The 56,358-nt window shown below is 71.6% G+C and carries 53 protein-coding genes and 1 pseudogene (2 of these 54 running past the window's edge); 18 read left to right on the top strand and 36 right to left on the bottom strand.

What is annotated here, in order from left to right:
• Nucleotides 1-497: the 3' portion of a respiratory nitrate reductase subunit gamma gene (gene narI, locus DP939_RS37040; protein WP_113985488.1), read on the top strand. 232 nt of this gene lie to the left of the window's left edge; 497 of the gene's 729 nt are visible here — the last part of the coding sequence; its start codon lies off the left edge, out of view; its stop codon occupies nt 495-497.
• A 3-nt stretch (nt 498-500) separates the two neighbouring features.
• Here narI and DP939_RS37035 read toward each other — a convergent pair whose 3' ends face one another.
• The 6 genes from DP939_RS37035 to DP939_RS37010 form a co-directional block, all read right to left on the bottom strand.
• On the bottom strand, nt 501-755 hold the full coding sequence (locus tag DP939_RS37035) for a DUF4235 domain-containing protein (protein WP_113985487.1): 255 nt from the start codon (nt 753-755) through the stop codon (nt 501-503).
• Between the two features lie 12 nt (nt 756-767).
• A complete protein-coding gene (locus tag DP939_RS37030) occupies nt 768-2,240 on the bottom strand; it encodes a DUF3618 domain-containing protein (protein WP_113985486.1) in 1,473 nt (490 codons plus the stop codon).
• Complete coding sequence (locus DP939_RS37025; RefSeq protein WP_113985485.1) at nt 2,237-2,635, bottom strand: phage holin family protein; 399 nt, start codon at nt 2,633-2,635, stop codon at nt 2,237-2,239. The genes DP939_RS37030 and DP939_RS37025 overlap by 4 nt, the downstream gene beginning before the upstream one ends.
• A gap of 239 nt (nt 2,636-2,874) precedes the next feature.
• A complete protein-coding gene (locus DP939_RS37020) occupies nt 2,875-4,719 on the bottom strand; it encodes a chitinase (protein ID WP_113985484.1) in 1,845 nt (614 codons plus the stop codon).
• 116 nt (nt 4,720-4,835) lie between these two features.
• The gene (locus tag DP939_RS37015; RefSeq protein WP_113985483.1) at nt 4,836-5,105 is read right to left on the bottom strand and encodes a carbohydrate-binding protein; all 270 of its coding nucleotides are present in this window, start codon (nt 5,103-5,105) and stop codon (nt 4,836-4,838) included.
• 22 nt (nt 5,106-5,127) lie between these two features.
• On the bottom strand, nt 5,128-6,969 hold the full coding sequence (locus tag DP939_RS37010) for a cellulose binding domain-containing protein (protein WP_225878725.1): 1,842 nt from the start codon (nt 6,967-6,969) through the stop codon (nt 5,128-5,130).
• A 297-nt stretch (nt 6,970-7,266) separates the two neighbouring features.
• Between DP939_RS37010 and leuE the strand changes: the two genes are divergently transcribed.
• Complete coding sequence (gene leuE, locus DP939_RS37005) at nt 7,267-7,935, top strand: leucine efflux protein LeuE (protein ID WP_113985482.1); 669 nt, start codon at nt 7,267-7,269, stop codon at nt 7,933-7,935.
• Here the strand turns inward: leuE and DP939_RS37000 are convergent.
• Nucleotides 7,868-8,284, bottom strand: coding sequence for a luciferase family protein (locus DP939_RS37000; protein WP_113985481.1), 417 nt, complete (start codon nt 8,282-8,284; stop codon nt 7,868-7,870). The two genes, leuE and DP939_RS37000, sit on opposite strands and share 68 nt — an antisense overlap.
• Nucleotides 8,285-8,565: 281 nt before the next feature.
• On the opposite strand from DP939_RS37000, the gene DP939_RS36995 reads away from it, so the two are divergent.
• The 7 genes from DP939_RS36995 (at nt 8,566) to DP939_RS36965 (ending at nt 16,396) form a co-directional block, all read left to right on the top strand.
• Nucleotides 8,566-9,228, top strand: coding sequence for a VC0807 family protein (locus DP939_RS36995; RefSeq protein WP_113985480.1), 663 nt, complete (start codon nt 8,566-8,568; stop codon nt 9,226-9,228).
• 233 nt (nt 9,229-9,461) lie between these two features.
• A complete protein-coding gene (locus DP939_RS36990; protein ID WP_113985479.1) occupies nt 9,462-10,115 on the top strand; it encodes a DedA family protein in 654 nt (217 codons plus the stop codon).
• 248 nt (nt 10,116-10,363) lie between these two features.
• On the top strand, nt 10,364-11,173 hold the full coding sequence (locus DP939_RS36985; RefSeq protein WP_113985478.1) for a DMT family transporter: 810 nt from the start codon (nt 10,364-10,366) through the stop codon (nt 11,171-11,173).
• A 15-nt stretch (nt 11,174-11,188) separates the two neighbouring features.
• A complete protein-coding gene (locus DP939_RS36980; RefSeq protein WP_404828622.1) occupies nt 11,189-12,430 on the top strand; it encodes a glycosyltransferase in 1,242 nt (413 codons plus the stop codon).
• A gap of 83 nt (nt 12,431-12,513) precedes the next feature.
• A complete protein-coding gene (locus DP939_RS36975) occupies nt 12,514-13,116 on the top strand; it encodes a DUF998 domain-containing protein (protein ID WP_113985477.1) in 603 nt (200 codons plus the stop codon).
• 88 nt (nt 13,117-13,204) lie between these two features.
• The gene (locus DP939_RS36970; protein ID WP_113985476.1) at nt 13,205-14,149 is read left to right on the top strand and encodes an acyl-ACP desaturase; all 945 of its coding nucleotides are present in this window, start codon (nt 13,205-13,207) and stop codon (nt 14,147-14,149) included.
• 258 nt (nt 14,150-14,407) lie between these two features.
• On the top strand, nt 14,408-16,396 hold the full coding sequence (locus tag DP939_RS36965) for a hypothetical protein (RefSeq protein WP_113985475.1): 1,989 nt from the start codon (nt 14,408-14,410) through the stop codon (nt 16,394-16,396).
• On the opposite strand, the gene DP939_RS36960 is transcribed toward DP939_RS36965, so the two are convergent.
• The 3 genes from DP939_RS36960 to DP939_RS36950 form a co-directional block, all read right to left on the bottom strand.
• A complete protein-coding gene (locus DP939_RS36960) occupies nt 16,324-17,505 on the bottom strand; it encodes a DUF418 domain-containing protein (RefSeq protein ID WP_225878724.1) in 1,182 nt (393 codons plus the stop codon). The two genes, DP939_RS36965 and DP939_RS36960, sit on opposite strands and share 73 nt — an antisense overlap.
• Nucleotides 17,506-17,620: 115 nt before the next feature.
• Nucleotides 17,621-18,334: a GNAT family N-acetyltransferase gene (locus DP939_RS36955; protein WP_113985474.1), complete on the bottom strand. Its 714-nt coding sequence runs from the start codon at nt 18,332-18,334 to the stop codon at nt 17,621-17,623.
• Nucleotides 18,335-18,344: 10 nt separating this feature from the next.
• Nucleotides 18,345-19,787, bottom strand: a complete 1,443-nt coding sequence (locus DP939_RS36950; RefSeq protein ID WP_113985473.1) for a gamma-aminobutyraldehyde dehydrogenase — start codon at nt 19,785-19,787, stop codon at nt 18,345-18,347.
• Nucleotides 19,788-19,982: 195 nt separating this feature from the next.
• Here DP939_RS36950 and DP939_RS36945 point away from each other — a divergent pair, with 195 nt between their 5' ends.
• Together DP939_RS36945 and DP939_RS36940 are read left to right on the top strand one after the other, a co-directional pair.
• A complete protein-coding gene (locus DP939_RS36945) occupies nt 19,983-20,447 on the top strand; it encodes an Lrp/AsnC family transcriptional regulator (protein ID WP_113985472.1) in 465 nt (154 codons plus the stop codon).
• Nucleotides 20,448-20,484: 37 nt separating this feature from the next.
• Nucleotides 20,485-21,624: an AI-2E family transporter gene (locus DP939_RS36940; protein ID WP_225878723.1), complete on the top strand. Its 1,140-nt coding sequence runs from the start codon at nt 20,485-20,487 to the stop codon at nt 21,622-21,624.
• A gap of 24 nt (nt 21,625-21,648) precedes the next feature.
• On the opposite strand, the gene DP939_RS36935 is transcribed toward DP939_RS36940, so the two are convergent.
• Genes DP939_RS36935 through DP939_RS36925 form a run of 3 tightly spaced genes read right to left on the bottom strand, consistent with a single transcriptional unit; the run spans nt 21,649 to nt 24,139 of the window.
• Complete coding sequence (locus DP939_RS36935) at nt 21,649-22,479, bottom strand: MetQ/NlpA family ABC transporter substrate-binding protein (RefSeq protein WP_225878722.1); 831 nt, start codon at nt 22,477-22,479, stop codon at nt 21,649-21,651.
• A 53-nt stretch (nt 22,480-22,532) separates the two neighbouring features.
• Nucleotides 22,533-23,159, bottom strand: a complete 627-nt coding sequence (locus DP939_RS36930) for a methionine ABC transporter permease (RefSeq protein WP_113985511.1) — start codon at nt 23,157-23,159, stop codon at nt 22,533-22,535.
• Nucleotides 23,160-23,185: 26 nt separating this feature from the next.
• Nucleotides 23,186-24,139: a methionine ABC transporter ATP-binding protein gene (locus DP939_RS36925; protein ID WP_113985470.1), complete on the bottom strand. Its 954-nt coding sequence runs from the start codon at nt 24,137-24,139 to the stop codon at nt 23,186-23,188.
• 171 nt (nt 24,140-24,310) lie between these two features.
• On the opposite strand from DP939_RS36925, the gene DP939_RS36920 reads away from it, so the two are divergent.
• The gene (locus tag DP939_RS36920; RefSeq protein ID WP_199565660.1) at nt 24,311-25,636 is read left to right on the top strand and encodes an MFS transporter; all 1,326 of its coding nucleotides are present in this window, start codon (nt 24,311-24,313) and stop codon (nt 25,634-25,636) included.
• Here the strand turns inward: DP939_RS36920 and DP939_RS36915 are convergent.
• The 4 genes from DP939_RS36915 to speB form a co-directional block, all read right to left on the bottom strand.
• Entirely contained in the window at nt 25,575-26,432 is an 858-nt protein-coding gene (locus tag DP939_RS36915) for an LLM class flavin-dependent oxidoreductase (RefSeq protein WP_113985469.1), read from the bottom strand. The genes DP939_RS36920 and DP939_RS36915 overlap by 62 nt on opposite strands.
• A gap of 91 nt (nt 26,433-26,523) precedes the next feature.
• A complete protein-coding gene (locus DP939_RS36910) occupies nt 26,524-27,177 on the bottom strand; it encodes a cyclase family protein (RefSeq protein WP_113985468.1) in 654 nt (217 codons plus the stop codon).
• A 10-nt stretch (nt 27,178-27,187) separates the two neighbouring features.
• Nucleotides 27,188-28,735: a purine-cytosine permease family protein gene (locus tag DP939_RS36905; protein WP_199565659.1), complete on the bottom strand. Its 1,548-nt coding sequence runs from the start codon at nt 28,733-28,735 to the stop codon at nt 27,188-27,190.
• Nucleotides 28,732-29,673, bottom strand: a complete 942-nt coding sequence (speB, locus tag DP939_RS36900; protein ID WP_113985466.1) for an agmatinase — start codon at nt 29,671-29,673, stop codon at nt 28,732-28,734. The genes DP939_RS36905 and speB overlap by 4 nt, the downstream gene beginning before the upstream one ends.
• A gap of 239 nt (nt 29,674-29,912) precedes the next feature.
• Here speB and DP939_RS36895 point away from each other — a divergent pair, with 239 nt between their 5' ends.
• The 3 genes from DP939_RS36895 to DP939_RS36885 all read left to right on the top strand — a co-directional run bounded on the left by DP939_RS36895 (nt 29,913) and on the right by DP939_RS36885 (nt 32,908).
• A complete protein-coding gene (locus DP939_RS36895; RefSeq protein WP_225878721.1) occupies nt 29,913-31,409 on the top strand; it encodes a PucR family transcriptional regulator in 1,497 nt (498 codons plus the stop codon).
• A gap of 120 nt (nt 31,410-31,529) precedes the next feature.
• Complete coding sequence (locus DP939_RS36890; RefSeq protein ID WP_263972371.1) at nt 31,530-32,237, top strand: ABC transporter ATP-binding protein; 708 nt, start codon at nt 31,530-31,532, stop codon at nt 32,235-32,237.
• Nucleotides 32,234-32,908 (top strand): hypothetical protein, encoded by a 675-nt coding sequence (locus tag DP939_RS36885; protein ID WP_113985463.1) that lies wholly within the window; start codon nt 32,234-32,236, stop codon nt 32,906-32,908. Before DP939_RS36890 ends, DP939_RS36885 begins: the two co-directional genes overlap by 4 nt.
• Before the next feature lie 7 nt (nt 32,909-32,915).
• On the opposite strand, the gene rlmN is transcribed toward DP939_RS36885, so the two are convergent.
• Nucleotides 32,916-34,007, bottom strand: a complete 1,092-nt coding sequence (gene rlmN / locus DP939_RS36880) for a 23S rRNA (adenine(2503)-C(2))-methyltransferase RlmN (RefSeq protein ID WP_225878728.1) — start codon at nt 34,005-34,007, stop codon at nt 32,916-32,918.
• Between the two features lie 214 nt (nt 34,008-34,221).
• Here rlmN and DP939_RS36875 point away from each other — a divergent pair, with 214 nt between their 5' ends.
• A complete protein-coding gene (locus tag DP939_RS36875) occupies nt 34,222-35,307 on the top strand; it encodes a suppressor of fused domain protein (RefSeq protein WP_113985461.1) in 1,086 nt (361 codons plus the stop codon).
• Here the strand turns inward: DP939_RS36875 and DP939_RS36870 are convergent.
• The 6 genes from DP939_RS36870 to DP939_RS36845 all read right to left on the bottom strand — a co-directional run bounded on the left by DP939_RS36870 (nt 35,294) and on the right by DP939_RS36845 (nt 41,041).
• Nucleotides 35,294-36,385: a phosphatidate cytidylyltransferase gene (locus DP939_RS36870; protein WP_225878720.1), complete on the bottom strand. Its 1,092-nt coding sequence runs from the start codon at nt 36,383-36,385 to the stop codon at nt 35,294-35,296. The two genes, DP939_RS36875 and DP939_RS36870, sit on opposite strands and share 14 nt — an antisense overlap.
• A gap of 383 nt (nt 36,386-36,768) precedes the next feature.
• Nucleotides 36,769-37,326 carry a ribosome recycling factor gene (gene frr / locus DP939_RS36865; RefSeq protein WP_113985460.1) on the bottom strand — a complete coding sequence of 186 codons (558 nt, stop codon included), beginning with the start codon at nt 37,324-37,326 and terminating at the stop codon, nt 36,769-36,771.
• Nucleotides 37,327-37,407: 81 nt separating this feature from the next.
• Nucleotides 37,408-38,103 carry a UMP kinase gene (pyrH, locus tag DP939_RS36860; protein ID WP_225878719.1) on the bottom strand — a complete coding sequence of 232 codons (696 nt, stop codon included), beginning with the start codon at nt 38,101-38,103 and terminating at the stop codon, nt 37,408-37,410.
• 115 nt (nt 38,104-38,218) lie between these two features.
• Complete coding sequence (tsf, locus tag DP939_RS36855; RefSeq protein ID WP_113985459.1) at nt 38,219-39,052, bottom strand: translation elongation factor Ts; 834 nt, start codon at nt 39,050-39,052, stop codon at nt 38,219-38,221.
• 125 nt (nt 39,053-39,177) lie between these two features.
• Nucleotides 39,178-40,158, bottom strand: coding sequence for a 30S ribosomal protein S2 (gene rpsB / locus DP939_RS36850; protein WP_113985458.1), 981 nt, complete (start codon nt 40,156-40,158; stop codon nt 39,178-39,180).
• Nucleotides 40,159-40,405: 247 nt separating this feature from the next.
• Entirely contained in the window at nt 40,406-41,041 is a 636-nt protein-coding gene (locus DP939_RS36845; RefSeq protein WP_113985457.1) for an ArsR/SmtB family transcription factor, read from the bottom strand.
• 69 nt (nt 41,042-41,110) lie between these two features.
• Between DP939_RS36845 and DP939_RS36840 the strand changes: the two genes are divergently transcribed.
• A complete protein-coding gene (locus DP939_RS36840) occupies nt 41,111-42,388 on the top strand; it encodes an MFS transporter (RefSeq protein ID WP_113985456.1) in 1,278 nt (425 codons plus the stop codon).
• 101 nt (nt 42,389-42,489) lie between these two features.
• Nucleotides 42,490-42,993: pseudogene (locus DP939_RS36835) on the top strand (murein hydrolase activator EnvC family protein); the annotation flags it as partial.
• 69 nt (nt 42,994-43,062) lie between these two features.
• Here DP939_RS36835 and DP939_RS36830 read toward each other — a convergent pair.
• The 12 genes from DP939_RS36830 to lepB (DP939_RS36780) form a co-directional block, all read right to left on the bottom strand.
• Entirely contained in the window at nt 43,063-43,995 is a 933-nt protein-coding gene (locus tag DP939_RS36830) for a tyrosine recombinase XerC (RefSeq protein ID WP_113985455.1), read from the bottom strand.
• Between the two features lie 271 nt (nt 43,996-44,266).
• Nucleotides 44,267-45,289 carry a hypothetical protein gene (locus DP939_RS36825; protein ID WP_113985454.1) on the bottom strand — a complete coding sequence of 341 codons (1,023 nt, stop codon included), beginning with the start codon at nt 45,287-45,289 and terminating at the stop codon, nt 44,267-44,269.
• Entirely contained in the window at nt 45,286-49,434 is a 4,149-nt protein-coding gene (locus DP939_RS36820; RefSeq protein ID WP_147268276.1) for an HPC2 multi-domain protein, read from the bottom strand. Before DP939_RS36820 ends, DP939_RS36825 begins: the two co-directional genes overlap by 4 nt.
• A 109-nt stretch (nt 49,435-49,543) precedes the next feature.
• Nucleotides 49,544-49,933, bottom strand: coding sequence for a hypothetical protein (locus DP939_RS45650; protein WP_147268275.1), 390 nt, complete (start codon nt 49,931-49,933; stop codon nt 49,544-49,546).
• A 902-nt stretch (nt 49,934-50,835) separates the two neighbouring features.
• The gene (gene dprA, locus DP939_RS36815; protein WP_113985452.1) at nt 50,836-52,023 is read right to left on the bottom strand and encodes a DNA-processing protein DprA; all 1,188 of its coding nucleotides are present in this window, start codon (nt 52,021-52,023) and stop codon (nt 50,836-50,838) included.
• A complete protein-coding gene (locus DP939_RS36810; protein ID WP_113985451.1) occupies nt 52,016-52,366 on the bottom strand; it encodes a hypothetical protein in 351 nt (116 codons plus the stop codon). Before DP939_RS36810 ends, dprA begins: the two co-directional genes overlap by 8 nt.
• Nucleotides 52,363-53,916, bottom strand: a complete 1,554-nt coding sequence (locus DP939_RS36805; RefSeq protein WP_113985450.1) for a YifB family Mg chelatase-like AAA ATPase — start codon at nt 53,914-53,916, stop codon at nt 52,363-52,365. Before DP939_RS36805 ends, DP939_RS36810 begins: the two co-directional genes overlap by 4 nt.
• Nucleotides 53,917-54,270: a YraN family protein gene (locus DP939_RS36800; protein WP_113985449.1), complete on the bottom strand. Its 354-nt coding sequence runs from the start codon at nt 54,268-54,270 to the stop codon at nt 53,917-53,919. It abuts the gene before it with no gap.
• A 217-nt stretch (nt 54,271-54,487) separates the two neighbouring features.
• The gene (locus DP939_RS36795; protein ID WP_030511723.1) at nt 54,488-54,811 is read right to left on the bottom strand and encodes a DUF2469 domain-containing protein; all 324 of its coding nucleotides are present in this window, start codon (nt 54,809-54,811) and stop codon (nt 54,488-54,490) included.
• A 36-nt stretch (nt 54,812-54,847) separates the two neighbouring features.
• Entirely contained in the window at nt 54,848-55,501 is a 654-nt protein-coding gene (locus DP939_RS36790) for a ribonuclease HII (RefSeq protein ID WP_318656340.1), read from the bottom strand.
• Nucleotides 55,502-55,592: 91 nt separating this feature from the next.
• On the bottom strand, nt 55,593-56,183 hold the full coding sequence (gene lepB, locus DP939_RS36785; RefSeq protein WP_113985447.1) for a signal peptidase I: 591 nt from the start codon (nt 56,181-56,183) through the stop codon (nt 55,593-55,595).
• Nucleotides 56,180-56,358: the end of a signal peptidase I gene (lepB, locus tag DP939_RS36780; RefSeq protein ID WP_113985446.1), read on the bottom strand. 700 nt of this gene lie beyond the right edge of the window; 179 of the gene's 879 nt are visible here — the last part of the coding sequence; the start codon falls outside the window, past its right edge — the gene reads right to left on this strand; its stop codon occupies nt 56,180-56,182. The genes lepB (DP939_RS36785) and lepB (DP939_RS36780) overlap by 4 nt, the downstream gene beginning before the upstream one ends.

Raw genomic sequence — 56,358 nt, 5'->3', positions numbered from 1 at the left:
CCCGCGCGGTGGGGATCACCGAGGCGACGTACCACATGTCGGCCCTGGTGGTCGGCGCCATCGCGGGCATCTGCACGCTGGCGGGCATCGCGCTGCTGATCTACCGCAGGCGTACGACCGGGCCGGTGTTCATGGCCACCACCCGCAACGACAAGGCGATGTACGTCGTGCTCACCGCCGCCATCCTGGCCGGGCTGCTCACCACACTGCTGACCAGCGCGTTCGGTGAGCACGACTATCGGCACACGGTCTCGCCGTGGTTTCGCGGGATCTTCGTGTTCCAGCCGGACGCGGCGGCGATCTCGGCCGCGCCCTGGCCGTACAAGCTGCACACGGCGATCGGCATGCTGCTGTTCGCGATCTTCCCGTTCACCCGGCTGGTGCACGCGTTCGCCGCACCGCTGACCTATCCGTTCCGGCCCTACATCGTCTACCGCTCGCGTTCGGCGACGGCGGGCGGGCCGCCGCTCACCCGGCGCGCGCCGCGCGGCTGGTAGCGCTCAGGCCGCGCCCGGGTGGGGCCGCCTGGGGTGGGCCGACCGCGCGGCGGCCCGCTGGGTGGCGGCCTTGACCAGGCCGAAGATCGCCCCCTGGACGGCGGCGGCGATCATCACCTCGCGCCACCGCCGGTCCAGGTCGGCCGCCGCCGGGGCGTCGGACTCCCCGGCGGTCAGCTTCCACACCTGCTTGAACAGCAGACCGGAGACCAGGCCACTGGCCATTCCGGCGAGCGCGGAGAACAGTTTGCCCATCATGGCGATGGCCTCTCAGCCCACGGCGGGCGGCCGGCTCCACGGGCCGGACGTCTGCTGCTCCGGCGCCGGGCCGCGGCGGTGCCTGCGGCGGTGGCGTGCGGCGCGGGGCTCGTAGGTCGTCTCGTGGATCACCGGGCCGAAGTCGTGCTCGGCGTGGCGGCGGTGGCGCATGCGGCCGATGAGGGCCTTGCCGATCAGCGCGACCAGGGTCGCGGCGACGATGGCCGGCATCCCTCCCCCGCCGCTCTGGTTCCGCCTGCGGGACCTCCGGCCCATCGGCCCGCCGCGGGTGGTCCGCCGCTTCGGCCTGGCCATGTACCCCGCGCCCCTGGCGCGTCCCCTGGGCCTGGCCGGCTTGACCCGTGTCGTGGTTCCGGTTCCCATCGCCCCCGCCTCCTTCGTACGTTCCCAGGCGCCGATCCCCCGCGCCCGGCCGGTCTCCCCGGTCTCCTTCATCCGTCCGGCCATCCCGGCGCCCTTGGCACGACCGGCCGCCATGGCCTCCTGCGTACGGTCCGCCATCCCCGCGCCCCTGGCACGACCGACGGCGGCGGCCTCCTTGCCCCGGCCCATCAACCCGGCCCCCCGGGCCTTGCCGATGACGGCGGCCTCCTTCGTACGGTCCACCATCCCCGTGCCCCTGGCACGTCCGATGGCCGTGGCCTCCTTGCCCCGGCCCATCAACCCGGCCCCCCGGGCCTTGCCGATGACGGTGGCCTTCTCGGCCCGGCGTCGCATGCCGTCGCCGCGGGCGCGGCCGAGCGCGCCCATGCCGGTCGCGCCGGCGATCATCGCGGCGGTCCGGGCCCGGCTCAGCGTTCCCGTGCCCCTGGCACGTCCGATGGCCGCGGCCTCCTTGGCCCGGCCCATCAGGCCGCCGCCCCGGGTGCGGCCGATGACGGTGGCCTTCCTGGCGCGGTGCAGCATGCCGGTGCTCCGGGCGCGGGTGATTCCTCCGGATTCCATGGCGCGGCCGAGCGCGCCCATGCCCCGGGTGCGGGAGGCGAGGATGCGCCTGCGCCCCGGCGTACGGCGCCCGGCGGCGGTCTGGCGGCTGCGGCCGGCCCAGACGATCGCCGCGGCCACCGCCGCGCCCGCCGTGAACGCCAGGATCGGCGTGGCCCGCCGCCCGGTCGTACGCGTTTCACGCCCCACGACCGGCTCGGTGAGCCCGGTGCCCGCGCCCTCCGACACGCCGGCCCCCTCGTCCGGGCGGATCTCCTCGGCGATCCGGTCGGCCCCCTCCCGGGCCCTGCCGCCCGTCTCCTCCGCGCGGTCCTTGGTGGTGTGCAGCATCCGCTGGGCCTTGGCGGCGGCCCCGGCCTTCACGCGTCCGGCCTTGTTCTTGGCCCTGGACTTGACGTCGACCTTGGCGGCCAGTGCCGCCACGGTCTCTCCCAGGTTCTCCCGGGCGTGTGCGATCTCGGCGCGCAACTGTTCGGGCGTCTCCGTCCGGCGTGCGCGGTGCGACTTGTCTGAGGTCATCGGTGTGCCCTCGCTTTGATCTCCGCGACATCCTGCCTGGTGGTCCGCATCGCCTGGCTGGGCAGCGGCGGCGACGCCCGGTTCACCCGGTCGCGGCCGAGCAGTCCGAGCACGCCCGCGACGATGAACAGCACCACCGCCACGATCAGCGCCGCCGCCCACACCGGCAGCGCCAGCGCGAGCGCCGCGACGAGCGCGGCCAGCAGCACCGCGCCGCCGTACAGGGCGGCCACGCCCGCGCCGCTGATCATCCCGGCGCCGATCCCGGCGCTGCGGCCCTTGTCCTTGATCTCGGCGACCGCCAGCCGCAGCTCCGCGCGCATCAGGTCGGAGACCTGCTGGGCGGCCTGCTTGACCAGCTCGCCGGTCGGCTGCTGCTGCTGCACCGTCGTCATGGCCGATCAACCCCCTGCCGATCCTGCCGGTGGCTCGGACGCCTGGTAACTGCCCGTTCCCCCAGCGTGCGGGCTAAACCCCGGCGCACCCGCAGGGGGCTTCGGGCGGGCGCGGACGGCGGCGGAAAGTCCGGTGAAATGAAGAACGCCGGCCCCGCGCCGGGAAGGGAGGCGGCGCGGGGACACGGCGGGACTTCGGCGGCGCGGCCCCAGGGGTGTGGAGCCGCGCCAGGCAGGCCCTACGGGAGGGAGTCGAGGTGCCTGCGGTGGTTCTTGGAGAACTCGAAGTTGTTGTACTTGTCCCAGTTGATCGACCAGGTCATCAGGCCGCGCAGCCCGGGGTACACCCCGCGCGGGCGGTAGGAGCCGCAGTTGCTGCCGCGGGCCAGGCAGTCCACGGCCTTCTGCACCTCGGCGACGGTGGTGTAACCGTTGCCCGCGTACTGCGCGGCGGGCAGGCCGAACGCCACCTGGTCCTGGCGCAGCGGCGGGAACGTGCCGCCGCCGCCCGCCACCGGGAACCCGGCGAGCAGCATGTCGGTCATCGCCACGTGGAAGTCGTGGGTGCCCATGGTGTGGTACTGGTTGTCCAGGCCGGTAATGGGCCCGGAGTTGTAGTCCTGGACGTGCAGCAGCGTGAGGTCGTCGCGCATGGCGTAGATGACCGGCAGGTACGACCCGGCCCGGCTGTCGGCGCCGGTCTGGCCCCCGCCGTAGAACTGGTAGCCGAGCTGCACGAAGAACGTCTCCGGGGCCATGGTGAGCACGAACCTCGCGCCGTAGCGGGCCTTGAGGGTCTTCAGCGCCGAGATCAGGTTGACGATCACCGGGGTGGTGGGGTTCTTGAAGTCGGTGTCGCCCCGGTTGAAGTAGAGGGAGTGGCCCTCGAAGTCGATGTCGAGCCCGTTCAGGCCGTACTTGTCGATGATGGCCGAGACCGACTGCACGAACTTGTCGCGGGCGGCGGCGCTGGTGAGCTGGACCTGGCCGTTCTGGCCGCCGATGGAGATCAGCACCTTCTTGCCCGCGGCCTGCTTCTCGCGGATGCCCGCGATGAACTCCTCCTCGGACTCGACGTTGGCGCACTCGGCGACCGGGCACTGCCGGAAGCGGATGTCACCGGAGGTCACCGAGGTGGGCTCGCCGAAGGCGAGGTTGATGATGTCCCATTCGGCGGGGACGTCGCGCATGCGTATGTATCCCGAACCGTTGGCGAACGACGCATGCAGGTAGCCGACCAGCACCCGCTTGGGGAGCTGCCCGTCGTTGCCGCCGCCCTCCTTGGTGGTGCCGCTCACCGAGGGACCGTACGCCGAGCAGTTGCCCGCGGTGTCGCAGGCGCGCACGCGGAAGCCGTAGGTGGTCTTGGCGGCCAGGCCGGTCGCGGTGTAGGAGGTGCCCGCTCCCGCGCCGACCGGGGCGGCGTTGTCCCGCGAGACCTCGTAGCGGGCGACGGTGCCGGAGTTGTCGGTGGAGGCGGTCCAGCTCAGCGCCAGGGAGCTGGCGGTCGCGCCGCCGACGGTGAGGCCGCCGGGGACGGTCGGGGGCTCGGTGTCCACCGGGCCGCCGTCGCCGGGCGGGCCGTCCAGCACGATGTCGTCGGCCTGGTAGGCGCCCTGGCCGTACCAGCTGTTGAGGTAGACGGTGACCGAGGTGGTGGAGGCGCCGGTGGTGAAGGTACGGCTGAGCTGGGTGTAGGCCGAGGACGAGGAGGCCCAGGTGCTCACGTCCGTGGTGCCGGTGCCGGTCGCGCCGAGGAAGACGTAGCCGCCGCGCACCCACGCCGACAGCGTGTACGACGAGGACGGCTTGACGCTGATCTTCTGCTCACAGCGCGCGACGTCGGGGCCCGCGGCGGTGGCCTGGAGCGCCGCCGCGCCGCCGTGGACCGGTGAGGAGACGGCCTGGGCGCCGGAGGCGGCCGAGCAGGTCCAGCCCGCCAGCCCCGACTCGAAACCCGGGTTGGTGACGATGTTGGCGGCGGCGGTGGCGGGGCCGGGGGCGGCCAGCGTGCCGGCTCCGGCGGCCAGTACGGCGAGCGCCGCCAGGAGACGGGTGATGCGGGGTCTCGGACTCGACCTCATCGGGGAACCTCTTCGCGGGGGGAATGGGTACGGCCCGCGCCCGTTGGGGGGACCGGGCGCGAGCCGTACCGGCTTACGGAGGGCGGCGGAGGGCTACCGCCGCCGGTCGGGCAAGGTCAGACACGCCTCCACAGCGCGGGCACGTTCGGCGGCTCGAAGCCCGGCCATGCCATGTGCGCCGCCGTGCACTCATATTCGACACCGCCATAGATGATCCTGCAGAACGGCGGCTGGTAGTACTTTCCGGGCGTCCATTCCTCGTAGGAGGGGTGGACCACCGCGCCCGCCTGGACGACTGCGCCCGCGGGGGCGGCGGTCGCGAAGTACGCGCCGCCCGCGAGGGCGATGCCCGTGAGCAACGAGAGTGCCGTGTGCCGGATCTTCATGGGGATGTCTCCTCTGTATCCCTTAGGGCAGGGTTGCGAGGTGCGGTTTCACCGTCTTGGAGAAGCTCCAGTTGTGCGAGGCGTCCCAGTTGATGGACCAGGTCATCGCGCCCCGGATGCCGGGGTACGTGCGCGGCGGCACGAAGCTGCCGCAGTTGGTGCCGCGGGCCAGGCAGGTCAGGGCCTGGTTGACCATCGACGGCTGGACCACGCCGCCGCCGGCCGCGCCCGCGCCCGCGGGCAGGCCGAGGGCGACCTGGTCGGGCCGCAGGCCGTTCTCCAGCTGGATGCAGGCCAGCGCGGTCATGAAGTTGACGGTGCCCTGGCTGTAGGCCGCGTTCTTGTCGCAGCCGAGCATCGAGCCGGAGTTGTAGTACTGCATGTTGACGACCGTGAGGATGTCCTTGATGGACAGCGCGAGCTGGAAGTAGCCCATGCCGGTCGACTGCATGTCGATGGTCTGCGGGGCCATCGTGATGATCAGGTCGCTGCCCGCCTTGGCGCGGAGCTGGCGCAGGGCCTGGGCCATGTAGGTGGCGTTGAGGCCGTTCTCCAGGTCGATGTCCACGCCGTCGAAGCCGTACTCCTGCATCAGGGCGTAGGCGCTGTCGGCGAACGCGGTGGCCGCTTGGCCGCTGCCTACCTGGACCCGGCCCAGCTCGCCGCCGACGGACAGGATGACCTTCTTGCCCCTGGCGTGCAGGGACGCGATGTCGGCCTTGAACTCGGCCTCGGTGTAGCCGCCGACTGCGGTGGCGAGCGCGGGGTCGAGCTTGAAGTCCAGCCGTCCGGGGCTGGAGGTCGCCTCGGCGAAGGCCACGGCGATCAGGTCGTACTCGTTGGGCGTGGCCCCGAGCTTCATCTCCACGGCCGGGTTGACGAAGTTGTGCCAGTAGCCGGTGAGGAAGTGCTTGGGCAGCGGGCCGGTGTCGCATCGGGTGACCACCGGGACCGAGTCGCTGGCCGGGCCCTCACCGTTGTCGTTGTACCCCTTGACGGTGTAGGTGTGGGTGGCGCAGGGGGTCAGGTCGCTGAGGGTGGCGGTCGTGGTCTGCACGGTGGCCTTGAGGGTGGCGCCCTGGTAGACGCGGTAGCCGGTGACCGTGCCCGAGGCGGCGGGCCACTTCAGCACGGCGCTGGTGTAGGTGAGGTCGCTGACGGTGACCGTGCCGACCTTGCCCGGCACGCCGCCGGTGCAGCCGGCCGTGGTGCCGGTGACCGGCTCGCTGGCCGGGGACTCGCCCGAGGCGTTGTACGCCTTGACGGTGTAGGTGTGCGACTCGCAGGAGCCCAGCGAGCCGATGGTGGTGCTGGTGCCGCTGACCGTCGCCCTGACCGCCGTGCCCTCGTAGACGCGGTAGCCGGTCACGGTGCCGGAGGACGCCCCCCAGGAGAGGGAGAGGGAGTCGCCGCTCGCGCTGCTCACCGTGGGCGCGCCCGGCTTGCCCGGTACGGGTACCTGGGCGTCGCCGCAGGGGTTGCCGTTGAGCGTGCAGTTGGACGGCTCGGCCGTGCCCGGTGTGCCGATGAAGCCGAAGTTGACCGTGGCGCCGGGGGCGAGGTTGCCGTTCCACCCGACGTTCTTGAACACGTACCGCTGCCCGTTCCTGGACATCAGCGCGTCCCAGGAGGAACTGATCGCGGCACCGGAGGGCATGTCCACGGCGATCTCCCACCCGTTGAGCGCGGTGGTACCGCCGTTGGAGATCGTGAACCGGCCCTCGAAACCGGATCCCCAGCTCGCCGTCTTGGTGAACGTGGCCGTGGCGGCGGCGGCCGCCGCCGGGCCGGACGTGAGCAGCAAGGAGGTCGCGGCCATGAGCACCGCGATGGCGACCGAAATGAGAGTGCGCGTGTTTCGCATGGAGCCTCAGCGTGTGTGTGGAGCGTGCTTGGGGGATGAAGGCAGCATGGTGGGGGGTGCGTGAATGCGCGTGGTGCGCGGGAAGCGGGTCGCGTCGAACGGCTGTGTTCTCGCCGACTTCACTGGTCACGGGCTATCTTTTAGGAAAGTTTCCTAAGAGTTAGAGGGATCGTAGCTCTGACTCCTCCGCCTTACAAGGCCCAAAACGGAGTGGAACGTGCGGTGAGACCGGAGATTACGGACAGTTGGCGCGATCCACTGAAGCCGTAAATACCAGGGAGGCGTTACCCTAATCCGGTGTTCCTCGGCATCACCGACATCTGGACTTACGTCGTCGGCGCGTTCCTGGTCATCCTGCTGCCCGGCCCCAACTCGGTGTTCGTGCTCACCACCGCCGCCCAGCGCGGCGTGCGGGCCGGCTACCGGGCCGCGTGCGGCGTCTTCCTCGGGGACACGGTGCTGATGGTGCTGGCCGCGGCGGGGGTCGCCTCGCTGCTGCGGTCCACCCCGGTGCTGTTCGCGGTCGTGAAGTACGCCGGGGCGGGCTACCTCGCCTGGATCGGGCTCGCGATGGTGCGCTCGGCCTGGGCCGCCTGGCGCGGCCGGGGCGGCCGGGGCGGCCGGGACGGCACGGCCCCGGAAGGGCCCGTCCGCGAACCGGCCCACCGGCCGTTCGCCAAGGCGTTCGCGATCAGCCTGCTCAACCCGAAGGCGATCTTGTTCTTCGTGTCGTTCTTCATCCAGTTCGTGGACCCGGCCTACGGCACGCCCGCGCTGTCCTTCTTGGTCCTGGGCGCGATCTGCCAGTTCTTCAGCGTGCTGTACCTGTCCATGCTGATCTTCAGCGGCACCTTCCTGTCGGCGCAGTTCCGGCGCAGGCGCAGGCTGGCGGCCGGGCTCACGGCCGGGGTGGGCGCGGTGTTCGTCGCATTCGGCGCACGGCTCGCCACTTCGAGCCTCGGCTAGCCGCCGCCGAGCAGTTGAGCGTGGCCTTGAGCGCCACGCTGACCAGCGCCAGGAACAACTCCGCGTCGTTGCGGTTGGCGATGCGCACGGTGATCCAGCCGTCCCGCTCGCCGGTGCTCACCTGCTCGCATCCGGTCAGCACGGACTCCCAGCGGTCGATCACCGGGGCGGTCAGCCGTAATTCGGCGGTGCGGCCTTTGCTCATCCGGACGATCCGCCTGCCGTTCACCCGGAATTCGAGCCCGCGCCAGGTGCGCTTCGGGGTGAGATCGGACCATGCGGTGAGCCGCGCGGCCACCGACGCCGCGTACTCGGGCGGGGTGCCGTCGGCACGGGCGAGCACGGCCATGAACCGAATGTTCCCGGACTTGCGGCCATCCGGATAGCGTCCGTTTCCGAACCGTTATACGTGCAGCGAAACGCCACATTTTCGTGGACCCATATGGGTTTGCTGGGACTCGCGGTGCGACCGGTTCCGGTCGGGTACCGTTGGCGACCGATGCGCTTCCCGCGCTATAACGTTATCCTGCCGTAACCCCGGCGAGATCTTCCGGGATGCCTGACCGCGGGCTCTCCGGGTAGTCCCCGGGCCCATGCCGCCGCCGCGCGGGCCGACCTACGGAGCGACCCTTGACCCACCCCCACGTCACCCTGCCCCGCCTGACGTCGCTCGCGCGGCAGGCCGCGCCCCGGCTCCTGGAAGGCGTCGTCGCCCCGCTGGCCGTCTTCTACGCGGCGCTGGCGCTGCTGGGCTTCACCGGCGCGCTGGCCGCCGCGACGGCGTGGGTGTACGCGGGGGTGATCTGGCGGCTGATCCGCCGCAGGCCGGTACCGGCCACCATGATCGTGGCCGCCATCGCGATCACCGGCAGGGCGCTGCTCGCGCTGTGGACCGGCAGCCCCGTCGTCTACTTCCTGCAGCCCGAGGTCGGCACGATCTGCGTCAGCATGGTCTTCCTGGCCTCGGTCCGGCTGCGCAGGCCACTGGTGCAGAAGCTCACGCTCGACTACATCCACCTGCCCTCCGCCGTGCTCAGGCACGAGCGGGTCAGGCGGTTCTTCGCCAGGATCACCCTGCTGTGGGCCTTCGTGCTGCTGGCCAACTCCACCGTGAGCATCTGGCTGCTGGTCAGGGAGCAGTTGCCCGAGCAGTCGGTGGCCGACTACCTGCTGGTGCGCACGGCCATCGTCGCGGCGATCAGCGGCACCGCCATCTGGGTCTCGGTGCACGCCTTCCGCCGTCTGCTGCGCCGGCTGCACCATGAGACGCCCAAGGCCGCGATCACCACATGACGGACCGCTTCCGCCACATCATCCAAAAGTCTTAGAGAAGTACGAGAAGCCGCGGACGAAGGGGCGATGCGCGGGCGGGCACGGGTACGTAGCGTCTCTATCGGGGATTCCCTGACCCTGTGTCGGGGATGCCGCCCGGCCATTAGGGGGTGATCCCTGATGGCCCCGGGCACCCCGCCGCGAGAAGGTTCTAGTGGTGCCCGATCCGCCCACGACCCGGAGACCTGCTGACCATGTCTGATGCCATCCTCGACATCCTCCACCAGGTGATGACCTCACCATGGGTCTATGTCGCGCTGTTCGCCGTGGCGATGATCGACGGCTTCTTCCCCGCGGTGCCGAGCGAAACGGCGATCATCACCGCGGGCGTCTTCGCCGTCGCCGGGGAGCCCAACGTCTTCGGGGTGGCGGTGGCGGCCATGCTGGGCGCGTTCGCCGGGGACCATATCTCCTACTTCATCGGGCGTACCGGGGGCGCACGGCTACGCGCACGGCTACGGCCGGGCACCGCGCGGGCCAAGGCGTTCGACTGGGCGGAACGCGCGCTGGCCGAGCGGGGCGGGCTGGTGCTCGTGGTGGCCCGCTACATCCCCGGCGGGCGTACCGCGACCACCATCAGCATGGGCACCGTCGGCTACCCGCTGCGCTCGTTCTCCTTCTTCGACTCGCTGGCCGCGGGCTCCTGGGCGATCTACTCGGTGCTGATCGGCTACCTGGGCGGCATGGCCTTCGAGAACGACCCCTTCAAGGGCCTGCTGCTCGGCCTGGGGATCGCGCTCTCCATCACCGTCGTGGTGGAGGTCACCCGCTATGTCCGCAAGCGCAAGAACACCGCGAAGGACCTGAAGGGCGAGCCCGAGGCCGAGCTGACGAGGCCGCAGGGCTGACCGCTCCCCCAGGGCCGTCAGAGATCACCCCCGGGGCGGCCCTCAGGGATTTCCCAGAGGTTTCAGGGTTGTCCCCTATGGCTTGACGCGTGCCGATCCGCGACGCTGAGAGTGAGCATTTCATCACGGGCGGTGGCATGTGACACCCGACTCGGTGACGGCAAGTCCGCCAAATGTTCGTAACCGGACGCCCATGTGAGGCGTCCCGGCCATCTCGCCATGTCTTCATGCAGGTGAAAGGAGTGCGCATGACCGTGGTCGCCGCCGGTGTTGCCCTGTTCGGCGCCCTGTTCTTCGCACTCGGCGCCGCGCTGCAGCAGGTCGAGGCCGTCCGTACGTCCGAGCATGCGCTGCTGCGGCTCGCCCGCCGCCCCCGGTGGCTGCTCGGCGGCCTGTCGATCATCACCGGAGGCGGGCTGCACATCGTCGCGCTCAGCCTCGGGCCGCTCACCGTGGTCCAGCCGATGGGCGTGGCGAGCCTGCTGTTCGCGCTGCCCATCTCGGCCGCTCTGATGGGCCGCAGGCCCGCGGGCGCCGAGATCCTGGCCGCCGCGACGGTGAGCGCCGGGCTGGCCGGGCTGGTGCTGATCGTCCCGCCGGCCTGGAACGCCCCGACGCTCAACGGCAGCGAGACCGCGACCCTGCTGACGGTCACCGGGATCGCCGCGCTGCTGCTGTGGGCGGGCTCCAGGGTCGCCGCGCCGTCCCTGCGCGCGGGCCTGCTCGCCGCCGGTTCGGGGGTCCTCTACGGGGCGACCGCCACGCTCACCCGCGTCCTGGTGAAGGGCACCTGGGAGATCTGGCTCATCCTGCTGATCCCGGTGCCCGCGATCGTCGCGCTGATGCTGCTGCAACGCGCCTACTCGGTGGGCCACTTCGGGGTGTCCTTCGCCTCGCTCCAGGTGGCCGACCCGCTGACCGCCGTGGCCTTCGGCGCCCTGCTGCTCGGCGAACCCCTTCCGGTCGGGCCCGGCGGCGTGGCCGTCGCGGTCGGCGCGGCGGGGCTCGCCTGTGTGGGCACCGTCGCCCTGGCCCGTACCACCCCCCTGTCCCACTGACCCTTGGAGATCGAGATGGCCCTTCCCTTGCCCGCCGACATGAACGCGCGGACCGCCGCCCAGTCCGCCCAGCCGGGCGCCGGGTCCGCCCCGGCGCGGCCGCTGCGCGTGCTGATCGCCACCGACACCTACCCGCCCGACGTGAACGGCACCTCCTACTTCACCGGCCGGCTGGCGACCGGCCTGGCCGAGCGGGGCAACGAGGTGCACATCGCGTGCCCGTCCACCGAGGGCCCGGCGGCCAGACTGGCCGTGGACGGCACCTGGGAACACCGGCTGCGTTCGGCCCCGCTGCCGGTCCACCCCACCATGCGGGTGTCGCTCCCGCGCCGCCTGGATCGCCTGGTCGCCGAGCTGCGGCCCGACGTGGTCCACGCCCAGGGCCACTTCGTGGTGGGCCGGGCGGCCATCGGGGCGGCCCGCCGCGCCGGGGTGCCGGTGGTCGCCACCAACCACTTCATGCCGGACAACCTCTTCCAGTTCGCGCACATCCCCGCGAAGCTGCGCGGCCGGGTGGGCCGGATCGCCTGGCGCGACCTCAACCGGATCTTCTCCCGCGCCGACCGCGTCACCACCCCGACCAGGATCGCCGCCGAGCTGCTGTCCCGGCAGGGCTTCTCCGGCGAGGTGGAGCCGGTCTCCTGCGGCATCGACCTGACCCGGTTCCATCCGTTCGCCGAGCCCAAGTCCTGGGCGCGAAAGTCGATCAGCCTGCCGGAGCGCCCGACGATCCTGTTCGTGGGCCGCCTGGACGAGGAGAAGCGGCTGGACGACCTGGTGCGGGCGCTGCCGTTCGTGCTCAACGCGACCGACGCGCAGATCGCGTTCGTCGGGCGGGGCAACCGGCGCGAGCACCTGGAGCGGCTGGCCGCCCGGATCGGGGTCGGCGACCGGGTGCGCTTCCTGGGCTTCGTACCGGACCAGGCGATGCCGCAGACGTTCGCGGCGGCCGACGTCTTCGCCATGCCGAGCATCGCCGAGCTGCAGAGCATCGCGACCCTCGAGGCGATGGCCACCGGGCTGCCGGTGGTGGCGGCCGACGCGATGGCCCTGCCGCACCTGGCGATCCCCGGCCAGAACGGCTTCCTGTTCCAGCCCGGCGACGTACACGCACTGGGCGCGCACCTGACCGAGCTGCTGACCGACGACGCGATGCGCGCGGAGATGGGCCGGGCCAGCCGGGCGATCGCGATGACCCACGACCACCAATCCTCATTGGCAAGATTCGAGCAGATCTACGCGAGTGTGACCCGTTGAGCGCATTGCCCACGTCATCCGCCTCTCCCGCACCGCGAAAGGTGCGGGACGCCCCGTCCGCCTCGTCGGCCCCGTCCGCCCGCATGTGGTCGTGGCCGGCCGCCGCCGGGCCGGTGCTGGCCCTGATCGCGATGGCCTACACCCACCTCACGCCGTCGGTGGGCGTCAGCCCGCTCAGCGGCCTGATCAGCGACTACGCGCTGAACGACGCCACCAGGGGCACGGTGCTCGCCGGCACCCTGCTGCTGGCGATGAGCTGCCTGTGGACCACCTATGGGCTCGCCCAGACGGCCCCCGCGCGCAGCGCGGCGACCCGGGTGCTGCTCACGTTCGCCGCCCTGGGCCTGTTGCTCAGCGCCATCTTCCCCACCGACCCGACTCCGGGCGTCAGCTCCATGGGCGGGGAGATCCACCGCTGGTCCTCGGCCGTGGTCTTCACCGGCGTGCCGTGCGCGGCCTGGATGCTCGCCAGGGGCGGCGCGCGGCTGCGCCACCTGCGCGTGGCGGCCGTGTGGTGCACCGGCCTGCTCGCGGCCTTCCTGGCCGCGCACCCCGGCTCGTTCGTGTCGGACATGATCAACGGGACGGCCTATTACGGCCTGCTCCAGCGGGTGCTGCTGGTCACAGTGATGGCGACGCTCTTCCTGATCGCCATGGCCATCCCGCACCTTGGGGAGCGTCGGTAAGCGTCCGGTCAGGAGGGGGCAAATCGGAACCCGCAGAAAGCTACGCTAACGTAGGTTACGTTAGCGTAGATCGCCATAGGGAGCGGGTATGCGTCAGTGGACCCAGACCGAATTGCTGCATGAGCTGGAGCCGGTCGTGGCCGGGGAGCTGGACAGACATCTGGGCGTCGCCAAGGAGTGGTTCCCGCACGAGTACGTGCCGTGGAGCGAGGGGCGCACCTTCGACGGCGTCCTCGGCGGCGAGGCGTGGACCGAGGCCGACTCCAAACTGCCGGAGGCGGCCAGGATCTCGTTGATCGTCAATCTGCTCACCGAGGACAACCTGCCCAGCTACCACCACGAGATCGCCACCACCTTCGGCAGGGACGGCGCGTGGGGGACCTGGGTGCACCGGTGGACCGCCGAAGAGGACCGGCACGGCACCGCGCTGCGCGACTATCTGACCGTCACCAGGGCGGTCGATCCGGTGGCGCTGGAGCGCGAGCGGATGGCGCACATGAACAGCGGCTTCACCACCGAGTACGGCACGATGCTCCAGCAGCTCGCGTACGTGTCGTTCCAGGAGCTGGCGACGCGCATCTCGCACCGCAACACCGGCAAGGCGACCGGAGACCCCGTCTGCGAGCGGCTGCTCGCCCGGATCGCCGCCGACGAGAACCTCCACATGCTCTTCTACCGCAACCTGCTGGCCGCCGCGTTCGAGCTGGACCCCGACCAGACCATGCGGGCGGTCACCGACGTCGTCACCACCTTCCAGATGCCGGGCTCCGACCTTCCCGGCTTCGCCCGCAGGGCGATGGTGATCGCCCACGAGGGCATCTACGACCTGCGCCTGCACCACGACGACGTGCTCATGCCGGTGCTGCGCCAGTGGGCGGTGTTCGACAAGAGCGGGCTCGGCGCGGAGGGCGAGAAGGCCCGCGAGGAGCTGGCCTCGTTCCTGGAGAGGCTCGACACGACCGCCTCGCGCTTCGTTGAGCGCCGCGAGGCCAAGCGCGCCGCCGCTGCCGCCAGGGCCGCCGGCCGCCGCTGACCCCGCCCCGGACGACCACCCCCGACGACCACCGCGGCGGACGCCCCGGCCCTCCCCCGAGAGTCACGGCCCCCACGTCCGCCGCAGCACCACCCCGCCGACGCCATGGCGGGCCGGAACCGGTGACACGAAACCGGTGACCGTGCCGAGGCCCCGGACGGGACCCTCCTGGCATGGGCCGTTGACCATCTCGCCGGCATGCGATCTGCTACCGATCACACCGCCCCTCCGGCGGTGCGACCGGTAGGAGGAACCTCCGTGCGCCTGCGTATCGCGTTGACGATCCTCGCGCTGGCCGGGACGTCGCTGGTGACACCCCCCGCCCTCGCGCACTCCGCTCCGGCATCCGGATGCGACCCCCTGGCGGGCACCGAGTGCCTGCTGCCCTTACCCAACGACTGGTTCACCACCCCCGCCAAGACGCCGACCGGCCGCAGGGTGGCCTTCGACGCCGCGGCCATGCCGCGCAACGCCGCGGGGACCCCGATCGACCCCGCGCTGTGGAACCTCGCCGACGGGTTCTCACCGGGTTCCATGCTGCTGGCCCATGTGCCGGGGCTCGACCTCGCCGCGACGGGCGCCGCGCCGGTGACCGACGTGGGGCGCTCGCTGCGCCGGGACGCGCCGATCGTACTCGTGGACACCCGTACCGGCGAGCGCGTGCCGTACTGGGCCGAGACCGACGCCAACGCCCCCGGGCCGGACCGCCGGGCGCTCATCGTCCGCCCGGCCCGGAATCTGCGGGAGGGGCACCGCTACGCGGTGGCCCTGCGGGCCCTGAGAGACGCGGAGAGCCGCGTCCTGCCCGCCCCCGAGGTCTTCACCCGGCTGGCCGGCTCCGCCCTGCCTGCGGGCGATCCGCTGGCCGCGAGGCAGCGCGCGCTGCGCCGTACGCTGGCCGACCTGCGCTCGGCCGGGGTCGCCACCCGCGGCCTGTACCTGGCGTGGGACTTCACCGTGGCCAGTGAGCAGGGCATCGCCGGACCGGCGCTGCGGATGCGCGACGAGACGCTGCGCGGGCTGGGCGGCCGGTCTCCGGAGTTCACCGTCACCTCGGTCACCGACCTCACCCCCGAGCAGGACCCGCAGGTGGCGCGCGAGGTCACCGGCGAGGTCCTGGTGCCGAACTACCTCAACAGGCCCGGCGGCCCACCCGGATCGAACCTCAACCGCGGCCCCGATGGGCTGCCCCGCCCGCTCGGCGACTCCGTACGGGCCGGTTTCACCTGCGTGATCCCGAGGTCGGCGGCCGCCCGCCGTCCCGCGCCGCCCGCCCTGTACGGCCACGGCCTGCTCGGCAGGGACGCCGAGGTCCGCGCGGGCCACGTCAGGGCGATGGCGGCCGAGCACCACCTGGTGTTCTGCGCCACCCGCTGGATCGGCATGTCGGAGGAGGACATCCCGCACGTGGCGGCGGTGTTCGGCGATCTGAGCACGTTCGGCACCGTGCCCGACCGGCTCCAGCAGAGCCTGCTCGGCTTCATCGCGCTGGGCCGGGCCATGGTCACCCCGGACGGCCTGGCCGGGCATCCCGCGTTCCAGGACGAGCGGGGCGGTCCGCTGATCGACCACCGGGCGGCGCTCGGCTACGACGGCAACAGCCAGGGCGGCATCGCCGGGGGCGCGCTGGTCGCGCTCTCCCCCGACGTGCGCAACGCGGTGCTCGGCGTCACCGGGATGAACTACTCCACGCTGCTCGACCGCAGCGTGGCCTTCGCGCCCTTCCGGCCGCTGATGGAGCGCTCCTACCCTGACCCGCTCACCCGGCAGGTCTGCTTCGCGCTGATGCAGATGCTGTGGGACCGCGCCGAGACCAACGGCTACGCCCACCACCTCGGCCGCGACCCGCTGCCCGGTACGCCCCGCCACCGGGTGCTCATGCACGTGGCGTTCGGCGACCACCAGGTCGCCCCGGTGACCGCCGAGGTGGCGGCGCGGACGATCGGGGCGCGGATCCACCGGCCCGCCGTCGCCGGCGGGCGCAGTCCGGACGTCGTGCCGTACTGGGGGATCGGGTCGCTGCCGCGCGGGCCGTACCGGGGCTCGGCCCTGGTGGTCTGGGACAGCGGCACCCCCGCGCCACCCACCGCCAACACCCCGCCGAGCGGCCCCGAGTACGGCCGCGACCCCCATTCCGACCCGCGCAACGACCGTGAGGCGCGGGCCCAGAAGGGTCACTTCCTCAAGGTCGGGGAGGTCGTCGACGTCTGCGGCGGCGAGCCCTGCTCGGCGGACCCGGCCACCTGAGCGCGTCCCCGCTGGGGCAGGCGGTAGGCCCACTGCCAGACCAGCTCCAGCGGGCCCCGGTCGAAGGAGCGCAGCCACAGCGCGGACAGCGCCATGAACAGCGCGCAGATCCCGGCCCACGCGCCGATCACCCACCACGGGCGCAGGTCGGCGAACCTGGCGGCCAGGCCGAGCCCCCAGCCGTAGCAGATCACCGAGGCCACCAGGTTCTGGAACACGTAGCAGGACAGCGCGGTGCGGCCGACGCCGGTCAGGCCCCTCCTGAGCGGCCCGGCCGTACCGCGCATCCGGGCGACGACGGCGGTGACCAGCCCGAGCAGCCCGAGGGCGACGAACGGCGGCAGCACGTACCGGTCCACGAAGAACCAGGCGGGATCGGCGAACGCGGTGACCGCGTTGAGCGGCAGCGCCACCCCGAGCCCGATGACCATGAGCCGCGTGCGCAGCCGCGCGCCGCGCGCCGAGGACTCGAAGACGCCCGCCCGGGTGAGCCGCGAACCGGCCAGGAACAGCACCGTGGCCATCGGGATGATGAAGATCGACTCGGCCCGGTAGATCGGCATGAGCTGGAGCCGGGCGGCGACCTGGTCGAGCCAGGACCCCTCGGTGTACAGCGGCGTGACCGGCCCGCCGATCTGGGAATCCACGTTGAACAGGGCGTACGTGATCAGCGCCGCCGCGACCGCGTGCAGGGCGCCCAGCGCGATCATCCAGGCGCGCACCGCCCGGTCGCTGCGCCCGATCAGGTAGGCCACCAGCACCGAGGTGACCGCGTACCCCATCAGCACGTCGAACTCGAAGATCAGCACATAGTGCAGCAGCCCTTCGGCGAGCAGCAGCGCCGCCCGCCACAGGTACCAGCCGGGCCAGCGGACGCCGCGCCGCAGCGCGGAACGATATTGCAGTTCCAGTCCCACGCCGAAGAGCAGGGTCAGCAGCCCGAGGAACTTCCCGTTGGCCAGGAACCGCAGGAAGGTCTCCACCGGCTCCGCGCCGGACCCGATCCCCGCGCCGGGCCCGCCCGGAGCGGTGAACAGCCAGATGTTGGTGCCCAGCGTCCCCATGATCGCCACGCCGCGCAGGACGTCGAGCGCCTCGATTCGCCTCATGCTTCCAAGCGTCGCCGCGCCGCCCGCCCGCCACATCGTCGCGCGGAGCCATTCGCCGCCTACACAGATGGGTGTACGCCGCGCATCCAAAGTCGGACCGCGCCCCCCACCGAAGTCAGCGGTCGTGAACCTCGGAGGCGCGGGAGAGGGGCCAGAGCGGGATGTCCGCGCCGAAGGCCGTCGCCTGCTCGCGCAGGGCCAGGAACTCCGGGTCGGACCGCGCCGCCTCCGCGCCCTCGCAGCCGGTCATGTAGGCGTCCAGGAAGGCGGTGACGGCCGAAGCCGGGACGGTGCCTCCCGGAGGGTCGAGGCAGAGCAGGAACATGCCCCGCACCCGGGGCAGGCCGGGCGCGAGCGCGGGCTGGAAGTAGGCCAGCGGAAGCAGCGACCAGCCGGTCCGCTCGTACATCCGCAGCCGGGCGACGGGGTCGCCGAACGGCGTGACCGGGTGCAGGCCGGGGTCCTCGACCTCGGCGAGCACGGCCACGGGCCGCTCCCGGGGCACCCACTCCCGGCGGACACGGTCGATCAGCGCGGACCCCAGCCCCCTCCCCCGCGCCTGCGCGCGGGTGGCGAGGTAGTCCAGCAGCAGGATGCCGCTCGCGCGGTAGTGGCTGCCCAGCGCGCCCGCCACGGGCTCGCCGTCCAGCAGCGCGATCGTGCCGAGGCCGCCGGAGGCGGGGGCGCGGTAGTAGGCCAGCGCCTCGTCCCGGCCGACCAGCTCGGCGGGCGGGAACGACGGGGCCAGCACGGTCTCGTAGAAGCGGCGGAACAGCTCCGCGTCGGTGTCCGCGCACTCCACGAGGACCGGCCCGCTCTCAACGGTCATACGGCCATCATCACTCCCCGATGAAGTGCATGACGTGCTTGACGCGGGTGTAGTCGTGCAGCCCGAAGACCGACAGATCCTTGCCGTAGCCGGAGTGCTTGAAGCCGCCGTGCGGCATCTCCGAGACGAACGCGATGTGCGTGTTGACCCAGACCACGCCGAAATCGAGGCGGTTGGACACCCGCATGGCCCGCCCGTGGTCGGACGTCCACACCGAACTTGCAAGGCCGTACCGGACGCCGTTGGCCTTGGCGAGGGCGTCGGCCTCGTCGGTGAAGGTCTGGACGGTGATGACCGGGCCGAAGATCTCGTTCTGGATCATCTCGTCGTCCTGGAGCAGGCCGTCCACGACGGTGGGGGCGAAGAAGTAGCCGGCCTCGCCGACCCGCTCGCCGCCCGCGACGACCTCGGCGTGCGCGGGGACCCGGCTGATGAAGCCCGTCACCCGGTCGAGCTGGCCCGCGTTGTTGAGCGGGCCGTACAGGGCGTCCTCGTCGGTGAGGTCGCCGGTGCGGGTGGCCGCCGCGGCGGCGGCCAGCGCGGCCGTGAACTCCTCGTGGACGCTCTCCTGCACCAGCACCCGGCAGGCGGCCGTGCAGTCCTGGCCCGCGTTGTAGAAGCCGGCCTCGGCGATGGCGGCGGCGGTGGCCTTGATGTCCTTGACGTCGTCGAACACGATCACCGGGGCCTTGCCGCCCAGCTCCAGGTGGACCCGCTTGACGTCGTCGGCGGCGGTCTTGGCCACCTGCACGCCCGCGCCCACCGACCCGGTGATGGCGACCATCTGCGCGGCCGGGTGCCCGACCACCAGCGCGCCGGTCTCCCGGTCGCCCGCGACCACGTTGAACACGCCGGGTGGCAGGATCTCACCGCAGATCTCGGCCAGCTTCAGCGTGGCGGCCGGGGTGGTGTCGGACGGCTTGAGCACGATCGTGTTGCCCCCGGCCAGCGCGGGCGCGATCTTCCAGACCGCCATCATCAGCGGGTAGTTCCAGGGCGTCACCTGGCCGACCACGCCGATCGGCTCGTGCCGGACGATCGAGGTGTGCCCCGCCAGGAACTCGCCGGAGGTCGGGCCCGCGAGGGTCCGCGCCGCCCCGGCGAAGAAGCGGAAGTGGTCGGCGGACGGCGGGATCTCGTCCTCGGCCATCCGGGCGCGCGGCTTGCCGGTGTTGCGGCACTCGGCCTCCACCAGCTCATCGGCCCTGGCCTCGATCGCGTCGGCGATCCGCAGCAGCAGCGCGGCCCGCTCGGCGGGGGTGGTCCGGCCCCAGGTCTCGAACGCCGCGACGGCCGCCGCGTAGGCGGCGCCCACGTCGGCGGGACCGGAGATCGGCGCCTTGAGGTAGACCTCGCCGGTGCAGGGGTCGATGACGTCGGAGTACCGGCCGCTCGCGGCCTCGACGAACACGCCGTCGATGAAGTTGTGCAGTGGCTGCGGGCCGGTGGCCATCGGGCCGACCTCCTCTGATCTGCGGTTTTGCCGGAATGCTGTCCCATCAAAGGGTACTCGACGCGGGATTTCGTGGCGAAAACCGGCAATCGCCACGGATTCGCTTGACACGCCCGGCGTAACTGACAGCATGGCGCAGCAGGGGCGCGACTCTGCGCGCACCCGCACGACCCGCAGGAAGGGAGCAGGCTCCGTATGACGACGCCGCCCAAGGCCATCGTCCTCGACGACATCGCCAAGCGGATCATCGAGGAGCTGCAGCGGGACGGCCGCAAGCCGTACGCGGCGATCGGCAAGGCGGTCGGCCTGTCGGAGGCCGCGGTACGCCAGCGCGTGCAGCGCCTCCTGGACGCGGGCGTGATGCAGATCGTCGCCGTCACCGACCCGTTCACCCTCGGCTTCCCGCGTCGCGCCATGATCGGCGTCAACTGCGAGGGCGACCTGACCGCCGTGGCCGACGAGCTGGCGGCCATCGAGGAGATCAACTACGTGGTGCTCACCGCGGGGTCGCTGGACCTGATGGCCGAGGTGGTCTGCGGCAGCGACCAGCACCTGCTGGACATCCTCGGCAAGATCAGGGCGATCTCCGAGGTACGCGCCACCGAGACCTTCGTCTACCTCAAGCTGCACAAGCAGACCTACTCCTGGGGCACGCACTGAGGAGTATCACCCGCGCGCCGCGGGGAACAGTCATGAGGTGACCAGCGACGGCGGCGAGACACCAGCCCCCCGGAAGGCCCAGCCCGCCCGGCCGCCCAAGGCCCCGGACGAGCCTGCCCCGGACGAGCGCGGCGACGGCGGTGGCCTGCGCAGGGCCGGGGCGGCGGCCTGGCACCTGGTCGGCCTGGGCCTGCTGGCCTGGGCGGCCCTCTACGTCGTCGGGCTGATCCGCACGGTCGTGCTGGCCGTGATCGTCGCGGTGTTCATCACCGCGCTGCTCTACCCGGCCGCGCACCGGCTGCGCAGGCACGGCATGAACCGCGCGGTGTCCACCACGGTGGTGTGGGTGGGCGGCCTGGTGCTGTTCGCCGCGCTGGTCGCGCTGCTCGTGCCGCCCACCGCCGACGGTGTCACCGAGCTGGGTTCGAGCTTCGGCAAGGTCATCGACGACCTGCACCGCACGGCGGGCTCGCTCGGCCTGGACGACGCGCGCCTGAAGCAGCTGACCACCGAGGCGCAGCAGTACCTCAACGAGCAGTGGTCCAGGATCGCCACCGGGGCCATCGCCGGGGCGCGCACCCTCGGCGAGATCGTCGTCGGCCTGGTCCTGGCGATGATCCTGTCGATCTACTTCGTGCACGGCGGCGACCGGCTGTTCCGCTGGCTGGTGGACCTGTGCCCGGCGGGCATGCGGTCCCGGGTGCGCGACACCGGCGACACGACGTTCGACGTGATCGGCCGCTATGTGCGGGGCATCGCGATCGTGGGCGCGGTGGACGCGTTCTTCATCGGCCTGGCGCTGTGGATCCTCGGCGTGCCGATCGCGCTGCCGCTGGCCGTGCTGACCTTCGTGGGCGCGTTCCTGCCGATCGTCGGGGCGTTCGCGGCGGGGCTGCTGGCCGCCGTGGTGGCGTTCGTGGCCAAGGGCTGGCTGGTGGCGCTCATCGTGGTGGCCGTGACCGTGCTGGTCCAGCAGGTCGAGGGGCACGTGCTGGCCCCGCAGATCTACGGCCGCGCCCTCGACCTGCCCGGCGCGATCATCCTGGTCGCCATCGCGGTCGGCAGCGTCATCGCCGGGATCGCCGGGGCGTTCCTGGCCGCCCCGGTGACCGCGGTCCTCGTCACGCTGGTGCGCAGGCGGGACGCCCGGCCCGGGCCGGAGCCCGCGCCGGGCTGATCTCCGCCGGTCAAGACTGTGCGATCAAGACTGGGCGGGGATCACCGCGCCGTCGCCGAAGGTGTCCTTGATGTACTTCGCGACCTCCGGCCCGGCGAGCAGTCCGGCGAGCTTCTTGAGGTTCGCGTCGTCCTTCTGGTCGGTGCGGACGACCAGGCCGTTGGCGTACGGGTTGCCCTCGGCCTTCTCCAGCGCGAGGCCGTCACCGGCGGGCTTGAGCCCGGCCTCCAGGGCGTAGTTGCCGTTGATGACCGCGGCGTCCACGTCCTGGAGCGAGCGCGGAAGCTGGGCCGCCTCCAGCGGCTTGAACGCGATCTTCTTGGGGTTGTCCGCCACGTCGCGCTCGGTGGCCGCGGTGCCCGCGCCCTCCTTGAGCTTGATCAGCCCGTTGTCCTGGAGCAGCTTGAGCGCGCGGCCCAGGTTGGTGGCGTCGTTGGGGACGGCCACGCTCGCGCCCGCGGGCAGCGCGGCGAGCGACTTCACGCCGCGGGAGTACAGGCCCAGCGGCTCCAGGTGCACCGGCTGCAGGAACGTCAGCGCCGCGCCGCCCTTGGAGGCGACGAAGTCGTCCAGGTAGGGCTTGTGCTGGAAGAAGTTGGCGTCCAGCTTGCCCTCCTGCAACTGGGTGTTGGGCTGGACGTAGTCGGTGAACTCCACGATCTCCAGCTTGAGCCCCGCGCCCGCGGCCAGCTTGTCGCGCACGAACGTGAGGATCTGCGCGTGCGGGGTGGGACTGGCCCCGATCTTGATCGTGCCGTCGGCCGCCGGAGCCGCGGGCTCCCCCGATCCGCCCCCGCACGCGGCGAGCACCAGTGTCAGTACCGCGGCCGCCGCGCCCCCGAGAAACCTACGCACGCCTGTTACTCCTTTGCCGATCCGCCGGTGGCCGGGCCTTTCCCGGCCGCCGGTCATTTCCTGTCGAGCCTGCGGGCGACGAGGTCGCCCAGGCTCTGGACGAGTTGCACGATCACGATGAGCACCACCACCGTGATGATCATGACGGCGGTGTCGAACCGCTGGTAGCCGTACCGCACCGCCAGGTCGCCGAGTCCGCCGCCGCCGATCGCGCCGGCCATCGCCGAGTAGCCGATCAGCGCCACGACGGTCACGGTCAGCCCGGCGACCAGGCCGGGCAGCGACTCCGGCAGGAGCACCTTGCCCACGATGGCGAGCCGCCGCGCGCCCATCGCCTGGGCGGCCTCGACGACCTCGCGGTCCACGCCGCGCAGCGCGGTCTCCACCAGCCGGGCGAAGAACGGCACCGCGCCCAGCGTGAGCGGGACGACCGCGGCGGCGGTGCCGATCGTGGTGCCGGTGACCAATCGGGTGAACGGGATGATCGCGACCATCAGCACGATGAACGGCAGCGACCTGCCGATGTTCACCACCGCGCCGAGCACCGCCTTGAAGCCCGGCGCCGGGGCCAGCCCGCCCCGGTCGGCGGTGACCAGCAGCACGCCGAGCGGCAGCCCGAACACGGCGGTGAGCAGCGTGGCCAGGGCCACCATCTGCAGGGTCTCGCCGGTGGCCTGCATCAGGATGGGAAGCAGCTCTTCGAAGTTCACGCGACCTCCACGAGCAGGCCGAGGCCGGTGAGGTAGCCGAGCGCGTCGGCCGCGCCCTTGCCCTCGATGCGCACCCGCAGGCGGCCGACCGGCGCGCCGCGCAGTTCCTCAAGGGAGCCGCCGAGCACGTTGACGTCCACGTCGAACTTCCGCACCAGCGATGACATGACCGGCTCGTCCGCCTGCCCGGCGAACGTCACGGTCACCGTGCCGGGCGGGGCCGGCTCGGGCAGCGGGAAGATCTCCCTGGTGAGCGCCGCGCCGGGGGTGGCGATCAGGTCGGTGATCCGGCCCGCCTCCTCGATCCGGCCGTCGCGCATGATCGCGACCGAGTCGCAGATGCTCTTGACCACCTGCATCTCGTGCGTGATGAGCAGGATGGTGAGGCCCAGCTCGGTGTTCAGCCTGCGCAGCAGAGCGAGGATCGACTGGGTGGTGGCCGGGTCGAGCGCGCTGGTGGCCTCGTCCGACAGGAGCACGCGGGGTCCGGCGGCCAGGGCTCGGGCGATGCCGACGCGCTGCTTCTGGCCTCCGGACAGCTGAGCCGGTACGGCGGCGGCCTTGTCGGCCAGCCCGACCAGTTCGAGCAGCTCGCGCACCCGGGCCGCGCGCTGGTCGCGCGGCGTCCCGGCGATCTCCAGCGGGAAGGCCACGTTGCCCGCGACCGTGCGGGAGGACAGCAGCGCGAAGTGCTGGTGGATCATCCCGATCCGCTGCCTGGCCGCGCGCAGCTCGCCGCGCCGCAGGCCCGACAGCTCGCGGCCGTCCACGGTGACGGTGCCCGAGGTGGGCCGCTCAAGCAGGTTGACGCAGCGCAGCAGGGTGCTCTTGCCCGCGCCGCTGCGGCCGAGCACCCCGAAGATCTCGCCTTCGCGCACGTCCAGATCGACGCCGTCGAGGGCGACGACGCCGTTGGCGTACACCTTGCGCAGGTGGCGGAGCTCGATCACGGGACCTCATCTGGGGGGATTTCCGGAACTTGTGGCTGAACCAGTCGCAGCACTTGAGCATTCCCGATCGGCATTGTGAGATATGCCACTGGTGATCTGTTGAGGTAGGTTTCCGCGAGCAGATGTCCGTCTGCCCGGGCTCTCCGGGTGACGCCGCATCAGGGAGGGCCGGTGGGCAAGGCGCGGTTACGGGTGTTCGCCGATGTCGGGCCGCTGCGCGTCAAGCCGTACCGGCGGCTGCTGGCCGCCTCGGCCGTGACCGCCCTGGGCGGCCAGCTCACCGCGGTCGCCGTGCCGCTCCAGGTCTATGAGATCACGGGCTCGTCCGCCTACATCGGCCTGGCCGCGCTGCTCGCGCTCACGCCCATGGTGGCCGGCGCGCTGTGGGGCGGCGCGATCGCCGACGTGGTGGACCGGCGGCGGATGCTGCTGGTGACCAGCGGCGGGATCGCGCTGGTGTCGGTGCTGCTGTGCGCGCAGGCGTTCGCCGGCCTGCGCTCGGCCGTCCTGCTGATGGCGCTGATCGCCGTGCAGCAGGGCATGTACGGCGCGAACGCCGCGGTCAGCGGGGCCGTCGTCCCCCGCCTGGTCCCCGCCGAACTGCTGACCGCCGCCAACGCCCTGCAGTCCAGCGCCTTCCTCATCGGGGCGGTCGCGGGCCCGCTGGCGGCCGGTCTGCTGCTGTCGGTGACCGACATCGAGACCCTGTACCTGATCGACGCCGTCGCGCTGTGCGCCACCCTGTGGGCGGTCTGGCGGCTGCCGCCGCTGCCCCCGCTGGACGGCGGCGGAGCGCCGCGCCGCGCCGGACCGCGGCAGATCCTCGAAGGCTTCCGCTACCTGGTCGGCCGGCGCATCCTGCTGGTCGCCTACCTAGCCGACTTCATCGCGCTGTTCTTCGGCATGCCCTCGGCGCTCTTCCCGCAACTGGCCAGGGAGACCTTCGGCGACCCGCCGGGCGGCGGCACCGCGCTCGGCGTGCTCAACGCCTCCCTGGCCGCGGGCGCGCTGCTCACCGGCCTGCTGTCCGGGACGTTCACCCGCACCCGGCGGCACGGCGTCATGGTGACGGTCTCGGTGTGCGTGTGGGGCGCGGCCATCGCCGCCTTCGGCCTCACCAGGGAGCTGTGGGCGGCGTCGCTGACCCTGGCCGTCGCCGGGGCGGGCCTGGTCCTGCTCGGCGTCTTCCGCAAGACCATCCTGCAGGCGGCGGCCAAGGACGCCATGCGGGGCCGGTTGCAGGGCGCGGACATCGTGGTGGCGGCGGGCGGGCCGCGGCTGGCCGACTTCGCCCACGGTACGGCCGGCGCCGCCGCGGGCACCACCTGGACGATCACCGGCGGCGGCCTGCTGGCGGTGGTCGTCATGCTGCTCACGGCGGCGGCCTTCCCGGTGCTGTGGCGCTACCGCGCGGGCCGACCCGCGACAGAGGAGGTCACAGACCCACCGCGTCGGCCAGCAGATCCACCTGGGCCGGATCGGGATCGTTGCCCATGAAGATCAGCTCATCGCAGCCGATCCGGGCGAACTCGCCGACCGCCGCCGCGATGTCCTCCGCGCGGGTGTAGGCGATGGACACCCCGTACCGGGCGTACTCCTCGCCCGCGAACGCGTAGTAGGAGCCGATGGCCCGCTCCACCGCGTCGTGCGCGCCGGGGCCGAGGGCGTACATCACCGAGGCGATGACGGTGGGCGAACCGGGCCTGCCCGCCTCCTCCCACGCCGCGCGCAGGCGCGGGGTGAAGCCCTGGACGTCCTCGACGGTGGCGTCACCGGCGATCCAGCCGGTGCCGTGCGTGGTGATCCGGCGCAGCGCCGCCGCCGAGCCGCCGCCGAACAACAGCGCGGGGCCGCCGGCGGTGGCGGGCGGCGGGCCGACCGGGTCATCGCCCGAGGCCACGGCGGCCAGCCGGTCCAGCAGCCGGTCGAACTCCCGCCCCCTGGTCCCGTAGTCCACCTCGCCGTGGGTGAAGTCGTCCTCGCGCATGCCAGGAGCCAGCCCGAGGCGCACCCGGCCCGGCCCGGCGAGCTGGTCGAGCGTGGTGACCGCCTTGGCGAACAGCGCGTGGCCGGCCCGCAGCGGCCCGAGCAGCACGCTGGTGAGCAGCCGGATGCGGGAGGTCGCGCCCGCCGCCGCGGCCAGCGCGACCAGTGGTTCCGGCGTGTTCCACACCAGCCGGTCGCTGACGCTGAGCGTCGAGAAGCCGCGCGCCTCCGCGCGCCGCGCCCACTCGACCAGGGTCCTGCCGTCGGTCCAGGGAGCGTGGCCGGGCAGGCCGATCCCGATGTCCATGGTCGCCGCCGATCTGTAGAGGTGACATCCCGGCTGCCCATGCTGCAACCTCAAGCGCGCTTGAGGGCAACCCCGCGACCTGCGGCCGGACCTACAGCCGGGCGACCGCCCGGATCGGAGCGCCGTCGCCGCCCGCGATGCGGATCGGCAGCAGGGAGACCTCGATCGGGCGCACCGGGCGGGCGTCCAGCAGGACGTCGAGGTTGCGCAGGTTCTCCGCGATCACCGCGTGCGCCCCGCACAGCACCCGGTGCGCGGGCAGCGGGTCGGAGCAGTCGGTGTCGGGCACCGGCGTGGGATCGACGCTGAGGGCGTCGATGGCGACCGTGCGGACGCCCGAGTCGATGATGAGCGCGGCGGCGTCCGGGGTGAGGTAGGGGTGGGCCAGGTAGTGCCCGGTGCCCCAGTGGGCCGCCCAGCCGGTGGCGATGAGCAGGATGAGGCCGGGACGCAGCGCGGGGGCCAGCGCGTCGGGGCCGATCGGCGTGCGCGGCGGCAGGCCGCGTACGTCGGCGATGGTGGCCCGGCCCACGAACCGGTCCAGCGGCAGCATGTCGAGATCGGGCAGCGCGTCGTCGATGTGGTAAGGCGCGTCGACGTGGGTGCCGGACTGCGAGCCGAGATGCAGCCCGAGCACGTTGACGCCCTCCTCCCCCACGGTGAGCGCCGGGGAGACCGTGACCTCCGGGTCGCCCGGATAGACCGGCATGCCGGAATGGATCGGCACCGAGAGATCAACGATCATACGGTCGTCCTCACACGGGGGCGGGCTGCTCCGCTGTCGCGGTTCCGGGCCCGATGATAGGCGGTACGGGGGTGTCCGCGGCGCGTACGAAACGCGGACCCGCGGGGCCGTACACCGCGCGCGGCTCCGGGAAGACGGTGAGCAGCAGCAGATAGATCACCGCGGCGGCGCCGAGGCCGAGCGGCAGCGAGATGTCCACACCCCCGGCGAGGCCGCCGAGCGGCCCGACGAACTGGCCGGGGATGTTGGTGAAGGCGATGGCCAGCGCGGCGGAGATCGTCCAGGCGGCCATCCCGCGCCAGTTCCAGCCGTGGGTGAACCAGTAGCGCCCGCCGCGCTGACGCCGGTTGAAGACCTGCAGCGCCTCGGGGTCGTACCAGCCCCTGCGGGTCAGGTAGCCGGTCATCATGATGACCATCCAGGGCGCGGTGCAGGTGATGATCAGCGTCGCGAACGTCGAGATGCTCTGGGTGAGGTTCAGGGCGAAGCGGCCGAGGAAGATGAAGACGATGGACAGCGCCCCGATCAGCACGGTCGCCTGGACCCTGCTGAAGCGCGGGAAGACGCTGGAGAAGTCCAGGCCGGTGCCGTACAGCGAGGTGGTGCCGGTGGACATGCCGCCGATCAGCGCGATCAGGCAGACCGGCAGGAAGTACCAGCCGGGCGAGACGGCCAGCAGGCCGCCGACGTAGTTGGGCGCGGCCGGGTCCATGTACGGCGCGGCTTCGACCGCGATGACCGACGCCGTGGCCAGGCCGAACCCGAACGGCAGGATCGTCGCCGCCTGCGCCAGGAAGGCCGCGCCCATGACCCGGCGGCGCGGCGTGTCCGCCGGGATGTACCTGGACCAGTCACCCAGGAACGCCCCGAACGACACCGGGTTGGACAGCACGATCAAGGCCGCCCCGATGAAGGACGGCCAGAACAGCGGATCGCCCGTCGAGGCGAACGCGCCCGGATAAGCCGCGTCGAAGTCGCCCGCGAAGGCGAACACGCCGAGCACGAACAGCAGCGAGGCCCCGGCCACCGCGATCTTGTTGACGAACAGCATGAAGCGGAAGCCGTAGATGCACACGGTCAGCACCAGCCCCGCGAAGATCGCGTACGCGATGCCGTACGCCGGACCGGTCTCCGGCAGCCCGGCGAGCCGGGCGGCCCCGCCGACCAGGGCGTCACCGGAGGACCACACCGAGATCGAGAAGAACGCGATCGCGGTGAGCAGCGACAGGAACGAGCCGACGACCCGGCCGTGGACGCCCAGGTGCGCCGAGGAGGACACCGCGTTGTTGGTGCCGTTGAGCGGGCCGAACACGGCCAGCGGCGCGAGGATCAGCGCCCCGGTGACCAGGCCGAGCACGGTGGCCGCGAGCCCCTGCCAGAACGACAGCCCGAACAGGATGGGAAAGGCGCCGAGCACGCAGGTGGCGAAGGTGTTGGCGCCGCCGAAGGAGACCCGGAAGAGGTCGAACGGGCGAGCCGTGCGGTCCGCGTCGGGGATGCGTTCGACCCCGAATGTCTCGATCTCCGTTATGGGCGGCGGCGCTGTCGTCATGGTCATTCCCGGGAGGCGAGGAGACTGATCAGATCGTAGGCGACGTGCGAGGCGGCGATCGAGGTGATCTCCGCGTGGTCGTAGGCGGGAGCGACCTCCACCACATCCGCGCCGATCAGCCGGCATCCGGCCAGCCCGCGCAGGATCTCCAGAAGCTCCCTGCTGGTCATCCCACCGGCCTCGGGGGTGCCGGTGCCGGGGGCGTGGGCCGGGTCGAGGACGTCGATGTCCACCGACACGTAGAGCGGGCGGTCGCCGATCCGCCGGCGCAGCGCGTCGACCGTCTCGTCGATTCCGCGCCGCATCACGTCGGCGCTGGTGACCACGCCGAAACCGAGGCGCTTGTCATCGTCGAGGTCGCTCTTGCCGTACAGCGGGCCGCGGGTGCCCACGTGGCCGAGCGCCTCGGTGTCGAGAATACCCTCCTCGACCGCGCGGCGGAATGGAGTGCCGTGGGTGTACTCGGCGCCGAAGTAGGTGTCCCAGGTGTCCAGGTGGGCGTCGAAGTGGAGCAGCGCCAGCGGGCCGTGCCGCCGGGCGGCGGCGCGCAGCAGCGGCAGCGCGATCGTGTGGTCCCCGCCCACCGCGACCAGGGCGGTGCCGTCGGCGGTCAGCGCGTCGGCGGCCTCTTCGATGGTCTCCACGGCCTGGTCGATGTCGTAGGGATTGCAGGCGATGTCCCCGGCGTCGGCGACCTGCCGCGCGCTGAACGGCGAGATGTCCAGCCCGGGGTGGTAGGGCCGGAGCAACCGGCTCGCCTCGCGCACCGCCGCCGGTCCGAACCGCGCCCCCGGCCGGTAGGAGACGCCGGTGTCGAACGGCACTCCCACGACCGCGATGTCGGTGCGGCCCACCTCGTCCAGGCGGGGCAGCCGGGCGAACGTCGCCGGCCCGGCGAAACGCGGTACTCGCGAGGAGTCGACTGGCCCTCGAGGCACGGTCATCGGGAGGTGTTCCTTCCGCTCGGGATGGGGTCGTACGGGCTGCCGTCACGGACAGGTGACCATGCGGTCGCGCCACAACCGGCGGGAAAGGCGCGACCACATGCCCACTCGGGGAAATCGGGGGGCCGTGCGGCTCGACCTGCAGAGGGACCAGCTCGCCGCCGCACCTGTCTGTCAGTTTCGGCAACGCTGACGGGGCGGGGCAACTGGTGTGCGCCCAAAGAGTTACGGTGGGTCTTGTGGCGGATCACAAGCCCGAGCGGGGCGGGCTGACCGTTGAGGAGCTGGTCCGGTTCCCGCAGTTGCGGCTGCGCGTGCTGGCCGGGGAGTCCGGGTTGTCCAGGTCGGTGTCCTGGGCGCATGTCAGCGAGCTTGCGGACCCCACGCCCTGGCTGCTGGGCGCCGAGCTGATCATGACGACCGGGATGGCGATCCCCCAGCAGGCCGCCGCTCAGGGCGCCTACCTGCGGCGGCTCGACGACGCGGGGGTCTCCGCGCTCGCCCTTTCCGAGCAGTTGCACGTCCCGCCGCTGCACCAGGAGTTCTTCGCGACCGCCGAGGCACGCGGGATGCCGGTGCTGGAGGTACCGCTGGCGGTGCCGTTCATCGCGATCGCGCAGGAGGTGGCCGCCGCCGTACAGGAGGACCCGCGCCAGCGCCTCGGCGCGCAGCTCCAGGTCTTCGGCGCGCTGCGCTGGATGGCCTCCGAAGACCTCGACACGGCCACGCTGTTCCGCCGGCTGGAACGGCTGTCGGGCTACCAGGTCTACCTCTGCACCCCGCAGGGCCGCCCGCTGCTGCCCGGCGTGCCCGTGCCGCCCGATCCGGCGGTGCTGCCCGCCTCACCGGACGCGCCGCCGACCATCCCGGGCGGGTTCGCGCTGCCGGTGCCCGCGCCGGGCGGGCCCGCCGGGTTCCTGGTCGCGTTCGAGCGCGAGGGCGCGCGCCCGGCCGGGCTGGCGGTGGTCCAGCACATCGCGACCGTCGCCGCGCTGCGCCTCGCGATGGCCCGCCACGAGCACGAGGCGCAGCGCCGCGAGGGCGCGGAGACCCTGGCCGAGATGCTCCAGGACGTCCTGGACCCCTCGGCCGTACGGCGGCGCCTGCGCCGGCTCGGCCTGCCCGCCGACCCCGACGACGAGCGGGGGATGCTGCTGTTGCTGGTGGTGCGCCAGGCCCGCGACGACACCCTGGACCGGGCGCTGGCCGAGCACCCGCGCCTGATCCTGCGCCGCCGCGACGACCTGTACGTGCTGGCCGCCGACTCCCCCGCGGTGCGCGAGGCGCTGAGCGGGCTGCCGGGGGCCGCGACCGGGGCGAGCCGGCCGTTCCCGCCGGGCGCCTCGCTCAAGGTGCCACAGCGCGAGGCGGCCTGGGCGGCGGCGCGGGCCACCGAGTCCGGGCAGGGCTTCGTGCCCTACGGCGACGACACGGCCGGGCGCTGGCTGCCCGACGACCCGGCGGTGCTGGGCGGGCTGGTCGATCACGTGCTCGGCGAGGTGCTGCGGTACGACGCGGGCCACGACACCCGGCTGCTGGACTCGGTGCGCACCTGGATGGAACGCGACCGCAGGCTCGACGACGCCGCCAAGGCGCTGCACGTCCACCACAACACGCTGTCCTACCGGCTGCGCAGGTTCGCCGAGCTGACCGGGCGCGATCTCACGGCGAGCGCCGACTTCGCGGAGGTGTGGCTGGCGATCAGGGCGGCGCGGCAGATCGGCGTGATCGACTGACGATGACCTAGACCGTTTTGTCCGGGTAGATATTGATCTATCGGATACTCTGTGAGGTCTATGCGCCTCTCTACGGTCTCATTCCGGTACACCCGGCGCGGGCCCTGGATTCTTCGCGATGTGGACCTGGACGTCCAGCCCGGTGAGGTGCTGGAGGTGACGGGGCGCAACGGCGCGGGCAAGTCCACGTTCCTGCGGCTGCTGGCCGGGGCGCTGCGGCCCACCGGGGGCTCGATCACCGGCCGTCCGGCGCGGGTCGGCTACGCGCCGGAGACCTTCCCCGCCGGCCAGCCGTTCACGGCGGCGGCCTACCTGGCCGCGATGGCGCGCGTACGCCGGGTCGCCGGGCAGGGCGACTGGGCCGACCGGCTCGGCCTCACCCCGCTGCTGGACCGGCCGCTCGACGAGCTGTCCAAGGGCAGCGCGCACAAGGTCGGGCTGGTCCAGGCGCTGCTCGGCCCGCCGGAGGACCGGCTGCTGATCCTCGACGAGCCGTTCGCCGGGCTGGACGAGCGGGCGAGAGGCGAGCTGGCGGTGATCGTCGCCGAGGTCGCGGCGGCCGGGGGCATCGTGGTGGTCAGCGACCACCAGGGCGACCTGCGCGAGGTGACCGCCCGCCGTACGCTCACCGTGGCCGACACGACGGTCACCGTGGTCGCGGCGGGCCCGGCGGACGAACCGCTCACGGTGGTGGAGGTGGTCGCCGCGGCCACGGCCGCCGCCGAACTCGCGGCCCGGCTGCGCGCCGACGGCCACCAGGTCCGCGTGCGGCCCGCGGCCGTGACCACGCCCGAGGCGGCCGGAAGCAAGGAGGGCCCGCGGGTATGACCGTTGCGCTGATCCGGTTCAAGCTGGCCGCGTACGCGCGCTCGCACCGGCTGCTGCAGCCCCTCTTCGTCCTCATGCTGATGCTGACGATCTTCTACGCGGTACGCGCGTCGCCCGACGCGGCGGCCGTCAGCTACGCCAATTCCGCCGGGCTGCTGATCGTGGTGTTCGCCTGGGCCACCCGCGGGCTGCTGGACACCGAACCGGACGCGCAGCGGGTCGTCTCGATGGCCGCGGCGGGCGGTCCCCGGTGGGAGATCGCCGCCGGGCTCGGCGCGTGCGCCGCGGTGAACGCCTGCATGGCCGCGGTCGCGGTGATCGTGCCGCTGCTGATCGGCTTCCACGGCTTCCCGCCCGCCGTGATGATCGCGCAGGGCGTGCTGCTGCACCTGCTCGCGGTCGCCGTCGGCACCGCGCTCGGCGCGCTGACCAGCCGGCCGATCACGCCCTCGCCCGCCGTGTCGATGCTGGCGCTGTTCGGCGGGTTCGCCGCCCTGCTGCTGGTCAGCTACACCCCGGTGGGGGCCGTGCTCATACCGATCATGCGGTGGATGCGCGCCGCCAACGACGGCACGCTCGGCGCGGACCTGCCGTTGCTCGCGCTGCCCACGCTGCTGTGGTCGGCCGCCGGGCTGGTCGCGTACGCGCTGCTGCGCCGCACCCGGCCCTAGCGGACGACTATTCGGCGGGGGTCGCGGCGGCGAGCTGGCCGCAGGCCCCGTCGATCTCCCGGCCCCGGGTGTCGCGCACGGTCACCGGCACGCCGTGCTCCTCCAGACGGCGGACGAACGCCCGCTCGTCCTGCGGGCGCGAGGCCGTCCACTTCGACCCCGGCGTGGGGTTGAGCGGGATCAGGTTGACGTGCACCAGCCGGTTCTTGATCAGCCTGCCCAGCAGGTCGGCCCGCCACTCCTGGTCGTTGACGTCCTTGATCAGCGCGTACTCGATGGAGACCCGCCGCTTGGTCACCCTGGCGTACTCCCAGGCCGCCTCCAGCACCTCGGCGACCTTCCAGCGGGTGTTGATCGGGACCAGCGTGTCGCGCAGCTCGTCGTCCGGGGCGTGCAGGGACAGCGCGAGCGTGAGCGGCAGCCCCTCGGCCGACAGCTTGGTGATGGCGGGCACCAGGCCCACCGTGGAGACCGTGATGTTGCGCGCCGAGATGCCCAGGCCGTGCGGGGCGGGGTCGGTCATCCGGCGTACCGCCCCCATCACCGCCTTGTAGTTGGCCATCGGCTCGCCCATGCCCATGAACACGATGTTGCTGACCCGGCCGGGACCGCCGGGGACCTCCCCCGCGGCCAGCGCCCGCGCCCCCGCCACGACCTGCTCGACGATCTCGGCGGTGGACATGTTGCGGGTCAGCCCCGCCTGGCCGGTGGCGCAGAACGGGCAGTTCATCCCGCAGCCCGCCTGCGAGGACACGCACATGGTGACCCGCTCGGGGTAGCGCATCAGCACCGACTCGACCATCGCGCCGTCGAACAGCCGCCACAGGGTCTTCCTGGTCATGCCGTCGTCGCAGGTGATCTCCCTGACCGAGGTGAGCAGCGTCGGCAGCAGCTCGGTGGCCAGCCGCTCGCGCGCGGCGGCGGGCAGGTCGGTCATCGTGGCGGGGTCGTGGGTCAGCCGCTCGAAGTAGTGCCGGGAGAGCTGGTCCGCGCGGAACGCCTTCTCGCCCAGCTCGGCCACCGCCGTACGCCGCTCGGCCATCGACAGATCGGCCAGATGGCGCGCGGGCTTGGCCCGGCGCGGGGCGACGAGGGTCAGCCGGGGGCGCTCCGCGGCCCCCGTGCCTTCCTGGCTCGCCGGGCTCGCTGGGCTCTCCGGGCTCCCTGTTGCGGATTCGTGCTGCTTCGACGATGTGGATGACGTGGACGACGTGGAGGGCACCGTCTGGACGCTCGCTTTCGACACTGAATTGTCCCGACTTTGTGCCGACATCCCGTGGCCCGGGGCCGGCGTTGATCTAAAGTGCGGTTGTATGGCGACATCCCGTCCGGCAGGCTCCGCGGGCGACCACGGCGAGAGCCGGCGCCGCGTCGTACCGGACGGCGCGGAGGTCCTGCTCACCGACGCCAACCCGTACGGCAGCCGCACGCTGGTGGTCGAGCGCGACGAGATCTCCTCAGTAGCTTACCTGTGCGCCCCGGGCGGCGAGGTCCACGGAGCCGTCTGGCTGGCCAACCACTTGCCCGCCCCCGCCGCCGTGGACGCCTCCCGGCTCGACGCGGGCCTGCCTCCGCTGATGCCCCGGGCCAACACCCGCCACCCGGCGGGGCGGCGGCCGCTCGGCGAGTTGTCGGTGCTGTGGTTCGAGGAGGGCGACGGGGCCGCGCTCTACGAGGACGGCGAGCTGCTGGCGGTGATCCCCGGCTGGGCCGACATGGCGCGCGGCATGCCGGGCTACTCGCGGGAGGCCCTTGGCGAGACCTCGTTCGCGTGGGCGCTGGAGGAGGCGATGGAGGGCCTCGCCCCGCGGGTCGCCAAGGCGGCCTCGTACTGGGAGTGGCGCAGGTCGGAGGGCGCGTGGCCGTCGTTCCAGCAGTTCGTGCTCGGGCACCTGGACGGACGGGCCGGTACGGCGGGGCGCTACTGGGACGCCAGCGGCGGGCGCCTGCCCACGGTCGGCATCAGCGAACGCCCTCCGGAGCACGGACGCGACCACACGATCCTGTCCACCGTGGGGATGAGCTGCCAGCGGATGCCCACCGTCGAGCAGTACATCGACCATCCGGAGACCTACGCCCGCATCGAGCTGGCCCTGGCCACCAGGGGCGACCCCAGGGAGGCGGCCAGGCTGTTCCTGTGGCTCGGGCAGTACCCGTGGCACTCGGTCACCTGGCTGGGCCACGGGCACACCGCCCGGTGGTACCACGAGCCGTCGACGTTCCCGCTGGGGCCGGGCTACGGCGGGGTGATGATGCGGGCCGATCCGCCGGGGCTGCCCGACCTGTCGGGATTCGCCTTCGGCGGCGAGGCCGTGCGCTGGCTCTGGCTGGCCCCGGTCACCGAGGCCGAGCTCCACGAGGACGTACGGCTGCCGCCGTCCCGGTTCATCGCGGGATGAACAGCTCCAGCAGCACCCAGGCCGGGATCAGCGTGACCACCAGCGAGTCGAGGCGGTCCATCATCCCGCCGTGGCCGGGCAGCAGCCTGCCGAGGTCCTTGAGCTGAAGATCACGCTTGATGACGGACTCGACCAGGTCGCCCGCCGTGGCGAACACGACGATCACCGCGCCGAGCAGCGCGCCCTGCCAGATCGCGCCGGACAGCAGCCACGACACCAGCCACGCGCCGACGAGCACACAGGCCAGCGCGGAGCCGGCGAAGCCCTCCCAGGTCTTCTTCGGGCTGATCTCGGGGGCCATCTTGTGCCGCCCGAACAGCACCCCGGCCGCGTAGCCGCCGATGTCGCTGGCGACCGTCACCGCGACGAAGATGACCACGCGGTGCGCGCCGTCCGGAGGTTCCAGCAGGAGGCCGACGAAACCGGCGAGGAAGGCCGGATAGGCGGCGATGAGGACGCTCGCGGAGGCGTCTCTGACGTAACCGTCACTGGCGTGCTCGGTGCCGGCGTTCTTGCGGATCATCCGCCAGGCGAGCAGCGCGAAGAGGGTCACCGCGAACGCGCCGACCAGGTACGCGGGGCCGCCCCAGTACGCGCCCGCCATCATCGCGGCCAGGCCCCCGAGCACCGGAACCAGCGGCACGTGGATCCCGCGTGTGGCGAACGCGCGTACCAGCTCGGTGACCCCGATGCCGACCGCCACGGCGGCGACGAGCAGGAACAACGCCTTGACCGTGTAGAGCGAGCCGATGACCAGGGCCGCGAGGACCAGCCCCACGCCGATCGCCGCGGGCAGGTTCCGCCCGCTCCGCCCGGTCACCCCGCCTTCACCGCCCTGGCGGGCCGGAGTGCCAGGCCCCTGAACGCCCGCCTCGGCACGGTCGCCGTGGGGCCGGTTCCGCGGTTCGCCGGCAACCGGCGACGGCCCTGTGGTCTCGGCACGGGCACCGGCGGGCGGATTCGCATCGCCGTGGTCGGCGGCGGCCCGGGTCGCGTTGCCGTGGTCGGCGGCGGGCCGGGTCGCCTTGTCGCCGTCGGTGGCGCCGGAGGTACTGGAGCCGTCGGCGGCAGATTCCACGCGCGTCTCACTCTCCTACGCACTTCTTCATGGCAGCACCCGGGCCGGTCCGGAACATCGGCGGCTCGCCGGTGTCCCGGCTCCCCCCATCCGGGCCGGTCCGGGCCAGGTCGTCCACGGCGGACCAGGACGTCCTGCCCCACCGGCCAGATGTCCGTATTGCAGCTTATTGTCCATCCACCAGCCTAGTGTCTGGACAATGCCGGATATCCCGGGACACCGCCCTTGGCTCCACCGGCCTGCGCAAGCACCTCAAGAGCCACCAACAACCCGAAAGCATCGTTTCGCCAGAATCGACGCCCAGGCCACTGGAGCCCCACCGACCGGTACGGGAAGCCGCCTCACCGCACCGGCCCGGTCGGGCTGTTCAGCAGGCCCGCCGCTCAGACTTCGAGCAGCTCGGATTCCTTGTGCTTGAGCAGCTCGTCGATCTGCGCGACGTGCTTCTGGGTGAGGTCGTCGAGCTCCTTCTCCGCACGCCGCACCTCGTCCTCCCCGGCCTCGCCGTCCTTGACGAGCTTGTCCAGGGCCTCCTTGGCGTGCCGGCGGATGTTGCGCACCGCGACCCGCGCCGACTCGGCCTTCGAGCGGGCGACCTTGATGTACTCCTTGCGCCGCTCCTCGGACAGCTCGGGGAAGACCACGCGAATGATCTGCCCGTCGTTGCCCGGGTTGACCCCGAGGTCACTGTCCCGGATCGCCTTCTCGATCGCGGTCATCGCACCCTTGTCGTAGGGCTGGATGATCACCATCCGCGCCTCCGGCACGTGGAACGACGCCAGCTGCTGGACCGGGGTCGGCGTGCCGTAGTAGTCGGCGTTGATCTTGTTGAACATCGACGGCGTGACCCGGCCGGTACGGATGCCCGCGAAGTCCTCCTTCGCGACGGTCACGGCCTTGTCCATCTTTTCCTCGGCTTCGAGGAGAGTTTCGTCGATCACAGCGGCTCCCTATTTCGCTGCCCACGAGGGGTGTCCGTCCCCGTCCGCGAAGGGCTGGCCTCCGCGGACCGCGAGCTTGACTTACCTTGCCGGACTCACCAGCGTGCCGATCTTCTCACCGCGGACCGCCCGGAGCACGTTGCCATCCCCCAGCAGGTCGAAGACCACGATGGGAAGCCCGTTGTCCATGCACAGGCTGATGGCGGTGGCGTCCATGACCCCGAGCCCTCTGGTGAGGACCTCCCCGTACTCCAGGTGGTCGAAGCGTACGGCATCGGGATTCTTCCGCGGGTCGGAGTCGTAGACGCCATCGACCTGCGTACCCTTCAGCAGCGCCTCGGCCCCGATCTCCAGCGCGCGCTGCGCGGCGCAGGTGTCGGTCGAGAAGAACGGCGAGCCCAGGCCCGCGCCGAAGATCACCACACGGCCCTTCTCCAGGTGGCGGATCGCCCTCCTGGGCAGGAACGGCTCGGCGACCTGCTGCATGGTGATGGCGGTCTGCACGCGGGTCTCGACCCCGCGCTTCTCCAGGAAGTCCTGCAGGGCGAGGCAGTTGATGACCGTGCCCAGCATGCCCATGTAGTCGGCACGGGCACGGTCCATCCCCTGCTGGGAGAGCGTGGCGCCGCGGAACATGTTGCCGCCGCCGACCACCACGGACACCTGTACGCCCTCGCGCACCACCTCGGCGATCGCGTCGGCCAGATGGCCGACCACCACCCCGTCGATGCCCAGTGGCTCCCGGCCGGCGAACGCCTCGCCGGAGAGCTTGAGCATCACTCGCTTCCAGCGCAATGGCCCCGAATGCGATGAAACCGCCGGCGTAGCGGGTTCGGGGTTCTCCTGCACGACGGCGGCCTCCTCGACTGGGCTGTTCGGGCTGCTAGTAAGACTAAGCCTGTCCTACCTTGTACCGGACGAAGCTCAGCACCTTCACGCCCGCCTCTTCGGCGATCTTGCCCACGCTCTTCTTGCCGTCCTTGACGAACACCTGCTGGAGCAGGGTGAAGTCGCGGTACCAGCCGTTGATCCGGCCGTCCACGATCTTGGGCAGCGCCGCCTCCGGCTTGCCCTCCTCGCGGGTCATCTGCTCGAAGACCGCGCGCTCCTTCTCGATGACGTCGGCCGGGACGCTCGCGGCGTCCAGGTACTTCGGCGCCATCGCGGCGGTGTGCTGCGCGATCTCCTTGGCGATCTCGGCGTTCTGCACGTCGAGCTGGACCAGCACGCCGAGGGTCGGCGGGAGCTGGGGGTCGGTCTTGTGCATGTAGCTGCCGATGTAGCCGCCTTCGAGCACGGCGAAGCGGCGGATCTCGATCTTCTCGCCGAGCGCGGCGTTGGTCTCGTCCAGGATCTCCTTGACCGACTTGCCGCCGATCTGGGAGTCGAGCAGGGCCGGTACGTCGGCCGGCTTGGCGTCGGCGATGTACTCGACGACGGTGGCCGCGACCTCCTGGAACCGCTCGGACTTGGCCACGAAGTCGGTCTCGCAGTTGAGCTCCAGCAGCGCGGCCAGCGAGTCGCCGACGTGCTTGACGGCGATCAGGCCGTTGGAGGCGGTACGCGCCTCGCGCTTGCCGACGTCCTTGGCGCCCTTGATGCGCAGCAGGTCGACGGCCTTGTCGAAGTCGCCGCCCGCCTCCTCCAGCGCCTTCTTACAGGCCATCATGCCCGCGGCGGTCGCCTCACGGAGCCGCTTGACGTCGGCCATGTTCACAGAAGCCATTGTCTTTCCCTCGTGGGAGTCGTCTGGGAGTCGTCGTGGGACCGGGTGGGCGAGCCCGGAGAGGCCCGCCCACCCGGGGAGATCCGTTGCCCGGTACGGCCCGCGTGCGGGCCGTACCGGAGGGCTCAGCCCTGCTGCTGCTCGGCCTCGCCGGACTCGGCCTGCGCGGCTTCGGCCTGCGGAGCCTCGGCCTCCGCGGCCTCAGCCTGCGGAGCCTCGGTCTCGGCCTCGGCGGCGGCGGGAGCCTCCGCGGGCGCCTCGGCCTGCGGGGCCGCCTCCGCGCTCTCGGCGGCGGCCGGGGCCTCGTCCTTGGCCGCCTCGCCCTCAGCGCGCTCCAGCAGCTCCCGCTCCCACTCGGCCAGCGGCTCGGCCTGGGCCTGACCGGCCGGCTTCTCGTCGCCGCGACCGGCGCCCGCGCGGGCCATGAGCCCGTCGGCGACGGCGTCGGCGATCACGCGGGTGAGCAGGCTCACCGAGCGGATGGCGTCGTCGTTGCCCGGGATCGGGTAGTCGACCTCGTCGGGGTCGCAGTTGGTGTCAAGGATCGCGACGACCGGGATGCCCAGCTTGCGCGCCTCGTTGACGCCGATGTGCTCCTTCTTGGTGTCGACGACCCACACCGCGCTCGGCACCCTGGCCATGTCCCTGATGCCGCCGAGCGTGCGCTCGAGCTTCTCCTTCTCGCGGCGGCGCATCAGGAGCTCCTTCTTGGTGAGGCCGGAGCCGGCCACATTGTCGAAGTCGAGCTCCTCCAGCTCCTTCAGGCGCTGGAGCCGCTTGTGCACGGTGGAGAAGTTGGTGAGCATGCCGCCCAGCCAGCGCTGGTTCACGTACGGCATGCCGACGCGCGTGGACTGCTCGGCGATGGCCTCCTGGGCCTGCTTCTTGGTGCCGACGAACAGAATGGTGCCGCCGTGCGCGACCGTCTCCTTGACGAAGTCGTACGCGCGGTCGATGAAGGACAGCGACTTCTGCAGGTCGATGATGTAGATGCCATTGCGCTCGGTGAAGATGAAGCGCTTCATCTTGGGGTTCCAGCGGCGGGTCTGGTGACCGAAGTGAACGCCGCTTTCGAGAAGCTGTCGCATGGTGACGACGGGAGCCATGGTGCCTCCTGGTCGGGGCGCCCATCACTGGGCGCGGTCTCGGTTACGCGATAGCCGTACGGCTACCGCCCTGGCGGCCCCGCGCCGTTCCAACCGGACTCACATCCGGACCGAGAGAACGGCGTCGCTGCTGGGCGCGCGTAGTCGGCCTGCGGGCACAGGCCACGCAAAGTGTACCTGACCACATCGCGTCAGCCGGTCTTACCGCCACACCCGCCCCCCGGACGCGCCGGGCAGACCGGATCGCTCAGTCGAGCCGTTGGTCGGGGTGCACGCCGTGGACCTCGGTCGGCAGGCCCTGGGCGCGTCGCTCCGCCCTGGGGAAGAGGTTGATCTGCGCCTCGGCGAGCCTGGCCCCCGTCGTCGTCTCGGACCTGGCCCTGACGCTCACCCGGTAGGGGGCGATCAGTTCCTCGATCCGCTTCGCCAGGCCCTTCAGCTCCTCGGCGTCCACCAGCAGGATCGAACGCACCCAGACGGCCGCGTCCCGCCACTCGGCGGCCTCCCTCTCCCGGTGCGCCAGCGCCCGCGTGACCTCGTCGTCGGCGTTGGCCCGGAAGGCCCTGATCAGCAGGTCCTTCGCCGCCCGCACCTCCGGCTCGTCCCCCGGTTCCGGGGTGACCGACATCCCCTGCTCGCGGGCCTGCCACACGCGTTCCCTGCCGTCGCCCCGCGGCGGCGCGTCCTCCACGAAGCCGTACTTCGCGAGCATCCGCAGGTGGTAGCTGGCCGCGCTGGGCGTCACCCCGACCACCTCGGCGACCTCGGTCGCCGTCGCCACGCCCTCGGTCTGCAGCCGGGTCAGGATGGCCAGGCGGGCCGGATGCGCGAGGGCGCGCATCGCCTTCGGATCGCTGAGTGCCATCGGCTGGTGCCCCGTCATGTGCAAACCGTACCCGCCCGTAGATCTGAAGCGTTGTCTTCGTAATCGTGAAGCATTATCTTCACAACTATGAAAGATATCTTTCACGACTCGCCGCACCCGGATCCGGCCGTCGTACCCGCGCCCGAGCCACCGCTCAGAAGGCAGCGCGACTACCGCCTCTACTGGACCGCTCGGACGATCTCGCTCAGCGGTTCGGAGGTCTCCCGCCTGGCCATCCCGCTCACCGCGGCGACCCTGCTCGGCAGTTCGTCCTTGGAGATGGGCGCGCTGACCGCCGCCTCGACGCTCCCGCATCTGCTGTTCGGGCTGGTCGCGGGCGTGGTCGCGGACCGGATGACCAGGCGCAGGCCGTTGATGATCGCCTGCGAGCTGGTGGCGGCGGTCATGGCCGCCACCGTGCCGCTGTTCTGGTACCTCGGCGTGCTGACGGTGCCCTACCTGCTCACGGTGGCCTTCGTGGTCGGCGCCTGCGCGGTCGTCTTCCGGTCGGCCGATTTCCCGTACCTGCTCGCCGTCGTACCGCCCTCACAGCGCACCGAGGCCATCGCCGGGGCGCAGGCCACACAGTCCGTCGCCTCGGTCGGCGGCCCCGGCCTGGGCGGTGTGCTGGTACAGGCGCTGAGCGCCCCGCTCGCCGTACTCGCGGAGGCCGTCGCCTTCCTGATCTCCGCGTCGCTGCTGCGCTCGATCCGTGCCACCGAGCGGCACACCCCCGCCGCCACCCAGGGCATGTGGCGCGACATCAAGTACGGCCTGCACCTGAGCCTCGCCAACCCGATCCTGCGCGCCCTCCTCGGCGCGGGCGCGACGCACAACTTCTTCGCCAGCGCCTACATCGCGATCTTCATGCTCTATGCCCTCAACGAGCTGGAACTGCCGTCCGGGATGATCGGCGGCCTCACCGCCTGCTTCGGGATCGGCGGCATCCTCGGCGCGATCATCGTCCCGCGCCTGGTCGGCCGGTACGGCGACGAGCGCGTACTGCTCGGCTCGGTACTGCTCTTCCCCAGCGACTACGTGGTCGTGGCCTTCACCGGCGGCTCCCTGCCGGTCAAGGCCGCGCTGCTCGGCTCGGCCTCCATCGTCGTGGGCATCGTCATCGTCACCTTCGCGACCTGCATGAACACGCTGATGGCGCGCGAGACGCCCACCGAGTACCTCGGCCGCGTCAAGGCCACCTCGGCCTTCGCCACCCAGGGCGTCCTCACCATAGGCGGCCTGATCGGCGGCGTGCTCGGCGAACTCTTCGGCCTGCGCCCGGTCATCTGGATCTGCGCCGCGGGCGGCCTCCTCGCCATCCCCTGCATCTGGCTCTCCCCCCTCCGCCACGCCCCGCGCCCTTGACGCCCCTTGATTCGGCCTACTTGTGGACAACGCCCCCTCGCCATCCACAGAACCGCGTTCACCCGCTCCTCGATCTTGCGCCGTCCTCCACCCTTGGGCAGATGAACCACACCACGCCCCGCCCGTCCTTCACCGCCGCCGCACGCTTCCTCCGGCGCGCGTTCACGCGAGCGGGCACCACCCTCATGGTGTTCGCCACCTGCCTCCCCGTCCCTCCGGCGAACGGAGACAGCACCCCCTCACCGCCGGCCTGGACATGGCCCGTGACAGGTCGGCCGCGGATCCTGCGGCACTTCGCGCCTCCCGCGCAGCCCTGGCTCGCCGGCCATCGGGGGGTCGATCTCCAGGCCGCTCCGGGCGACACGATCCGTTCCCCCGGACCGGGCACCGTGGGCTTCGCCGGGCCGGTGGGAGGGCGAGGGGTGGTCACCGTCCTGCACGAAGGCGGGCTGCGAAGCACGTACCTGCCCGTCCGGGCACGAATACGCCGCGGCCAGACGGTGGCCGCCGGCGACGCGCTCGGCGTCATCGAGGAGCCACCGATCGGCGGCCCTGCCCACTGCCCGGTCTCCTGCCTGCACTGGGGCCTGCGCGGCGGCACCGGCTATCTCGACCCGCTGCTGCTCCTGGGGCTCGCCCCGGTCCGGCTGCTCCCCCTGTGGCCGCCGCCCACCTCAAGCTCGTGGATGCGCCTGCCGGTAGGCGCTCCGGAGCCGGTCGATGGACACATGGGTATAGATCTGGGTGGTGTTGAGCGAGGCGTGTCCCAGGATCTCCTGAACACTGCGGAGGTCCGCCCCGCCTTCCAGCAGGTGCGTGGCCGCCGTGTGCCGCAACCCGTGCGGGCCCATGTCGGGAGCGCCCTCCACCGCGGCCAGCCGGGCGTGCACGACCCGCCGTACCGTCCCGGGGTCGATCCGCCCGCCCCTGGCCCCGAGGAACAGCGCCGGCCCGCTCCGCTCCCGGATCCACAGCGGCCTGCCCTGCACGCACCAGGCGTCCATGGCCTGCATCGCCGGAGCCCCGAAGGGCACCGTACGCTCCCTGCCGCCCTTGCCGAGCACCCGCAACGTCCTGCGGTCACGATCGACATCGTCCACGTCGAGCGCGCACAGCTCACTGACCCGGATCCCGGTGCCGTAGAGCACTTCCATGATCGCCTGATCGCGCAGCCTCTTCGGCCCCTCCCCTTCGGGCCCGTCGAGCACCGCTCGCGCCTCATCCTGCCCCAGCACCGCCGGCAGCGTCCGTCCGGCCTTGGCCGTCCCCAGCAACAACCCCGGATCATCGGCCAGCCACCCCCGCCGATGGGCGAACGTCGAGAACACCCGCGCACACGCCGTCCGACGGGCCAGCGTCGCCCGCGCGAGCCCCGCCCGATGCTGCTCGGCGAGCCACGCCCGCAGCACGACGATGTCCAACCCCGCCAAGGTCCGCGCCCCCGTGGCTCGCAAATGCCCCAGCAACCCGCCCAGGTCGGTCAGATAGGCCCGCACCGTGTGCTCAGAAAGCCCACGCTCCAACCGCAGAAACCGCTCGAACTCCCCCGCCACCTCATCCAGCCCCGGAACACCCACCCCAGCCCCCTCTCCGAGCACACCGACCATCCCCTCTTACCCCGGCACCGAGGCGAAAGCATCGAACACCCGAAAGCGTGACGATCTCAAGCCCACCCCACCCCGCGCACGAACACCGCCGACTGCGACGTCCCGGCCGCGGAGGCAAGCTCGAAACCGTGCCCCTCCCTCCTGACCTCCACCGTCGCCGCCGGCCGGACCGCGTCGGCGATGCCACCATCGCAGGAGCGGCGGTGCGCGCGATCCCTATGGCCGCCCCGGTGAGAGGAATGCCGCCCCGGCCGGTGACGGAGGCGCCTGGTCAGTCGGTTTCGTCCAGGTCGGCTTCCGCATCGTCACCACGAAGCAGCTCGAAGAGCCGCTGCCGTTCCGGCTCGGGGATGCGTTCCGTGACGGCCTTACGGACCGCGTCCGGCGCGACGGCGGCGAGATCGCGCAGCAGCCGGGGCCGCATCGAGGCGCGTTGCTGCGTGGCCAGGAAGGCGAGATCATCCGCCCAGTCCGGATTAGCGTGGATCAGCGAGCGGGCGTTGGCCCAGAGCCACTTTGGATCGTGATCGATCAACGTGTGCGCGGTGTCGTCAGGGCCGATACCCGACAGCGCCAGTTCCTTGGCCAGGGCCAGCGCCGGCCGGTCGGCGGCTCGGCCGGTGTCCAGGAGACGGGTGTGCAGCAGGAGCATCGCGTCGTCGAGCAGCGACACGGACGGCGTGCCCGGCGCGGGAGTCTCCGCCAGCCAGTCCCGGCGTGAGATCACCATGGCGGTGATGCGTTCCGCGCCAGGAGCCTTCCGCTCGGTGATGAAGAAGTCGATGGCGCCCGAGACCAGGCGTGGATCGGTGGTGTACAAGAGCCCGGCGATCGCCGCGCTCAATGCCGCCCGTTCCCGGGAGAGCAGGCGGAACAGCCGGACCAGCCACGCCTGGCGGACGTCGATGCCGGGCGGGCGGAACGGCTCCTCCAGCATGGCGGCGGCGGCGACCGCGCCCCAGTCGGTCCCGGCGTCCAGCGGCACGCCGTCCAGGACCACCGGCAGCGTCAGGTTCGGATGACCGGCGCAGTACCAGCTCAGCCTTTCCGGGTAGAGGTCCTCCGGTTCACCGCCGACCCAGTAGGTCCAGGTCTCCAGGTGCTGCAGGCAGGCGCACCGGTAGCGGCGAACCGTGCGGCCCGGCGGTCCGTCCGACCGCACCGCCTCCCCGCAGTCCGGGCAGCGCAGGTTGTTGCAGCCGACCGCGGTGGCCCAGCCGACCTCGAAGGCTTCGGTCGGCAGCCAGTAGTCCGCCCCGACCAGTTGCGGGTGGGGGCGGCACCGCCTCGTCATGAGGCGCCGCCCTTCCTTGGTGCGGTCGCCTCGTCGGGGAACTTACCGTTGCCGTAGGTGCGCAACGTCGCTGTGTCGATCGGCTTGATGTTCCGGTACATCCTGCGCCCCTTGGTGTACGAGCAGCCGAACGGCTCCGCGGCGGCCAGTACCTCGACCAGCGAGTGGTGTCGCGCGCCGACCAGGAAGCCGATGGAGGCCAGCCTGGTGTCGTACCGGCCGGCCCGGAACGCCACCGCCACGTTCATCATCACGTTGGTGGTTCCGGACGGGCCGGCGGCGAGCGGGATGTCGAGCGCCTGCATCGCCCGCACCCAGTCCTGTGCCCTTCTGCCCAGCACCCTGTTCGTCGCGAACTCGCCGTCCTCCCTGATCCGCCACTCCTTGGACCCGGCCTCCCACTTCAGTGCGTGCAGGTCCGGGTCCCAATCCTCCTGGAGCGTCCGCTGCTGCGCCACCTCGCGCGGGCTCATCGGCAGGCCGAGCTCGTCGGCTCGCAGGCCGACCTCCCTGCTCTCGCTCGCGTCCCGCCTGATTCTCGTCCATGGCTGGAGCTCGACGTCGGATCCTCTCGGCACGGGGGCCATGGCACCCCGGACGCTGCGCCGTCCGGGCCTCCGCACGGCTCTCGCCAGGTTCCTCAGCCGGCCCAGGTCCAGGTCCGCCGCGATGACCCAGCCCTTCACATTGGCCCGGAACCGCTCCGGATCGACGAGATCGGCACCCAGCACGTTGCTGTAGAAGCTGATGATGTGGGTGAATCGCTCGGTCAGCGTGCCCTCGTCGAAGACCGCCATGACCGGCTTCATCAGCATCACCTGCCGCGCGGCCTCGTCCGCCTCCGCCTGCACGGCGGCGAGGTCGACCACCGAGCCGGCCCGGGTCGCCAGTTCGACGTTCGTGGCCGCGATCTTCTTGATCAGCGCGTGCAGCGCCGTGTTCGCATGCTCCCAGCTGCCCGTGGCCTTGATGAGGTACTTCTTCACCTTCGCGGCCATGCCCGCCAGCGCGGAGGTCGCCGCAGGGTGCACGGCCGCCTTCGCACCCAGCACCTCCTCGAACTTCTTCGCGTCCGCCCTGAAGTTCGGGTTGTCGCCGCCGTCGGCCTTCTTCGAGGTCGGCCCGGTCATCTCCGGGTTGATCACGCCGTAGACCGCCCATCGGCCGCTCTGTTCGACCGGCCGGAGCACGGACAGGCCGTACCGGATGCGGATCGCGGTCAGCAGGGGCTCGATCAGTGGGCGCCCGACCGCGTGCCCGCTCAGCCGGTTGACCGCGCGGACGCCGGCCGTGACCGCGGCCCGCAACCGCCTACGCTGGCCGTCCGGCGTGTTGTCCCGGCGACTTACCCGGTCCCCGGGGCGTCTCGGCCTTCCCGGCCGCTGCGGCCTGTCCGGTCTGCCCGGCCTGCGTGCCCTCGCCGGCCGGCCGCGGCGGGCCTTCAGTTTGGCCCACAGCTTCTTGACCAAACCGACGATCTTGTCGATGACCCGGTCGATGGCGCGGTTCACCGGGCGGGCGATCTTCTGGAAGACCTGTTTGACCTTGCCCGCGATGCCGCCGATGCCCAGCAATGCGGCCAGGGCTCCGATCAGGACCGGGATCGACCTGGCGAGGGCGCGTTCGACCAGGGCGGGGACGCCACCGGTGCCGCCCCGGGCGATGGCGATCACCGCGTCCAGGACCGCGTTGACGAATTCGATGATCTGGCGGGCGTTGGTGACGATGAAGCGGACGATGTCGATGATCATCTTGCAGGCGCGGATGAACGCCGACGCGGGGTTGAACAGCGAGACGATCCAGGTGATGCCCGCGATGATGATGGTGGGCAGCAGGAACGAGACCAGGTTGCCGATCAGTTCCTTCTTGAGGTCGCCGACCCTTGTCTTCAGGTCGTCCCACATGCCCATTACGCCTCGGCGTCTGACCTGTGCGACCAGTGGGACCGCGGTTTCCGCCGCCACCAGCGCCTGCTGGGGGACCCTGCGTGCCAGGCGGGCGCGGATGTTGGGCCAGGACAGGCCCAGGATCGTGGCGATCAGGGTGAGGATGCCGAGGATGTCGAACGTCGCGGGCAGTTGCAGGCCCATCGCCCCGCCGGTGCCCAGGAGCCATGCCAGCACGCCGCCCTGCAGGTGGCGGCCGGCGTTGCGCATGAACAGTTTCAGGCCGCCGCCGACGCCGGTGACCAGGTTGCCCAGGAAGCCGATCGGGTCCGCAAGGATCGCCCCGATCGCCGAGACGGCCTTGCGGAGGACGCCCATCAGCATGCGGCCCAGTTCGATGATGCTCTTGATGGCACCGCCGATCGCGTCGGCCGCCTTGGCCACCAGGCCCTTGTTCTTCTCCTTCTCCTTCGCGATCTCGTCGTCGACCGCCTTGACCGCGTCGGTGTACTTGGTGGCCAGAGTGTCGACCAGCTCGGTGCCCTTGTCGTTGACCGTGTCCTTCAGCTCGTCGAACTTGCCCTCGAACTCCGTCGCCGCCTCGCGGCCGATCGCCTTCAGGTCGGCCGGGAGCTTGTCGACCGCGGTCTTGAGTTCCTTGCGGCCCGCGGCGATGCGGTCCTTGGCGCGTTTCAGCTCGGCCTCTACCGTGTCGGCGATCTCGGTGATGATCTGGTCCATCGCCGCCAGGTAGTTGTCACGTGCGTGTTCGTAGATGCGGTTGGCTTCCTCCGGTAGGCCCGCGAAAAGATCCCTGGTCCACCGCGCCCAGCCGAGCGGGCCGCCGTAGCGCTCGTCCTTGTACCGCTCCATGCCCTCCTCGTGTTCGCGGGTGAAGCGGTCCCGCGCGCGCTTCTCCTTGGTGGTGAACTGGTCGTCGACCTTCTTGTCCAGGTCGGTAAGGATCTTCTCCACGTCGCACTTGGTCTGGTCGAAGACCTTCTGCAGGAGGTCGGTGACCTCTCTTCGTTTGTCCTCGTCGGTCCTCTTCGCGCCCTTCTTGCCGGTGCCCACCTGCTGGCCGGTGGTCACGCGGGTCGCGTGGATGCCTGCCATCGCGGCGGAGCCCTGTGCCGCGGCGGTGTTCTTGACCTGTTTGAGCTCGCCGGCCTCGTCGGCACGGAGTTTCTTCGGGGCGGCCTCCGAGTGGGCCTCCATCGTCTTCTTCTCTTTGACCGCCTTGTCGAACTGTGGTTCGCGGGAGTTCTTGAACGACAGCTGCCGTTCGGTGACCTGTGCGTCGGCCATCTGCCGGTCGACCTGGTCCGGGCCTGCCGACATGTCCGTCGCCGACGCGGGCAGCGTGTCCGGGGCCGCCTGGGCCGGGTTCGGGGTGCCCGGTTTGCCTGGCACCTTGTCGCCGGCCAGGGGCACGACCCGCTTGGCGTCCGGTGCCGGTTGCGGCTGTGCCGCGGTCGTTTCGGCGATCTCCTGCGCCGATGCGTCCTTGCCCTCGCCGACCTTGCCCTGGACCTCGGTCTTGACCTCTTCGGCCTTGCCCGACTCGCGGAACTTGTCCGCCTCGTCGAGGTTCTTCGGGGCCTTGTCGGCTATCGCCTTCTTGACCGCCTGGATGAACTTCTGCTTGTCGAACTCCTTCGGCCGGGCGGCGTCCATGTCCTCGGCGTGCGCCGCCTTGCCGCGGGCCTCCTGGTCGTCTGCCGGGGCTTCCGCGGCTTCCTGGGCCGCCCCGGCTTCCGCGACCGCCGGTGGGTGGGCGGCGCCGATCGTCTTCTTCTTGCGGTCGACGTCCTTGCGCAGCGCCTGGAACTTCGGGTCCGCGCCCGGTGAGCGCGGGCCGGCGCCCTTGTCCTTCTTCGCCCCCTTCTCCGGCCGTTCCTCGGGCGTCTTGTCCTTCGCCAGGTCCTGCTTGTCCGGGGCCGTGGCGGGCTGCGCACCGGTCTTCCGGGCGGCCGGCTTGGCGGGCGGGGGCTTCCTCGGTGCGGGTGGGCCAGGCGCGAGACCCGCGGGAGTGGGCACCGCTGTCGTGGGGGTGACGGGCGTGGCCGGGGCAAGCGCGGTGGCCTGGTTCGCGATGGCCTGGTTGCCCACCAGGTTCTGGCCGGCCACCATCATCTGGGCGGTCCACGCGGAGAGCCTGGGCTCGGCACCTCTCGCCAGGCCGCCCATCGTCGCGGTCACGGCCGCGTTGCCCAGCTGCGCACGGGCACAGACCACATCGGCCGTGCCCGAATCCATCGCACTGGGGGTCGCCGGCCGACTCAGCCGGACCGCGGGCGATGCGGCCAGGGCGGGCGGTCGCGGACCGCGGACCTTCACAGGTGGGGGCATCCGGCGCCTTCGCTGGTCAGCTTGGGGATACCAGGCGCCAACAGCATGCCATCCAGCCGGTCGCGGCACCGCCTTCCAGGCGTCGCCACAGCGTCACCGAACCACCGCGATCCAGGCCCCAGCAAACGTACGCCCTGCGGATCGCCGATTGGACGATACGGGAACCGGACACGGAAACCGGCACGGAAACCGGCACGGAAACCGGACACAAGTGCCGGACGGCGTGACGCCCGGCACGGAGGCGCCTCTGCTCGACGGTGCCCATCGTGTCCAGCCCGCATGGCTCATCAGAACAGTCGTTGGCCGATGCGCCACCCGTGGAGGCTTCGATCACCATGAGTGTGGAGGCCTGCTCGGTCGGCCGGTCGGCGGCGTCTGCGCAGGTCGTGCGCACGGTGCCGGTCACCGGGATGTCTACGGTGCTCGCGGTTCCGGGGGAAGACTCGGCCGGCACGACTGCGGCGAGGACGGTGACGCTGCTTTGCAGTGCTGGTCGACGAAGTCGGTCCGGCCGGTGCCTGCGCTGCTATGGCGGAGTGTGGTGTTGTGGGTGTGCATGGCGTCGGTGACGCAGGGCCGTACGCGATCGATCCATGCGGCAGGGTTCGGATCGGTCCACTCGATTGCCACGGCCCGCGGTGTGTCGATGCCCGGCTGATCGGCGGAGATGGTGGTCGGAGGGCTGGACAGCGGGAGTGCCGGAGGAGCACTCCGCGCGGTGCCGGTGGGCTGTAGGAGCGGAGTGGGCGCGGTTCCGGTAGTTGCGCTGCTGGTACAGGCGGCCGGCAGGGTCGAGGTGAGCGCAACGGCGATCAGGCCGTGCTGCCGGGTGGGGCGCGGATTCGTTACGGCCGAACGCGGCATCGGTGTGTACCTCCCACGATGTGGTTGACGGGTCAAATGACATCGCGCTCAAGGCGGGCTGATAGGCCGCACCCGCTTGGCCTCTCTGATCCGGATGGAACCAGACCCAAGGCCGTTGCTCGGCGACCGGAACGGGGACGCCCCTCAGGCTGATCACCACACGCCAGGCCGGACCGCCGCCCTACCACCGGACCACCTGGGCCGCTCGGCATGCCGGAAGCGGGTGGCATTCGGCGATCCGCATACCCGGGAACAGCGGGCGACGACCTCACCACCCGCCATCGCCACGCCGCCCGGGCGGGTCTGTGTTCCCGGCCGATCAGCGGCTCGCGCCGACGGCAGGTAGGAGCGAAACCGGCCCAAGCGCGCGTTGGCACTGAACTTTTTTCAAGCTCAAGTTCCCTGGTCAGCAAGATCCACCGGCTCCTGGGCTCGGTTTTTCCGTCAGCGGCGGTCGCGGAGGCGCCAGCCTTGGCGGCCGTGTTGGACGTAGCCGGCAGCGGCGAGGGCGCCGAGGCGGCTCAGGGCCGTCTGGATGTCGATGCCCGCCGCGACGGCGATGGTGGCGGGGCCCGCTCCTGGGCCTCGGGAGGGGATGGCGTCCAGGACCGCGCGAGCTTCGGGGCTGAGGCTGTCCAGGGGGATCACCGTGCCCTTGGGTTCCGGAGCGAGGTCGGCTCCGATCGCGCCGATGAGGTCGAGGACCTCGGCTGCGTTCGTGACGCACTGGGCCTTGCCCTGCCGTAGCAGTGCGTGGCACCCGGCCGAACTCTCGGAGGTGACCGGCCCGGGCACCGCGCCGATGTGGCGATGCAGGGCGAGGGCGTGGTTGACGGTGTTCAGTGCGCCACTGCGAACGGCGGCCTCCGCGACGACGGTGCCCCTGGACAGGGCGGCGATGAGCCGGTTGCGGATCAGGAAGCGGCTCCGCGTCGGGTGGGCCCCGGGCGGAGACTCGCTGATCAGGACCCCGCGTTCGCGTATGACGGCGAAGAGGTCGTGGTGGCCGGACGGATAGCAGTAGTCAGTGCCGCAGGCGAGGACCGCGACCGTGGGCGCCTCCGTGGTGAGGGCACCTCGGTGCGCCGCGCTGTCCACGCCGTACGCCCCGCCGGATACCACCGTCCAACCTTCCTGGCCCAGCTCGGCCCCCATCTCGGACGCGACGTGGACGCCGTACGGTGTCGCGGCGCGCGCGCCCACGATGGCGACCGAACGCAGACAGGAGAAGCGGAGGTCGGCCTCGCCTTCCACCCACAGCCCCGTCGGGCGGCCCGCTCCCAGATCATCGAGCTGGGACGGCCATTCGATGTCGCCGGGGACCACCAGTCTGGCCCCCCGTTCGCGACCCACGAGCAGGTCGCGTTCAGGGTCGGCCGCCAGCAGCCGTGTCCGCCACCCTGTCACCTTCGCCTGCAGGTCCCGCAGGGTACGGCCCCGATCGTGCGCCAGCCGGCGGCTGATCTCAGCGGTCAGCTCGCCTTCGCGGATCTGAGCCAGCGCCTCCACCGGCCCGCACACCTCGATGAGCCGCCCGAGCAACGGATCACCGGACTCCCCCGCCCGCATCAGCGCGGCCCTGGCCAACCTCGCTTCGTCCGAGGGCGGCACGGCAGCAGAAGACTCAGTCATTGGCCGACCCCGACCACAACGCCATGGCCACACCCGTCTCCTCAGCCCCCGGACGGCCCTTCCCGTCCAAGTCAGCGAGCATCCAAGCCACCGAACCTCCGAACTCACCCGCGCACATCAGCGCAGCCCCGGCCAACCCGGCCTCATCCGTCAGCGGCACAGCACCAGAGGACTCGGCCAACGCGAGCACCGCCCCCGTCTCCTCGACGCCCAGGCGATCCTTACCCGCCAGGTCCGCAGGCGTCCAAGGCACCGAACCTCCGGACTCACCCGCGCACATCAGCGCAGCCCCGGCCAACCTGACCTCATCCGTGAGCGGCACGGTGCCGAAAGGCGCGGTCATTGGCCGACCCCCAACCACAGCGCCAGGGCCGCGCTGGTCTCCTCGGCACCCGGGCGGTCCTTGCCCGCCAGGTCGGCGAGTGTCCAGGCGACTCGGGTCACTCGGTCGAGGCCGCGGGCGCTCAGGGAACCGTTGTCGATGCAGGCGGTGAGGGGGCGCATCGCCTCCTCGGGAGGCCGTAGGTCGCCGTGCAGGGCGCTGGCCGGGATCTCGGAGTTCGTTCGCCAGGGGGTACCGCTCAGGCGCTTGGCGGTGCGTTCGCGGGCCTGTAGGACCCGCTCGCGGACGACGCCGCTGGGTTCGGCGAAGCGGCGGTCGGCCATCAGTTCGCGCCGGGTGGAGCGGGCCACGGAGACCTTCACGTCGATCCGGTCGAGCAGTGGGCCGGAGAGACGTGCGAGGTAGCGTCGTTTCACCGTGGGGGTGCACTGGCAGGGCTCCGATGGGCTCGCCGGTTGGGCGCATGGGCAGGGGTTGGCCGCGAGGACCAGCATGAAACGGGCGGGGAAGGTGGTCGTGCCCGCGGCGCGGGAGACCGTGACCGTGCCGGACTCCAGCGGCTGGCGCAGGGAGTCGAGGACGGAGGTCGCGAACTCGGGCGCCTCGTCGAGGAACAGCACGCCGCGGTGGGCCATGGAGACCGCGCCGGGGCGTGGCACCGAGGTGCCGCCACCGACGACGGCGGCGACGGTCGCGGTGTGGTGCGGGCTGACGAACGGCGGGCCGGCGAGCAGCGGTTGCCCGGCCGGCAGCGCCCCCGCGATGGAGTGGATGGCGGTGACCTCAAGGGCCTGCTCGTACTCCAGCGGCGGAAGCAGCGTGGGCAGCCGCTCGGCCAGCATCGTCTTGCCCGTGCCCGGCGGCCCCAGCATCCAGAGGTTGTGACCGCCCGCGGCGCACACCTCAAGCGCCTTTCGCCCCATCGGCTGGCCCGCGACGTCTTTCAGGTCGGGGCCGGGGCGCTGGGGCGCCTGCGACGGCTCCGCGCGCTGCTGCGGGGAGGCGGGATCGTCGCACTGCGGCGGGCGGGCCGGGTCGCCCTCCCGCAGCCACTCCACGAGCTGGCGCAGGTGCTGGACCGGGATCACCCGTACGCCGGGGACGAGGCCCGCCTCGGCGGCGTTGCCCGCGGGAACGACCACACTGGCGGCCCCGGCCTCGGCCGCCGCGACGATCGAGGGGAGGATCCCCCTGACCACGCGGACCCGCCCGTCCAGCCCCAGCTCCCCAAGAAAGAACGGCTCGGCGATCCGCTCGCCCGGCACCACGCCGGCCGCGCCGAGCAGGCTCATCGCGATGGCCAAGTCGAACTGGCTGCCCCGTTTGGGGAGGCTCGCCGGGAACAGGCTGACCGTGACGCGGGTCTCGGGCCAGCCGTACCGGCTGTTGATGACCGCGGACCGGACACGGTCGCGGGCCTCGCTGAGCGCGGTGTCGAGCAGGCCGATCAGGTGGATGCCGGGCAGGCCGTTGGAGATGTCGGCCTCGATTTCGATCACATGGCCGGTGACGCCGATCAGGGCGACGCACCGGGTGCGGGCGACCGCCATCTAGGACACCCCCCGCTCGTGCTGGATGGCGTAGGCCCGCCCGAACCGCTCCAGGGCGACGACGTCGACGCGCACCGCGTCGAACCGCTCGCTCTGGCCCGCCAGCCATCGGCCCGCGAGTAACCGCAGGCGTAGCACCTTGAGCGGATTGACCGCCTCCAGCGCGGTGCCGTGTGTACGGCCCGACCGGGTCTTGACCTCCACCACGACCAGCGCCCGGCCGTCCCGGGCGACGATGTCGATCTCTCCTTCTCTGCAGCGCCAGTTGCGCGCCAGGACCTCCCAGCCACGCGCCTGCAGGAAATCGGCGGCGATCTGCTCGCCGTGCCTGCCCAACTCATCCTTGGCCGCCATGGCAACCACCTCCGGCGCCGAGCATCTCTCACCCGGGCCGGTCGGAAAGGCCGTGAACCACGTTCTGTGGATAACCCGGCACGCTACGTCGCCGGCCCCTGTGGACAACGACTCCCGCGCACGGTCCGCCGGGTAAGGGAAGGCTGCTTGAAGTCCCCCTGGGGCAGGGGAAAAGAACCTGGCCGGAGGCGGCCAGGAGATCAGGAGGGATCAGGGGTCAGGAGGAGAAGCCCTCCTTGGGCATTTCGAGGTCGGGCTTGGCGAGTTCTTCGACGTTGACGTCCTTGAAGGTGACGACACGGACGTTCTTCACGAACCTCGCCGGGCGGTACATGTCCCAGACCCAGGCGTCCTGCATCTTCACGTCGAAGAAGACGTCGCCGTTCTCGGCCGTGCGCACGTCCAGGTCGACCGAGTTGGTGAGGTAGAACCGCCGCTCGGTCTCCACGACGTAGGTGAACAGGCCCACGACGTCGCGGTACTCACGGTAGAGCTGCAGCTCCATCTCGGTCTCGTACTTTTCGAGATCTTCTGCGCTCATCCCGTCCTCCTGTCACGTGCCTCCCGGGCCGCCCCTTCAGACGACACCGGCCCCCACTTCATTCTCACCCATCTCGCTACCCAGCCCGGAACGCGCCACCGTGACGAAGGAGAAACGATGTTGCGGACAAGGGCCGTGGTTGGCGAGGGCAAGCCGGTGACCCGGGGTGACATACCCCTTGTGTACGGCGAAGCCGTATTCGGGATGTTGCTCGTCCAGTGCCGTCATGATGCGGTCCCTCGTCACCTTGGCCACGATCGAGGCGGCGGCCACGCAGGCCGCGACCTGGTCGCCCTTCCAGATGGCCAGGGCGGGGGCGGGCAGTCCCGGCACCGGGAAGCCGTCGGTGAGGATGTAGCCCGGGTCGAAGGACAGCCGGGCGACCGCGCGGCGCATGCCGGCGATGTTGCACTTGTGCAGGCCGCGCGTGTCGATCTCCTCCGGCGAGATGATCACCGTGGCGACGCCCTTGGCGGTGGCGAGGATGCGGTCGTACAGGCCCTCGCGTACCGCGGGCGACACCAGCTTGGAGTCGCACAGCCCGTCGATCTGCCTGCCGAGGACCACGGCGGCCACCACCAGCGGCCCCGCGCAGGCCCCCCGGCCCGCCTCGTCCACCCCGGCGATGGGGGTGAACCCCCGCCGCGCCAGCGCCCTCTCGTAGGCGTAGAGGCCCGAATCCCGCCGCACGACGCTCGGCCTCGGGCGGTACGCCGGCGCTGAGATGCGCGACACAACAGTCATGACAGCATCGAGGTTACGCGCACTGGATCACCGATTGCTATCGGACCCGGGCGAAAGTCTCGGGCCGCGACAGAATGGTCGCCCGGGAGAACGGCCATATGATCGCGAAGGCGCGCCCGATCACGTCGTCCTCGTCGACCGGCCCGTTGTACTCCTCGCGCGAGTCCGACGACGCCGTGCGGTGGTCGCCCATCACCCACAGCTTGCCCGCCGCCAGCTTGGTCTTGAACTTCCGCTTGGAGGGGTAGTCGTCGGGGTGGACGTAAATCTCGTCCAGCGGCACGCCGTTGACCGAGATGCGGCGCTTGGCGTCGCAGCACTCGACGGTGTCGCCGCCCACCGCGATCACCCGCTTGATCGTGTCGCTGCCGTCCCAGCCGCGGAACACGATGATGTCGCCGCGGTCGGCCGAGCCGTGCAGCTTGTTGACGATGACCCGGTCGCCGATCTGCAGGGTGTTCTGCATCGACTCCGAGGGGATCCAGAACTGCCCGATCACGAACGCCTGCAGCAGCAGCGCGATGACCACGCCGATGGCGATCAGGCCGACCGTCTCGCGCAGGCTCCCGCGCTTCTTGCCGGCCCGCTCGCCCTTCGGCCGCTTCTTCTCGTCCTCCGTCACGGTCATCGGCTGCCGGGGCGCCTTCGCAGCAGCCGGCGGCGCACCAGGACCAGGGGCACCGCTCCGGCGAAGCCGAGCACCAGCGGGGCCGCGCCGCCGACCGCGGCGGCTGCGTGCAGCGCGGGCTGGGCGAAGGTCTCCGGGATGGGCAGGGTCGCGGCGCGGGAGAACGGCCAGACGA

The organism is Spongiactinospora rosea, from assembly GCF_003315795.1.
Taxonomy (GTDB): domain Bacteria; phylum Actinomycetota; class Actinomycetes; order Streptosporangiales; family Streptosporangiaceae; genus Spongiactinospora; species Spongiactinospora rosea.
This window is presented reverse-complemented; position numbering and strand designations above follow the sequence as displayed.

What these genes read in the sequence shown, in the direction of transcription:
- DP939_RS36805 (WP_113985450.1), bottom strand. Translation starts at nt 53,916, where the DNA reads ATGGCGGTCGCCCGCACCCGGTGCGTCGCCCTGATCGGCGTCACCGGC.
- DP939_RS36915 (WP_113985469.1), bottom strand. Translation starts at nt 26,432, where the DNA reads ATGGACATCGGGATCGGCCTGCCCGGCCACGCTCCCTGGACCGACGGC.
- DP939_RS36905 (WP_199565659.1), bottom strand. Translation starts at nt 28,735, where the DNA reads ATGACCATGACGACAGCGCCGCCGCCCATAACGGAGATCGAGACATTC.
- DP939_RS36945 (WP_113985472.1), top strand. Translation starts at nt 19,983, where the DNA reads ATGACGACGCCGCCCAAGGCCATCGTCCTCGACGACATCGCCAAGCGG.
- DP939_RS36830 (WP_113985455.1), bottom strand. Translation starts at nt 43,995, where the DNA reads ATGGTCGGTGTGCTCGGAGAGGGGGCTGGGGTGGGTGTTCCGGGGCTG.
- lepB (WP_113985447.1), bottom strand. Translation starts at nt 56,183, where the DNA reads ATGACCGTGACGGAGGACGAGAAGAAGCGGCCGAAGGGCGAGCGGGCC.
- DP939_RS37015 (WP_113985483.1), bottom strand. Translation starts at nt 5,105, where the DNA reads ATGAAGATCCGGCACACGGCACTCTCGTTGCTCACGGGCATCGCCCTC.
- DP939_RS36875 (WP_113985461.1), top strand. Translation starts at nt 34,222, where the DNA reads ATGGCGACATCCCGTCCGGCAGGCTCCGCGGGCGACCACGGCGAGAGC.
- DP939_RS36950 (WP_113985473.1), bottom strand. Translation starts at nt 19,787, where the DNA reads ATGGCCACCGGCCCGCAGCCACTGCACAACTTCATCGACGGCGTGTTC.
- pyrH (WP_225878719.1), bottom strand. Translation starts at nt 38,103, where the DNA reads ATGCTCAAGCTCTCCGGCGAGGCGTTCGCCGGCCGGGAGCCACTGGGC.
- DP939_RS36840 (WP_113985456.1), top strand. Translation starts at nt 41,111, where the DNA reads ATGAAAGATATCTTTCACGACTCGCCGCACCCGGATCCGGCCGTCGTA.
- DP939_RS37030 (WP_113985486.1), bottom strand. Translation starts at nt 2,240, where the DNA reads ATGACCTCAGACAAGTCGCACCGCGCACGCCGGACGGAGACGCCCGAA.
- DP939_RS36810 (WP_113985451.1), bottom strand. Translation starts at nt 52,366, where the DNA reads ATGACCGCGCCTTTCGGCACCGTGCCGCTCACGGATGAGGTCAGGTTG.
- DP939_RS36885 (WP_113985463.1), top strand. Translation starts at nt 32,234, where the DNA reads ATGACCGTTGCGCTGATCCGGTTCAAGCTGGCCGCGTACGCGCGCTCG.
- DP939_RS37000 (WP_113985481.1), bottom strand. Translation starts at nt 8,284, where the DNA reads ATGGCCGTGCTCGCCCGTGCCGACGGCACCCCGCCCGAGTACGCGGCG.
- speB (WP_113985466.1), bottom strand. Translation starts at nt 29,673, where the DNA reads ATGACCGTGCCTCGAGGGCCAGTCGACTCCTCGCGAGTACCGCGTTTC.
- rpsB (WP_113985458.1), bottom strand. Translation starts at nt 40,158, where the DNA reads ATGGCTCCCGTCGTCACCATGCGACAGCTTCTCGAAAGCGGCGTTCAC.
- DP939_RS36800 (WP_113985449.1), bottom strand. Translation starts at nt 54,270, where the DNA reads ATGGCGGCCAAGGATGAGTTGGGCAGGCACGGCGAGCAGATCGCCGCC.
- DP939_RS36975 (WP_113985477.1), top strand. Translation starts at nt 12,514, where the DNA reads ATGTGGTCGTGGCCGGCCGCCGCCGGGCCGGTGCTGGCCCTGATCGCG.
- DP939_RS37010 (WP_225878725.1), bottom strand. Translation starts at nt 6,969, where the DNA reads ATGCGAAACACGCGCACTCTCATTTCGGTCGCCATCGCGGTGCTCATG.
- tsf (WP_113985459.1), bottom strand. Translation starts at nt 39,052, where the DNA reads ATGGCTTCTGTGAACATGGCCGACGTCAAGCGGCTCCGTGAGGCGACC.
- DP939_RS36960 (WP_225878724.1), bottom strand. Translation starts at nt 17,505, where the DNA reads ATGAGGCGAATCGAGGCGCTCGACGTCCTGCGCGGCGTGGCGATCATG.
- DP939_RS36845 (WP_113985457.1), bottom strand. Translation starts at nt 41,041, where the DNA reads ATGACGGGGCACCAGCCGATGGCACTCAGCGATCCGAAGGCGATGCGC.
- DP939_RS37020 (WP_113985484.1), bottom strand. Translation starts at nt 4,719, where the DNA reads ATGAGGTCGAGTCCGAGACCCCGCATCACCCGTCTCCTGGCGGCGCTC.
- DP939_RS36985 (WP_113985478.1), top strand. Translation starts at nt 10,364, where the DNA reads ATGACCGTGGTCGCCGCCGGTGTTGCCCTGTTCGGCGCCCTGTTCTTC.
- DP939_RS36795 (WP_030511723.1), bottom strand. Translation starts at nt 54,811, where the DNA reads ATGAGCGCAGAAGATCTCGAAAAGTACGAGACCGAGATGGAGCTGCAG.
- DP939_RS36980 (WP_404828622.1), top strand. Translation starts at nt 11,189, where the DNA reads ATGGCCCTTCCCTTGCCCGCCGACATGAACGCGCGGACCGCCGCCCAG.
- DP939_RS36955 (WP_113985474.1), bottom strand. Translation starts at nt 18,334, where the DNA reads ATGACCGTTGAGAGCGGGCCGGTCCTCGTGGAGTGCGCGGACACCGAC.
- DP939_RS36825 (WP_113985454.1), bottom strand. Translation starts at nt 45,289, where the DNA reads ATGACGAGGCGGTGCCGCCCCCACCCGCAACTGGTCGGGGCGGACTAC.
- DP939_RS36970 (WP_113985476.1), top strand. Translation starts at nt 13,205, where the DNA reads ATGCGTCAGTGGACCCAGACCGAATTGCTGCATGAGCTGGAGCCGGTC.
- DP939_RS37025 (WP_113985485.1), bottom strand. Translation starts at nt 2,635, where the DNA reads ATGACGACGGTGCAGCAGCAGCAGCCGACCGGCGAGCTGGTCAAGCAG.
- DP939_RS37035 (WP_113985487.1), bottom strand. Translation starts at nt 755, where the DNA reads ATGATGGGCAAACTGTTCTCCGCGCTCGCCGGAATGGCCAGTGGCCTG.
- DP939_RS36930 (WP_113985511.1), bottom strand. Translation starts at nt 23,159, where the DNA reads ATGCAGGCCACCGGCGAGACCCTGCAGATGGTGGCCCTGGCCACGCTG.
- DP939_RS36910 (WP_113985468.1), bottom strand. Translation starts at nt 27,177, where the DNA reads ATGATCGTTGATCTCTCGGTGCCGATCCATTCCGGCATGCCGGTCTAT.
- DP939_RS36820 (WP_147268276.1), bottom strand. Translation starts at nt 49,434, where the DNA reads ATGGATTCGGGCACGGCCGATGTGGTCTGTGCCCGTGCGCAGCTGGGC.
- dprA (WP_113985452.1), bottom strand. Translation starts at nt 52,023, where the DNA reads ATGACTGAGTCTTCTGCTGCCGTGCCGCCCTCGGACGAAGCGAGGTTG.
- DP939_RS36990 (WP_113985479.1), top strand. Translation starts at nt 9,462, where the DNA reads ATGTCTGATGCCATCCTCGACATCCTCCACCAGGTGATGACCTCACCA.